Source organism: Streptomyces sp. B5E4 (genome assembly GCF_039871555.1).
Taxonomy (GTDB): Bacteria; Actinomycetota; Actinomycetes; order Streptomycetales; family Streptomycetaceae; genus Streptomyces.
The window spans coordinates 288,357-342,182 of sequence record NZ_JBDPMI010000004.1; the positions used below are offsets into that span (position 1 = coordinate 288,357).

Sequence of the window (53,826 nt, forward strand, 5' to 3'; positions counted from 1 at the left end):
TCGGTGTACGGGGTGGCGGCGACGGCCTTCGTACCATCGCCCGCCGGCGCCTGGGCGGCGTGGGCGGTGGCGCCGGCCAGGGCCTGCCCGGCGCCGAGGGCGACGAGCGCGCCGCCGGCGGCGGTGGTGAACGATCTTCGCGACAGCCGTGCGGCCTCGTCGGGAGTGCGGGGTGCGTGCACGAATCCTCCTGGAACTGGAAGGTGTTCGGGCGTGCGGGCTTGCGGGCGGACGGCGTGGGGGGACAGCCGGGCCGGGCGCACGGGGCCTGTGCGCGCCCGGCCCGGCTGAGCAGAGCGGACGGGGTGGGCCTGGCGTGGTACGCCCCCGTCCTCGCCTCGCGACAGGAAGTGCAAGTCTTGAAGTGTGGGAGCGCTCCCAATCTCCCGAAGGGTTATGCACCTGTCAACCCTCCGGACAGAAGTCGCCCCGGGACCACGGCAGTTGCACGGTACGGGCCGGAAGGCCGGCCCGTACCCACGGACGCGGGGGGGGGCCCGCCGGGGCCCCCCGCCCGCGGGGCGGCCCCGGCCGGGCCCGCCCCGCGTCGTTCCGGCCCGGCGAGAGGGCCGCCGGTCTCACCCCGAGGCGCGCACCACCAGCTCCGTCGGCAGCACCACGTGCCGCCCCTGCGTGCCGTCCTTCGCGTCGATCCCGTCCAGCAGCACCCGCACCATCGCCCGCCCCATCTCCTCGGTGGGCTGCCGGACGCTGGTGAGCGGCGGATCGGTGTGCCGGGCCACCGGCGAGTCCTCGAAGCCGACGACCGCGACCTCGTCCGGCACCGTACGGCCCGCCGCGCGCAGCACCTGCAGCGCGCCCGCCGCCATCACGTCGGAGGCGGCGAAGACCGCGTCCAGCGCGGGCCGCCGCTCCAGCAGCTCCTGCATCGCGCGCCGGCCGCCCTCTTCGGTGAAGTCCCCGACCGCGACCAGTCCGGCGTCCTCCTCCCGGCCCGCCGCCTTCAGAGCCTGACGGTAGCCCTCCAGCCGGCAGCTCGCGACGTACATGTCGGAGGGGCCGGTGATCGTCGCGATCGCCGAACGCCCGCGGCCGATCAGATGCTCCACGGCCGCCCGTGCGCCGCCGGTGTTGTCCGAGTCGACGTACGGCACGGCCTCGCTCGCCGCCCGCCGGCCGTTGAGCACCGCCGGGAGCCCCATGGCCGCCAGCATCTCCGGCAGCGGGTCGCCCTCGTGCACGGAGACCAGCAGCACGCCGTCGACCCGGTCCGCGCTCAGATACGCCGCCAGCCGCTCCCGCTCCCGGGGCGAGCGGATGAGCGTCAGCAGGAGCTGCTTGTCCGTCTCCGCGAGCTCCGCACTCACCCCGCGGACGATGTCCGAGAAGTACGGCTCGGAGAACAACCGCGTCTCCGGCTCCGGGATCACCAGCGCGACCGCGTCCGCGCTGCCGGCCGCGAGCGCCCGCGCCGCGCGGTTGGGCACGTAGCCCAGCTCCGCGACCGCGCGCTCGACGGCCGTCCGCGCCTGCTCGCTGACCTGGTCCGATCCATTGATCACCCGGGACACCGTCCCCCTGCCCACCCCGGCTCGCGCGGCGACCTGCTCAAGCGTCGGTCTTCCACCGCGCCCGCCGCGCGCCACCGGCGTACGCCGATCCCTGACCGCCATTCCACCCTCCCGCGTTATGGCTGTCTGCTGACTGTCCGATTCTCGCCCCCGGCCCCGGTCCGCGGCCCGCGCCGAAGCTAACAGCCGCGTAACGGGAGCCGGTCGAGATGTCCGGTCCCTTGACACCCCCTCGCCGAAAGGCCACCCTTCAACCAATCACTTCTGGGAGCGCTCCCACTCTACTCGACCCATAGAGAACCCGCACGAAAGCCCGCCCGAGCCGCCACTCCCGATCTCCCCTCGTACACCTCCGGCAGGAGCGGCACGCGTCAGGGCGCTAGGAGGATGCAGTGCGCAGTTACCGCACGACCCGACGGGCCGTGGGCCTTTTGGCCGCAGCCGCTCTGGGCACCGGGTTGCTCAGCGCGTGCGCGAGCGATGACGACGACGGCTCGAAGACCGACTCCGGGGACGGGGGGAGCGGGAAGACCACCATCACGATGGGCCTCTTCGGCACCTTCGGCTTCGAGGAGGCCGGGCTCTACGACGAGTACGAGAAGCTCAACCCGGACATCACGATCAAGCAGGACGTCATCGAGCGGAACGAGAACTACTACCCCGCGCTCCTCAACCACCTGACCAGCAACAGCGGTCTGGCCGACGTCCAGGCCATCGAGGTGGCCAACATCGCCGAGGTCGTCGACACCCAGGCCGACCGGTTCGTGGACCTCGGCACGGTCGAGGGCGCCTCCGAGGACGCCTTCCTGGACTGGAAGTGGCAGCAGGCCACCACCGGCGACGGCAAGACCATCGGGCTCGGCACCGACGTCGGCCCCATGGCCGTCTGCTACCGCAAGGACCACTTCGAGGCCGCCGGCCTGCCCACCGACCGCGACGAGGTCGCGAAGCTGTGGGAGGGCGACTGGGAGAAGTTCCTCGACGCGGGCCGGGACTTCAAGGAGAACGGCCCCGAGGGCGTCGCCTGGGTCGACTCCGCCGACGCCGTGTACGACGGCGCCATCGCCTCCAGCGAGGGCAAGTACTACGACGAGTCCGGCGAGGTCATCTACAAGGACAGCCCGGACGTCGAGGCCGCCTGGGGCATCGCCTCCACCGCCGCCGAGGAGAAGCTCACCGGCAACCTGGAGCAGTTCACCAAGCAGTGGGACCAGGCGATGAGCAACGGCGACTTCGCCACCATCTCCTGCCCGGCGTGGATGCTCGGCTACATCCAGGAGAAGGGCGGCGACAAGGCCGAGGGCAAGTGGGACGTGGCCCGGTCCCCCAAGCCCGGCAACTGGGGCGGCTCGTTCCTCGGCGTCCCCGAGTCCGGCGAGAACAAGGACGAGGCCGCCAAGCTCGTCGCCTGGCTGACCGCCCCCGAGCAGCAGGCCAAGCTCTTCGCCGAGCGCGGCAACTTCCCCAGCGCCCCGCCCGCGTACGACATGGAGGCGGTCAAGACCGCCACCAACCCGTACTTCGGCGACGCCCCGATCGGGGAGCTGTTCTCCGCCTCCGCCCAGGAGATCCCGGTGCAGACGATCGGCCCGAAGGACCAGGTCATCGACGACAACATCGGCAACGGCCTGCAGTTGATCGAGCAGGGCAAGCAGGACCCCGACGGCGCCTGGGACGAAGCCGTCAAGGCCGTGGACAACGCACTGGACCAGTGAGAACACGGCCATGACGCAGACTGGTACGGCCGTGGACGCGCCCCCCTCCACCGAGGGGGGCGCGGCCCCGAAACGGCCCGCGACCGACGACCGGCGGCAGAAGTGGCGCAGCCGCCGCTACCGGTGGGACGCCAAGCTCAGCCCGTACGCCTTCATCTCGCCGTTCTTCCTCTTCTTCGCCGCCTTCGGCCTCTTCCCGCTGCTCTACACCGCGTGGGCCTCGCTGCACCGGGTGGAGCTGACCGCGCCCACCGACATGGAGTGGGCCGGACTGCACAACTACACGCGGCTGTTCGAGGACCACTTCTTCTGGAACTCGCTGTGGGTCACCTTCACCCTCGCGGTGCTCTCCACGGTCCCGCAGCTGCTGATGGCGATGGGCCTCGCGCACCTGCTCAACTACAAGATGCGCGCCGCCTCCTTCTTCCGGGTCGCGATGCTCGCGCCGTACGCCACCAGCGTGGCGGCGGCGACGCTGGTGTTCGCGATGCTCTACGGCCGCGACTACGGGCTCATCAACTGGTTCTTCGGCCTGTTCGGCGTGGACGAGATCGACTGGAAGAGCGGCGACTGGACCTCGAAGATCGCCATCTCCACCATCGTGATCTGGCGCTGGACCGGCTACAACACCCTGATCTACCTGGCCGCCATGCAGGCCGTGCCGCACGACCTCTACGAGTCCGCGGCGCTGGACGGCGCGTCCCGCTGGAAGCAGTTCCGGTACGTCACGATCCCCTCCCTGCGGCCCACGATCCTCTTCACCGTCGTCGTCTCCACGATCGGTTCGGTCCAGCTCTTCGGCGAGCCGCTGCTCTTCGAGGAGGGCGCGGGCGCGTCCGGCGGCCCCGACCACCAGTTCCAGACCCTGGGCCTCTACCTGTACGAGCAGGGCTGGCGCAACCTGCACCTCGGCCGCGCCGCGGCCATCGCCTGGGTGATGTTCCTGATCCTCGTGGTGATCGGCATCGTCTTCGGCCTGATCTCGCGCCGGCTGCGGAAGAGCTGAAGGGAAGCTCATGGCAACGCTGACAGAGACCGCCCCCGAGACCGCGGCCCCGCCCCGCCGCCGGCGGCGGCGCGCACCGAAGGCAGGGGAGGCCGGCGGCCAGCAGCGGGCGGGCAAGCTGACGTACGCCGTCCTGCTGCTCTTCACCGCGATCTCGCTCTTCCCGCTGATCTGGACCGCGATCGCCGCCTCCCGCACCAACGAGCGGCTGGCGGAGACGCCGCCGCCGCTGTGGTTCGGCGGCAACCTGTTCGCGAACATGGAGACCGCCTGGTCCGACGCGAACATGGGGCTGGCGCTCTTCAACACCACCCTCGTGGCCGGGGCGATCGCCGCGGGCACCGTGCTCTTCGGCACGCTGGCCGGCTTCGCCTTCGCCAAGCTGCGGTTCCGCTTCAAGAACCTGCTGATGCTGCTGGTGATCGGCACGATGATGGTGCCGCCGCAGCTCAGCGTCGTGCCGCTGTACATGGCGATCGCGAAGCTGGAGTGGATCGACCAACTGCACTCGGTGATCCTGCCGTTCATCGTGAGCGCCTTCGGCGTGTTCTTCATGCGGCAGTATCTGATCCAGGCGCTGCCCAGCGAGCTGATCGAGGCCGCCCGGGTGGACGGCGCGAGCAGCGTGCGGGTCATCTGGCACGTGGTCTTCCCCGCGGCCCGGCCCGCGATGGCCGTGCTGGGGATGCTGACGTTCGTGATGGCCTGGAACGAGTTCTTCTGGCCGATCATCGCGCTCACCCAGGAGAACCCGACGGTGCAGGTGGCGCTCACCAGTCTGGGCCGCGGCTACATCCCCGACCAGTCGGTGATCATGGCGGGCGCGCTGCTGGGCACGCTGCCGCTGCTGCTGCTCCTGCTGCTGTTCGGCAGGCAGATCGTCGGCGGCATCATGCACGGCGCGGTCAAGGGCTGACCGGCCGTGCCCCGTTCGCCCCGCGGCGGTACGACCCGCGCGCCGCCCGGGGGCCGTTGAGTACCGACCGCACCCCGTTGTCCACGACGTTCGTCACCGCCGAGATTGGGAGCGCTCCCAGATGTCCGACACCACCACCACCTTCCCCGAGGACTTCCTGTGGGGCACGGCCACCGCGGCGTACCAGATCGAAGGCGCCGCGCGGGAGCACGGCCGTACCCCCTCCATCTGGGACACCTTCTCGCACACCCCGGGGAAGACCGCGGGCGGCGACACCGGGGACGTCGCCGTCGACCACTACCACCGGCGCACCGAGGACGTCGACCTCATGGCCGGGCTCGGCGTCGGGGCGTACCGCTTCTCCGTCTCCTGGCCGCGTGTCCAGCCCACCGGACGCGGCCCCGCCGTGCAGCGCGGGCTCGACTTCTACCGGCAGCTCGCCGACGAACTGCTGGCGGTCGGCATCAAGCCGGTCCTCACGCTCTACCACTGGGACCTGCCGCAGGAGCTGGAGACCGCGGGCGGCTGGCCGGAGCGGGACACGGCGCACCGGTTCGCCGACTACGCCCGCCTGGTCGGCGACGCCCTCGGCGACCGCGTCGAGCTGTGGACCACGCTCAACGAGCCCTGGTGCAGCGCGTTCCTCGGCTACGCCGCCGGGGTGCACGCCCCCGGCCGCACCGACCCGGTCGCCGCCCTGCGCGCCGCGCACCACCTCAACCTCGCGCACGGCCTCGCCACCGACGCGCTGCGGACCGCGCTGCCGGCCCGCGCCCAGATCTCCGTCAGCCTCAACCCCGCGGTCGTACGCCCGCGTACGGACTCCGAGGCGGACCGCGACGCCGCCCGCCAGGTCGACGCGCTGGCCACCCGCATCTTCACAGGACCGATGCTCGACGGCGCCTACCCGCCCGACCTGCTCGACGACACCGCGCGGCTGACGGACTGGTCGTTCGTACGGGACGGTGACCTGGCGCTCATCAGCCGGCCGCTGGACTCGATCGGCCTCAACTACTACACGCCCACCGTCGTCTCCGCCGTCTCCGGCGACGCCAGGCCCGAGCGGGCCGACGGCCACGGCGGCGGCGCGCAGTCCCCCTGGCCGGCCGCGGACCACATCGCCTTCCACCAGCCGCCGGGCGAGCGCACCGCGATGGGCTGGACCGTCGACCCGTCGGGGCTGACGGAGCTGCTGCTGCGGTTCACCGCCGACGCGCCGGACCTGCCGCTGTACATCACCGAGAACGGCGCGGCCTACGACGACAAGCCGGAGCCGGACGGCTCGGTCCACGACCCGGACCGCATCGCGTACCTGCACGGGCACCTCGGCGCCGTGCACCGCGCGATGGCCGAGGGCGCCGACGTGCGGGGCTACTTCCTGTGGTCGCTGCTGGACAACTTCGAGTGGGCGTACGGCTACGGCAAGCGGTTCGGCGCGGTGCACGTGGACTACACGACGCAGCAGCGCACCCCGAAGTCCAGCGCCCGCTGGTACGCGGACGTGATCCGCGCGGGGGCGCTGCCGGCGCTCGACCTCTGACGTACGGGCGCCCCGGGGGACGTCCGCCGCACGGCGGCCGGACGTCCGCCGGGCCGGCACCCGGCGGGCGGGGGGCCGCCGGGTGCCCTTGGGACGGGCGAGGACGGCCGTGGGCCGGACGGAGGCCGCCGCGTGACGGGCGGGGACCTCCGGCCGCCGCGGCGGCCCCTCGCCTTGGAGGGCGGGGACCGCCGCCCGCGCTACGCGCGCCGCGCACCCGCGCTCGCGCCCGCGGCGGTCCCCGTACCCGCCGTCCCGCCCTTCCCGTACGCCCCGTCCCTACCGCCTTTCCCACCTCTTCCGGCCTTCGCGCCCCTCCCGTTCTTCGCGTCCTTGCGGTACGTCCCGTCCGTCCCGCCTCTATCGGCCGCCGCCCCCTCCGCCGCCCGGCCGCGCCGCCCCCGCACCACCCGGTGCCCGCGCCGCTCGCCGTCCGCGGCGGGACCGCTGCGCAGCGCCAGCCAGAGCCGTATCTCCGCGCCGCCCAGCACGGACCGGCCGATCCGCACGTCCCCGCCCGTCGACTCCGCGACCCGTCGCACGATGTCGAGGCCCAGCCCCGTCGACCCCGGCCCGCCCTGCCCCTGCCCGCGGGCGAGCGCCGCCTCCGGATCGCGGATGCCGGGGCCGGCGTCTGAGGCGAGCACGATCACGGCGTCCCCCGCGTGGTGCACGTCGACGGAGAAGTCCGTGCCCTCGGGGGTGTGCCGGAAGATGTTGCCGATGAGCGCGTCGATCGCGGCGACCAGCTCGGCGCGCGCCACCGGCACCTGCGCGGGCCTGTCGACCCCCGCCAGCCGCGCGGACCTGCTCTCGTCCTCCGCCAGCGCCGACCAGAACTCCATCCGCTCCCTGATGACCGCGGAGACGTCGCAGCCGACCACCGCCGCCGCCTGCTGCCCGGCGGGCCGCCCGCGCTGCGCGCGCACGGTGGCGATGATCTGGTCGATCTCGCGCTCCAGTTGGGCCACCGCCTGCCGGGTCTGCTCGGCGGCGCCGCTGTCGCCGAGGGAGGCGGCGTTGAGCCGCAGCACGGTCAGCGGGGTGCGCAGCCGGTGGGAGAGGTCGGCGGCCAGCTCGCGCTCGTTGGCCAGCAGCAGCGCGACCTGGTCGGCCATCGAGTTGAACGCCACGGCCGCCGAGCGCAGTTCCGAGGGCCCCGACTCCTCGACCCGGACGCCGAGCTTGCCCTCCCCCAGGTCGTGCGCGGCGCCCGCGAGCCGGCGCGCGGGCCGCACCATCCGGGTGCCGAGCCGGTCCGCGACGGCGACGGAGCCCGCGACCAGCGCGAGCCCGACGCCCGCCAGCACCAGCCACGCCAGCGTCACGCCCTCGGTCAGCTCCCCCGCCGGCACGAACACCTCCACGACGGCGACCCGGTCGCCCTCGACGGCGATGGGCTGCAGCAGCGCGTGCCCGCCGGCGACGGCGACCAGCGACGACGTGCCCGCGCCGGACGCGCGCTCCACCTCGGCCCTGCCGGCGCGCGGCTCCCCGAGCCGTACCGCCGACATGCCCTCCGCGCTGCCCCGCGGCACGTGCACCGCGATCCGCCCGCCCGCGCCGGCCTCCGTGCTGCCGACCGCGCGCTCCAACTGCTCGGCGTCGGTGGTGATCGCCAGCGCCGGGCCGATGCCGGCGGCGATCCGCTCGGCGTTGGTCAGCGCCCGGTCGCGGGCCATCTCCTTGACGACCAGCCCGAGCGGCACGGCGAAGGCGACCACGACCATCACCGTGACCGCCAGGCACACCTTGACCAGCGCCCACCTCATGCGGGCGGGATCCCGGCCGGCGGGTCGAGCTTCACCCCGACGCCGCGAAGGGTGTGCAGATAGCGGGGCCGGGCGGCGGTCTCGCCGAGCTTGCGGCGCAGCCAGGACAGATGGACGTCGATCGTCTGGTCGTCGCCGTACGACTGGCGCCACACCTCGGACAGCAGCTCGCGGCGCGGTACGACCACCCCGGGCCGCTCGGCGAGGAACGCCAGCATGTCGAACTCGCGCCGGGTCAGGTCCAGTTCGCGGCCGTCCAGCTCCGCGCGGCGGCGCCGCAGGTCGATGGCGAGGCCGCCGACGCGCAGTTGCCGCGGGGGCGGGGCCGCGGCGGTGCGGCCCCCGGCGCGGCGCAGCACGGCGCCGAGGCGGGCCTGGAGGTGCTCGACGGAGAAGGGCTTCACGAGATAGTCGTCGGCGCCGTCGTTGAGAATGCGGACGATCTCGGACTCGTCGTCCCGCGCGGTGGCGACGATGACCGGCACGTCGGTGAGGCCGCGGAGCATCTTCAGCGCCTCGGCGCCGTCGAGGTCGGGCAGCCCGAGGTCGAGGATCACGACGTCGAAGCCGTGGTGCGCGACCTCGCGGAGCGCCTCCAGCGCCGTGCCCACGCTGCGCACGGTGTGGGCGGCGTCCGTGAGATGCCTGATCAGCGCGGAGCGCACGAACTGGTCGTCCTCCACCAGCAGCACACTTGCCATGCCCGGCAACGTACGCCAAAAGCGCTGTTTGCGCCGCCCCGCCTCCCCCGGCCTGTGGACAACCGGCGGCAAGCGGTTCCGGCCGGTGTGCGGCACCGCGGGGGCCGGTGCGGCAGGATAGGCCTGATGCGTCGAAGGCTTGTGCACGCGCTTGCGTGGACCCTGGCGACACTGGCGGCCGTGACCGTGTCGTGGTTCGGGGTCAGGCTGGTGCTGGACAGCACGTCCGACCGGCCGCACACCGTGCCGCTGTCGGGCCGGGCGCCGTCGTCGCAGCCTCCTTTGGTCGGCACGGCGACGGACCGGCCCGCGCCTCCCTCGCCGACGCCGGCGCCGGAGACCCCGTCGGCGACGGAGAGTTCCGAGGATCCGCCCCAGCGCACGGAGAGCCCTCAGGGCACGGTCGGCGCGGCGGACGAGGCGGACGAGGGCGCCGGGGACGCGGCGCAGCAGGACCCGCCGGCGGCGGGCGCGACGGGGGACGTACAGACGTATCCCGTGGCCGGCGGACGGGTGACGTTCGAGATGGCCGCGGACTCGGCGGAGTTGGTGTCGGCGACACCGGATGCCGGGTGGCAGATGCAGACGTGGGAGCAGACGACGTGGATCCGCGTCGACTTCGTCGCGGACGGCCGGCGGACGTCGGTGATCTGTACCTGGCACGACAGCGAGCCGCGGGTGGAGACGAACGAGTACGCGACCTGACGGCCCCGGCCCCCTCCGCCGCTACGTGAACACCTCGGGCGGCGGCGCCGGCGACTCGATCGCCGTGGCGTCGGTCACCGGCCGGGCACCGGCGGCGAAGTCCCGCAGCGCGCTGCCGTGTTCGACGCGGCCGGGCTGCGGGTCGGTGGCCGACCTGCGGGTCAGCTCGGCGACCGGCAGCGGGACGGCGGAGGCCAGGAGCACGGCGTTGCCGAAGCGCCGGCCGCGCCAGACGGCGGGGGCGGCGATGAGGCACACCTCGGGGAAGACCGCCGCGGCGGTGGCGGTCTGGGCCCGCAGATACGCGAGCGGCGGCCCGTCGGCGAGGTTGGCGGCGTAGACGCCGCGTGGCCGCAGCACCCTTCGCACCTCTTCCAGGAACTCCGTGGTCGTCAGGTGCGCGGGCGTGCGTGCGACGTGGAAGACGTCGCCGACGATCAGGTCCGCCCAGTCGTCCGGCATCCTGGCGAGCACGGCGCGGGCGTCGCCCTGCCGTACCCGGATCCGCGCCCGCTCGGGCAGCGGCAGTTCGGCGCGTACCAGCGCGGTGAGCCGGCCGTCGATCTCGACGGCCTGCTGCACGGAGCGGGGGCGGGTGGCGGCGACGTAGCGCGGGAGGGTCAGCGCGCCGCCGCCGAGGTGCAGGACCTGCAGCGGGCGGCCGGCGGGGGCGACGAGGTCGGCGGCGTGGCCGAGGCGGCGCTGGTACTCGAACTCCAGGTGCGCGGGGTCGTCGAGGTCGACGTGGGACTGCGGGGCGCCGTCGAGGAGCAGCATCCAGGCGCGCGGGCGGTCGGGGTCGGGACGCAGTTCCGCGGTGCCGCCGTCCACGTCCACCACGACGGGGCTGCGCCCGCCGCGCGACCTCTGTCTGGCCACCCGCCCAGTATCCCCCGCCCCCGCCGGGGGCGCGCCCCGCGGGGGTGTGACCTGGGGCGGCGCCGCCCGTCCAGGGCTCAGAAGCGGTCTGCGGCCTCGATCGTACGGGCCGCCTCGCACAGCGCCGCCGCCAGCAGCACCGGGTCCGTCACCGGCGCCGCCTCCTCCGGCGGCACCAGCCAGTACGTCCCCGCCACCGGCGACGCCGCGCACCCGCGGTGCAGCGTCGGGGTGCACGCGCTGCCGGGCAGGTCCCAGCGGGCCGCCGTGCCGGACGGCACCAGGAAGCCGAGGGTGTCGACGCCACCGTCGTGCAGCACGGGCCCGACGTCCGTGCGCAGCCGGAGGATGGCGACCGCTTCAAGGCCGTGTCTGGCCGGGACGGTGACCAGGTCACACGGGTCCGCGGCGGCTCTCGTACCGACAGTGGCCTCCCCGCCGGTGTCCGGCACAGGAACCCCTCCTCATCCACTCCCCGTCATGGTTCCCCCGGTTCTCCGCACATCCAACGCCAGGATGGCGTCAACGGCACGGTATGAAGTCGCCGCAAAGGATGGCGTTTTATAGCGGATCGCAGGCGCCGGGTCCCGCGGGTCGGCAGACTCTGCGTGGCGGCGTGCGCACCGTGGGTGCGACCGGGCCGCCGCGCGGCGCCGGCCGTCGCGCGCAGTAGTTGCCGATCGGCAGTCGCGGCACAGTAGTTGTCGAGCTGCAGCAGGGAGGAACAGCGGACGTGGCCGCCCCACCCGAACGATTGCGCCCCAACGCCGCCTTCCGCGAGCTGCGCGGCAGCCGGTCACCGGGCGAGTTCGCCGCCTCGGTGCGGCGGGCCGCGCGGGAGATCGGCGAACAGGTCTCGTGTGACGCGCGTTACGTGGGCCGCGTCGAGTCCGGCGAGATCCGGTGCCCGAATTACGCGTACGAGCGTGTGTTCCTGCACATGTTCCCAGGCCGTTCGCTGGGCGATCTGGGCTTCCAGCCGCGGGCGGTGGTACGGGGTCGGAGGGCGCGCGGCTGCGACGATGCGCCCCCGCGCACGTCCGTACGCCCCATGCCCCCCGACGAGCCGGCGGAGCCCGCGCCCACCGCCCCCGCGGCCGGCCCCCCGGCGCTGCCGCCCGCCCGGGTCCGTACGCCGGAGTTCCCCGAGGCCGCCGTGGCGGAGGCGGTACGCCGCATCCGGCTGCACGACGACCGGCACGGCGCCGACGACCTCTACGCGCGCGCGAGCTGCACCCTGCGCACCGCCCGCGCCCTGCTCCCCGAGACCGCCGCGCGCCCCGGCCCCGACGCCGAGCGGCTGCACGCCGCGGCCGGCGAGCTGGCCCTCTCCGTCGGCTGGCTGGCACACGACTCCGGCCGCTACGCCGACGCCCGCTCGCACTACGCCGAGGCCCTCGCCACCGCCCGGCTCGCCGACGACCCCGCCCTGGAGGCGCACGCCTTCTCCAACACCGCCTTCCTGGCCCGCGACACCGGCCGCGCCCACGAGGCCGTACGCGCCGCCCAGGCCGGGCGCCGCGCCGCCGCCGTGCTCGGCTGCGACCGGCTGCGCTCGCTGCTCGCCGTCCGCGAGGCCGGCGGCTGGGCGCTGCTCGGCGACCGCGCCGCGACCCAGCAGGCACTGGCCGCGGCGGGCGACCTGTTCGCACGGGGCGCGCCGGACGAGTGCCCGGAGTGGATGTCGTTCTACGGCGAGGCCGAGCTGACCGGCCTGGAGGCCCAGTGCTGGGCGGCGCTCGGCGACCACCCGCGCGCCGCCGAGTGCGCCCGCCGCGCCGTCCGCCTCCAGGACCCGCACTTCGCCCGCAACACCGCCCTGTTCACCGCGGAGCTGGCCGCCGACCTCGCCGCCGCCGGCCGGCCCGACGAGGCCGCCGCCGCGGCCCGCGCCGTGCTGGTGCTCCTGGAGGAGGTGCGCTCCGCACGCGTACGCGCCATGCTCGACGGCACCGCTGAGCGGCTTCGCCGCTGGTCGGACAGCGCCGAAGTGGAGGCGTTCCTCACGAATCTGAGACTGATTTCCGCCTGATCCGGCCGATGGGGGCAACCTTTCCGGATCATTCAGCGTCTTCCTGACTCCCGCCACCGTTGGGTGGCCGGGATATACACCGTGCAGTGGGCTGACGTACACCGTACGGTTGACCGTGGGCCACGTGGGGCGGCCCGTAGCGGGGAAGCGGAGACGGAGTGCCAGGACCATGCGACTGAGGCAGCGTTGGTGGACGGAGCTGTTGCTCGTCGTCGTGGTGTACATGGCGTATTCGGCCGGCAGACTGCTCGCCCGCGGCGACGTGGCCATGGCCGTCGACAACGGCCTCGCGCTGCTCGACATCGAGAAGACCCTGCACATCAACTTCGAGGACCCGCTCAACAGACTGTTCACCGCGCACGCGGTGCTCGGCGTCCCCGCCGACTTCATCTACGCGTCGCTGCACTACGTCGTCACGCCCGTGGTCCTGGTGTGGGTCTGGCTCCGCCACCGCGTGCACTACCGGCGCTACCGCACCTGGCTGCTGCTCTCCACCGTCGTCGCGCTCGTCGGCTTCATCCTCATGCCGACCTGCCCGCCGCGGCTGCTGGACCCGGCGTACGGGTTCGTCGACACGATGGCGCAGTACTCGTCGTACGGCTGGTGGGGCGGCGAGGCGAGCGCGCCCCGCGGACTGGGCGGTCTGACCAACCAGTACGCGGCGATGCCCAGCCTGCACGTGGGCTGGGCGCTGTGGTGCGCGGTGGTGCTGTGGCGGCACGCCCCGTACACGCCGGTCCGGCTGCTGGGCGTCGCGTACCCGCTCGTCACCACCATCGTGGTCATGGGCACCGCCAACCACTACTTCCTCGACGCGGTCGCGGGCGCCGCCGTCATGGGCCTCGGCTGGCTGCTGCTCCGCCCGTCGCTGCGCGTCGCGGACGGCATCCGCCGCCGGGTGTACCGCCTCGCCTCCCGCATCGGGGGCAGCGGCACACCCGCGGGCGGCGGCGTGGTCGCCGCGGGCGGCCCGCGGCCCGACGACGCGGACGGCGACGACGTACCGGCGGACGACCGCGCTCCGGAAAAGGTCAGAACAGGCGGGGGCAGCGGCGTCCCGGGCGACGCCCCGGAGACACCCCACATCCCGAGTCCACGCACCACCCACGACAACCCGGCCCCGGGCGATCCGCCGACCCCGTCGGGCGGCAGACGGGCGCCCGTGGAGCAGCACGGGGGCGCGGCGCAGGTGATGTGCCGGAGACTGGCGTACTGAGGTACGGCAGGCACGGTGGGTGCGGCGGGTGACGGTGCCGCGCCGTGCGACCGCCCGTACGCGGTGATCCGCCGGGGGCGCCGCGTGCGCGCCGGACAGCGGCGGACGTGACGACGCGGGCACAGCGGAACACCCGGCCCCGGCGCACCACCGCGACGCGGCTCCCGCACCGGCGCCACCCCCGCTGTCGGTGGGGCGTGCCAGACTGCGGCGCGTGGAACGTACGACCGCTACGGGCGACTTGACCTCCGCCCACGCCGACGCCCGCCCCGCGGAGCGCGGGTCCGACCCGGCGCCGGGGCCCTCGCTGCGCCACCGGCTCGACGCGCTGCGCGGCGCGGACGTGCAGGCGCGCGCCCTGGACGCGCGGGCGCTCGCCGCGCTGGCCGCCAACCCCGGGTGCCGCCGCCGGACGCTGCTGGACGGCGCCGGTATCGACAAGGGCGCGCTCGCCGAGGCGCTGGGCAGACCGGCGCCGTTCGGCCAGTCGCAGTTCGCGTTCGCCCGCGGCAACGCCTTCGAGGCCCGTGTCACCGCCGACGACGGCGCCGAGTTGCTGAGCCTCCTCGCCGAACGGACCGGCGAGATCCCGCCGGAGCCCGCCGCCGTCCACGTCCCCGACCTCGCCGCCCCCGGCCCCCGCGGGCGCACGGAGCGCACTCGGCTGGCCCTCGCCGAGGCGGTGGCGGCGGGCGGCTGGACGCTGCTGCGGCACCCGATGGTCAGCCTCGACGTGGCGGGCGCGCCGGTGTACCTGGAGCCGGACGCGGCGGTCGTCGGCCCTGACGGGCGCTGCACGGTGGTCGAGATCAAGTCCTTCCCGATCCTCGACGGGGCCGCCGACCCGGCGAAGGTCGGCGCGGCGGCCCGGCAGGCAGCGGTGTACGTGCTGGCGCTGCTACCGCACTGCGAGGTGCACGACAACGTGCTGCTGGTGTGCCCCAAGGACTTCTCCAACCAGCCGGTCGCCGAACCCGTCGACGTACGCAGGCAACTGGCCGCCACCCGCCGCCAGCTCGCCCGCCTCACCCGCCTCGAAGCCATCGCCGCCACCCTGCCCGCGGACCTCACCCTGGACGTCCGCCAGCCGCCGCCCCGGCTGGCGACGGCGGTGGAGTCGGTGCCCGCCGCGTACGCACCGGAGTGCCTGGCCGCCTGCGAGCTGGCCTTCCACTGCCGCGCCAGGGCCCGGGAGCGGAGGGACGTGACGGCCCTGGGCCGCGGCGTACGCAGCGACCTGGGCGGGCTGCGCACGGTGACGGACGTCGTGACGGCCGCGGGCCGGCCGCCTGCGGGAGTGGGCGCCGAGGCGGGCGTGGCGGAACAAGGGGGTCCCGAGGCCGCCGCGCGGCCGGTGGCGAGCGCACCGGGGGCCACGGCCGGCCCGGAGGGCCCGGCCGGGCACGGTCCGAGGCGGGCCGACGCCGCCGACCCGGGGCGGGGGCCACACGCCCCCGTGGAGGCGTCCCCGGAGCCGGACCCCGCCGGGCTCCTTCCGGAGGATCCCGCCGTCGTCGCGTTGCGGCGGGCTGCCGCGCTGCGGGCGGAGGCCCTGGCCGCCGCCGCGTTCGCGGCCACCGGCCCCGTCGACGGCGGTGGCGGCTCGTGAGTCTCATGGTCACCCTCGCGCGCGCGGAGGCCGTGGTCGCCGGGCGGGCCACCCCGCTCGCCACGGTCCGGCACCGCCATCTGTCCGAACGGCCGCTCGTCCTCGTCCCGATGACCGCCGCCGGCGAGGCCGCCGCCCCGCTCGGCGCGCTCGTCGGCTGCGACCGCGACCGCCCGCGCCTGCTGGTCGTACCGCAGCCCCGCGACCGCGACCTGCGGTTCGCCTTCCTGGCGGAGCTGGCGGCCGAGGTGCTGCCGTACGTCGAGTCGTACGCCGAGGACGACGCCGACGACACCGGCGGCGGCACCGGTGAAGGCACGGAAACCGACGACGAGCCCCCCGCCGAGCCCTGTGCCGACGCCGCGCAGCTCCTCGTGCCCAGCCGCGCCGGCGTCGAGTACGTGCGCCTCCTCGGCCGCTCCATGCGCTTCCGCAGGACCGCCGAGGACGACCCCGACACCCCGTATCCCGCGCCCCCGCGCGTGCCGCTCCTCGGCCGCTGGCTGTCGCACTACGGCGAGCGGGCGCGCGTGCCCGGCGCCGCGCTGCTGCTGTCCGCCACCGAGCTGCTCGCCCGGCACTGGGCCACCGGCCAGAGCACCGTCGAGGACCAGCACCTCGGCGCCCTGCTCGCCTGGATCACGGACGGTGCGGACGCCGCGGAGCGCGCGGAGACCGGCCGCGACGCCGAGGGCCAGCTGCTCGTGCCCCCGGCGGGACCCGCCACCGACCCCGCGTTCGACAACCGGCTCCTCGCCCCCGCCATGGCCCGCTACGACCGCGCCAGGGCCGAGGGCGACGCCGCCGCGACCCGGGCGGCGGAAGTGACCGTCGCCCGGCTCGTGGAGAGCCGGCTGCGGCCCACGTGGGACGCTGTCTGGCTGTCGTACGACCTGCTGCGCGCCCTGCCCGAGGGCGCGCATGTGCCGGGCCGGTGGCTCGGCGACAGGTGGTCGTTCACCGCCCACCGCGACCGGGTGCGCGCCGGTGAGCCCCCGCAGCCGCGCCGCGACGACGCGGTGACCGCCGCCCGCAAGCTGGCCCAGCGTGAGCGCGCGCTGGCGGAGCTGGACGCCCAGGAGGCACTGGACGACCCGCTGACGATGGCGGAGCGGCGGCTCGCGGGGCAGGCGTTCGTGTGCCGTACGGAGTCGGTGGAGATGGCGTACTCCGAGGGCCGCCGCCCGATGCCCCGGCCGCTGGTCACCGTCGCCACGGAGGACGAGCCGAACCTGGAGGACGGCGGCAAGGTCTACCGCGAGCTGCCCGGCGGACGCACGCAGCGCGCGCTGGTCGCCGGGTACGGGGACGGGCGGATCACCGTGCAGTTGCAGGACGGCATGGGCCGCTCGCGCGCTCCCGCCGAGGGCTCGGTGCCGGAGCCGGGCGACCGGGTGGTCTGGACGCTCTTCGAGCACACGGCCCGCCGCGGTCCCGCACTGCCGGAGCCGGAGGACACCCCGTGGACGCACGGCAGCCCGGCGGTGCGTGCCGCGGAGGAGCCGGACCGGGTGACGGCGGAGGACTTCCTGTGACGACGGAGCCGAGGACGAACGCATACGGGCGCGAGGACGGCACGCGGAGCGCGGCGGGCCCGCACGCGCCGGGCGCGGCGGACGGTCCGGCGGCGGAGGCGGCCGGTGCCGCGCAACGCCCCCGGGCGCACGCCCCCGAGCCCCGTACCGCGGCCACGCGCCCCCCGCGTCCGGCCGCCCCCGAGCCCCGCGGCGCCGACGCCCCCGCCGGCATCCCCGACCCCGCCACCGCCGCCCGGGCCGCCACCGAGGCCATCCTCCGGGACACCCTCGACGGTCCCTCCCGTGGCGTCCTCGTCGACTCCCCGCCGGGCGCCGGCAAGTCCACCCTCGTCGTCCGCGCCGCCCGCGAGCTGGCCGCCGCAGGCCGCCGCCTCGTCCTCGTGGCCCAGACCAACGCGCAGGTCGACGACCTCGTCGACCGCCTCGCCCGGGAGCAGCCCGACCTTCCCGTCGGCCGGCTGCACAGCAGCGATCCCCGCCCCTACGACCCCGTGCTCGACGGCCACGAGTGCGTGCGTACCGCCACGAGCATCGCCGATCTCGCCGGCCTCGGCGTCATCGCCTCCACCGCCGCGAAGTGGGCCTACGTCGCCGCGGCCCGGGCGAAGGACGGGGCCGACGCCGAGCGCTGGGAGCACGCCATCGTGGACGAGGCGTACCAGATGCGCTCCGACGCGCTGCTCTCCGTCGGCGGGCTCTTCGAGCGCGCGCTGTTCGTGGGCGACCCCGGGCAACTCGACCCGTTCAGCGCGGTCGGCGCCGAGCAGTGGTCGGGGCTGGCCTGGGACCCGGCGGCCAGCGCGGTGACGACCCTGCTGGCGCACCATCCGGGGCTGCCGCAGCACCGGCTGCCGGTGTCCTGGCGGCTGCCGGCGTCGGCCGCGCCGCTGGTGTCGCGGGCGTTCTACCCGTTCACGCCCTTCCGCAGCGGTACGGGCCCGGGTGAGCGGCGGCTGACGTTCGCGGAGCGGTCGGACGGCTCGGGCGCCGACCGGGTGCTGGACGAGGCGGCGGCGAGCGGCTGGGGGCTGCTGGAGCTGCCCGCGGCGCACACGCCGCGGACCGACCCGGCGGCGGTGGCGGCGGTGGCGCAGGTCGTGCGGCGGCTGCTGGAGCGGCGCGGCACGACGGCCTCGGAGCGCGGCGAGGGCGCGCTGGCGGCGGACCGGATCGCGGTGGGCACGGCGCACCGGGACCAGGCCGCGGCGGTACGGGCCGCGCTCGCGCGGACGCTGCCCGCGGAGGCGGCGGACGCGGTGACGGTGGACACGGCGAACCGGCTGCAGGGCATGGAGTTCGACGTCACGGTGGTGCTGCACCCGCTGTCGGGACGCCCGGACGCGACGGCGTTCCATCTGGAGACCGGGCGCCTGTGCGTGCTCGCCTCGCGGCACCGGCACGCGTGCGTGGTGGTGTGCCGGGCGGGCGTGCCGGAGCTGCTGGACGAGCACCCGTCGACGGAGCCGGTGCAGCTCGGCGCGGTGGTGAAGTTCCCGGACGGCTGGGAGGCCCACCAGGCGGTTCTGGCGCACCTGACGGACCATCGCGTACGGGCGTGAGAGCCGGCCCGGCACACGCCCGTACGGGCGGTCCTGCGGCGCCGCAGGGGGGCGGGGTTGCGCGGCGGGGGAGAATGGGCGGTGGCCCAGAGGTAAGTGGAGGACCCCTATGACGGAGCCGGACCCCGCCCGGCCAGGCCGGACGGAGCAGCCGCGCACGCCGCGCCGGCCCGCCGCGCTGCTCTTCGAGCCGCCGCTCGCGGAGCCCGACGCCGAGCACTTCTTCGGCCTGGAGTCGATCGAGGACCCCCGCGAGCTGCTGGCCCGCGCCACCGACCTCACGCTGGCCTTCCGGGCGGCGACCGACCGGGCCATCGAGTACCAGGCGATGGCCGCGGCGCAGCTCGCCGACCCCAAGCGGTTCGACCGGCTGACGCCGGCGGCGATCGCGGAGCGGGCGGACTGGACGGAGGACTACACGCGGCGGATGGTCGAGTTCGGCCGCGACCTCCTCGCGGGCGGCGGCACGGGGTCCCCTGCGGAGGGCTAGGTGTTCTGTCCTCGATGTCGCGTCGCCCGCCCGGCGGGCGGCGCGGGGGTACCGCCCACGCCCTCAGGGGCGGGAGAGCCGCCGCAGAGTACTCGCCTCCCGGCCGTTCTGTCCCCGGTTCCGGGGATCTGTACGGGGACGTGCGGCAGCGCGCGTAGATGTGGTTGCCATGAACCGTCACGCATCGGACACGTCCGCCAGCGCCGTGACCCCGACCGGCGCCGACTGGCTCGCCTCCGCGAGCCCCTTCCCGCGCAGCGTGCACGCGCTGTGGTCGCAGCGCCCCGCGGCGCTCGCCGTGCTGCCGTGCGGCGGGACGTTCGACGTGGTGAGCTTCCCGGCCCTGGCGGGCCGCCGGGTGCTGGAGCTGCTGTGGGCGCAGGGCGCGGGCAGCGGGCCCGCCGCTGGGGTACGCGACCGGACGCTGCTCTTCGCCGCCCCCGGCACGGCCGCCCGGCTGCCCGCCCTGCTGGCCTGGGAGGAGTGGCGCCCCGGGCTGCCGCCTGTGCTCTGCCACGGGCCGGGCGACGCGGTCACGCTGCCGCCGGTGTACGGGCGGCGGGAGGGGGCCGGTGCGGCGGCGGCGCGGTGGCTGGTGGCGCCGGAGGTGCGGTTCCCGTGGCTGCCGGGCCCGAAGGAGCTGCTGTGGGGGTGCGTACGGGCCGCGGTGGCCGCGCCGGAATACCGATTTTCGATCTCCGGGGCCCGGGTGCTAAAGTCGTCCACGTCGACAGGCGCCGTTAGCTCAGTTGGTTAGAGCAGCTGACTCTTAATCAGCGGGTCCGGGGTTCGAGTCCCTGACGGCGTACAGCACGCAAGGCAGTCGACCCGGGCGCTTTCGGATCTCCGAAAGCGCCCGGTCTGCGTTTCCGGCCGGATCCCGGCCACGGTGCCCTGCCCGCGCCGCCGGTCACCTGCGCTTCGCCTCCCGTACCACGCGTACATCCCAGCCCCCGTCCGCCGTCCGGCCGGTGACCTCCACGCGTACGCCGTCGCGCTTCAGGTGCAGGCTCTCGCCCTCGCCCAGCGGGGCGTCGGCGAGCGGCGGGTAGACGGAGGTGTCGTGGCAGGCGGCGGTGCGGGGGTGGCCGTCGACGACCTCGACGGGGCCGCCGCCGGAGTCGGTGCCGGTGTGGACGCGGTAGACGAGGACGCCCTCGGTGCAGGCGTGCCGGTCGTTGGCGTACCGGCCGCGGGCCTCGACGGCGACGGCGTTGGTGGCGCCGGTGGGCACGACGACCAGCCGGGTGTCGCGCCGCAGGACCGCCGCCCCCTTACCGTTCTCGCCCCGGTCCTCCGGGTCCGCCCGGTCCGCCCAGGCCTCCCGGTCCCCCGGGCCCCGCGCATCTCCTGCGTCTCCCGTATCGCCCCTACCTCCACCGTCCCGTCGACCCCGGACCTCCTCCGCCCCGTTCTCCGCTTCCGTCTCCGTGGTCCCGCGCGGGGGCGTCCGCGGGCTCACGGGGGCGGACAGCGCGTGCAGCGTGAAGCGGTCCGACCCGGGCTCGGCGGCGCAGCCGACCTGGTCGTCTCCCAGCCAGCCGAGTTTCCACTTGTGCCAGCCGAAGGGGTCGGGGGCCAGCCCGAACTGGCTGCCCATGAGGTCCCAGTCGCCGACGTGGGTGTCCCAGTCGGCCCTGCCGTCGACCGGACGGTGGTAGAGGTCGGGAAGGTCGAAGACGTGGCCGGTCTCGTGGGCGAGGACGTTGCGGTCGGGCGGGTGCTGCTCGAAGACGGTGACGATCCGGTGCAGGTCGGTGCCGTCCGCGCGCATCGGGGTTTCGAAGTTGACCACCTTGGTGGCGTCGGAATCCACGCCTGGGGCGTCCGGGTCGGCGACGAGATAGACCACGTCGTAATCGCCGAAGTCCACTTTCCGATCGGCCGCGGACACCGCGTCGTTCAGGAATCGGCTGCGTGCCGTCGGGTCCCAGTCACGGGCGATGCCGTACGTCAGGGAGTCCGACGGCATGCGTATCCACCGCTTGCGCGCGTCGACCCTGAGCCGGAACTGCCCGTACGAGGCCCGCTCGAAGAATTCTGCGGTGGCCGGGAAGTGGTCCCCGGTCAGCTCGTCCGGGGAGGTCAGCGGCTCCGAATCGGGGAAGGAGAGATACACCATCACCGCGTCGAGGGTCTTCCTCGGCCGCGGGTAGGCGGGATCCCAGCCGGCGACCCCCTCGGTGTGGTGGGCGGCGGTGCGCTCCAGCGCGCAGGGGTGGCCGGGCTGGGCGCCGACCGGGTCGGCGATGAGGGAGGTGGCCATGACGGCGGACAGCGAGGTGGCCACCGCGGCGGCCCGGTGCAACGCGCGCGACTGGTCCTGTTCCACAGGGGGTATGGATGGGTGGGCCACATCGACCTCATCGGCTCGGAAGAGTAGGGAACACAGCCCACTTTGTTCGTGTTTGTTCCCGCCCGTCCTGTTCCAGTGCCCCACACGGGTGACTCCGGGGCGGGACGAGAGGGGAGATCAGGAGCATGTGCGGGTAACACAAAGTCACATCTGGTCATTCGCCCGGCAGGAGGCGGCCATGTGCGATCACTCCCGGCCCCATCCGGCTCAGCGCTTTCCGCGCCATAGCGGCGTCACTGGATCGACACAGCCGGTAGCCCTATGATCGGGCACATTTCCAGCGCTGTGGCTCTGCAGCGGCGGAGCCGAGCGGTCCCCACGGGCGGGAGCGAGCGGTGAGCGTATCTCTCGAAGGGCCGGGCTGCGGGCCCGGTACCTCACTCCAGGCGGTCACGGAACGTCACCTCCCCGCGGGCGCGACCGTGGACGACTTCCGCGCCGCCTTCGACGGGGCCCAGCTCGCGATGGCCGTCGTGGGCGGCGACGGCCTCGTACGGGCCGCGAACAGCCGGATGCTGGAGCTGGTCGGCGCCGACGAGGGCGGGCTGGCCGGCGCCTCGGCGGCGGAGCTGACCGGGCTGCGCGACGAGCCCTGGAGCTGGGCCGGCTTCGTGGACGTGCTCCAGGGCAGGCGTGCCTCGCTGCGCTGTACGCGGCGGATGAAGGACGCGGGCGGCCGGTCGCTGTCGGTCGAGATGACCCTCACACCGCTGTCCGGCGGGCGGGCGCTGCTGTCGCTGACGGACGTCACCGAGCAGCGTGAACTGCGCGCGAAGCTGCGCCATCTGAAGATGCACGACCCGGTGACCCGGCTGCCGAACCGGGAGCTGTTCTTCGAGCGGCTCACCGGCGCGCTCCAGGAGGCCCGGCAGGCGGAGGAGCCCGCGGCCGAGCACGGCGGCGCCGGCCGGGGCCGCGGGCAGGGCGGGTCGCGTGCCCGCGCGCGGGCGGCGGCACCGGCGCCCGGGGCGGTGGGGCGCGTCGGTCTCGCGTACCTCGATCTCGACGGCTTCAAGGCCGTCAACGACACTCTCGGCCACCGCGTCGGCGACCGGCTGCTCGCCGCGGTCGCCCGCCGGCTGGTGGCCTGCACCGCGGAGGCGGGCCAGGCCGAGAAGCACGGCATCACCGTCGCCCGGCTCGGCGGCGACGAGTTCGCGGTGCTGGTGGCCCGCTCCGCCGGGACGGAGCAGCTCGGGGAGCTGGCGCAGCGGCTGCTCGACGCGCTCCAGGAGCCCTTCGACCTCGCCGGGCAGCGGCTCGCGGTCTCGGCCAGCATCGGCGTCGTCGAGCGCGCGGCCAGCGGGCAGACCGCCACGGCGCTGATGCAGGCCGCCGACACCACGCTGTACTGGGCGAAGGCCGACGGCAAGGCCCGCTGGACCCTCTTCGACCCCGAACGCAACGCCCACCGGATGACCCGGCAGGCGCTCTCCTCCACGCTGCGCCCGGCCATCGAGCGCGACGAGTTCACGCTCGACTACCAGCCGCTCATCGACCTCGGCGACGGCAGCGTGCGCGGCGTGGAGGCGCTGGTGCGCTGGCAGCACCCGAAGCTCGGCACGCTGACGCCGAATCGGTTCATCGGACTGGCCGAGGAGAACGGCGCGATCGTGCCGCTCGGCCGCTGGGTGCTCGCCACCGCCTGCCGCCGCGCCGCCGGCTGGCGCCGGCTGCGCCCGGCGGACCCGGTCTTCGTCAGCGTCAACGTCGCCGTGCGGCAGGTGTGGGACTCCGACCTGGTCGCCGATGTCGCGCAGATCCTGGAGGAGACGGGCCTGCCGCCGCGGCTGCTGCAACTGGAGCTGACGGAGTCGGCGGTCATGGGCTCGGCGGGCCGGCCCCTGCAGGCGCTCCAGGAGCTGAGCGAGATGGGCGTCGGCATCGCCATCGACGACTTCGGTACGGGCTACTCCAACCTCGCGTACCTCAGCAGGCTGCCGGTGTCCGCGCTGAAGCTCGACGGATCGTTCGTCCGCGGCTTCAGCTCCGCGGAGCACCCCAGCCCGGCGGACGAGACGATCGTCGAGGCGCTGGTCGACCTCGCGCACCGGCTGGGCATCAGCGTCACCGCGGAGTGCGTGGAGAGCGGCGAGCAGGCCGAGCGGCTGCGCCGGATCGGGTGCGACACGGCGCAGGGCTGGTTCTACTCCAGGGCGGTGCCCGCGGAGCGGGTGGAGCGGCTCCTGTAGGACGGCCGGAGGGCGTCGCCTTCCGGCCGTCGCGTACGTCCGTACGCCCGGCTCGTACGCCCGCAGGACGGGCGCGTACGCCCCCGGGGCGCCGCCGTCAGTCCCGTGCGGTGAAGAGCCGCCCCAGCGCCGGCTCCGCCGCCCGCCGGCCCAGCAGCCGCAGCCCTTCCCAGACCGTGACCTGGTTCGCCGTGAGCACCGGCTTGCCGAGCGCCGCCTCCGCCTCCGCGACGTACGCCGCCGTGTGCAGCGCCGTGTCCGGCAGCAGCACCGCCTCCGCGTCCGGGTGGTCGCCCGCGCGGGCCAGCTCCAGCACCTCGTCCCGTCCCCAGGTGCCCACCTCGGCGGCGGTGATGATCCCGCTGCCGCGGGTCGAGGTGACCTCGGCGCCGGCCGCCTTGAGGAAGACGGCGAACAGCTCCGCCACGTCGTCCGGGTACGTCGCCGCCACCGCCACCCGGCGCACGCCCAGTTCCCCCAGCGCGTGCGCGAAGGCGAACGACGTGCTGGAGGCCGGCAGCCCCGCGGTCCCGGACAGCTCGGCCACCTGCTCCGACGCGCCCTCGGGCCCGAAGACGAAGCTGGCGCTGGTGCACGCCCAGACCACCGCCTGCGCTCCCTGCGCCTTCAACTGCTCCACGCCGGCGGCCAGCCGGGCGGCCGAGCCCATCTCCAGCAGGGCGTCCACGCGGTGGGCGTCCTCGCCGATGTCGGTGTGCACGAGCGGCAGCGCCGTTTCGCCGCCGAGCATGTCCTGGATGCGGGGGTAGTCGTCCTCGGCCGAGTACCCGGGGTAGAGGAAACCGACGGTCGCGGTCGCCTTCGCGGTTTGCTGCACACTGCCTCCGTCCTACGTGAACGTGCGTCTGCCGGCGTGGGTGCTCCCCCACGCCGGGGTTCCGGTGGGTGTTCTTCTGCGCCGGCCTACGCCGGCCACTGCCCCGTGTCGTCCGGCCACAGCGGCTCCGCCGCGTCCGCCGCGTCGACGTCCTGCGTCTGCGCGGAGCCCGCCAGCGCGGCCTCCGGCGGGAGCGGCGGGGCGGCCATCTCCGCGGGCGGTGCCGGGACCTCCGGCGGCCGCCCCGGCGGCTCCGCCGACAGCACCGTGACGTCCGGGAGCACCGTGGCGTCCGGCGGCGCCATGGACGCCCAGCCGAGCCGCGCGGCGGGGTCCAGCAGCGCCTGGTAAGGGCCCACGGCCTCCTTGCCGATGCGTTGCAACGCCTCCCAGACCGTGACCTGGTTCGCGGAGAGCACCGGCATCCGCAGCTCCGCTTCGAGCTGGGGGATGACGTCGTACGTCGGCAGGTTGGTACAGCTGATGAACAGCGCGTCCGGGGAGCCCTGCGCGACCGCGAGCCTCGCCATCTCGACGACCTGCCGGTACGGCACCCGCCAGATGTGCCGGGTCAGGCCGAGGCTGGCCCGTCCCGTGACCTCGATGCCGCCCTCTTCGAGGAACTCCTCCAGGGCTCCGGTGACGGAAGGTGTATACGGTGTGACGATGGCGGTACGCCGGGCACCGATCTCGTTCAGCGCCGCGAGCATGGCGCCGGACGTCGTCAGCGCCGGCACGGCGGCGGCGGACGACATGGCGGCGGTCATGGCGCGCTCGCCCATGCGGCCGTCGGCGAAGCTGCCGGACGCACACGCGTAGGCGATCACCTCGGGCGAGACGGCGGTCAGGGCGCGCACCGCCTCGCGCAGGGTCTGGTGCTCACTCACGAGTCTGGCCAGGTCGAGGCTGACCTCGACGGGGACGTAGGGGGTACGCGTCAGATGCAGCGACACATCGTCCGGCACCCATCGCCAGAGCTCGCGGTCGAGCGCGAAGTCAAAAGGGGCTACGACACCCACACCACGCTGTGGCTGTGGTCCGCCCAGAAAAGAGACGTCCATGAGGATGCCCCGTTCGTACGGAGGGCTGGGGGAAGGTAAATCATCTGGAGCAGCCGGTGAGCGACCGGGACGCAGTGACAGATGCGGTTATTGACGAAGGTAGAGGCACACCCCTAGCGTGGTCAATCCTCGCATCTCCGACGTTTTTCCGCCTTCTTCTTCAGGCTACATCCAGTACTGGAAGCACTACTCCATCCAGTGCTGCGGACCATTGCAGCAGTGACATATTGCGGGACGGTTTCCTTCCTATGTCCGATATCCGCGTGCTCGTCCTCGACGACGATCCGCCGCCCGACCTGGACCGACTCCGCGGCCGGGCCCAAGTGATCAGCACGGACGAGGACGGGCTCGCCGAGCAGCTCCCCTCCGCCGACGTGGTGCTGGTGTGGGACTTCACCTCGCCCGCGGTGCGCAGAGCCTGGCCTGGACCCGGCCCGCGGCCCGGTTGGGTGCACACCCCGAGCGCCGGGGTCGATCATGTGCTCTCCCCCGAGTTCGCCGCCTCGGACACCGTGCTGACCAACGCCCGCGGAGTCTTCGACCGGCCCATCGCAGAATACGTGGCCGGGCTGGTGCTGGCCATGGCCAAGGACCTGCCCGGCACCTGGGAGCGGCAGCGGCAGCGCCGCTGGCAGCACCGCGAGACGCTGCGGCTGGCGGGGACCCGGGCGGTGGTCGTGGGCGCCGGGCCGATCGGGCGGGCCATCGCGGAGACGCTGGGTCGCCTTGAGGTGCGTACGGAGCTCGTGGGCCGGACCGCGCGCGAGGGCGTACGCGGGCAGGCGGAGCTGCCGGCGCTGCTGGTGGAGGCCGACTGGGTGATCTGTGCGGCGCCGCTGACGGAGGAGACCCGCGGGATGTTCGGCAGCGACGCGTTCGCGGCGATGCCGGACCGGGCCCGGTTCATCAACGTCGGCCGCGGCCCGCTGGTCGACACCACGGCGCTGGTCGCGGCGCTGGAGCAGCAGGAGATCGCGGCGGCGGCCCTGGACGTCTTCGAGAACGAGCCGCTGGCGCCCGAGGACCCGCTGTGGCAGGTGCCGGGGCTCTTCGTCTCGCCGCACATGAGCGGCGACATCGTGGGGTGGCGCGAGGCGCTGTCCGAGCAGTTCCTGGAGCTGTTCGACCTGTGGGAGGCGGGCCGGCCGCTCTTCAACGTGGTGGACAAGCAGCTCGGGTACGTACGGTGACGCAGAATTCGGAAAAGGTGACGGACGACCAGGGAGGCGGCGGGATGACGGGGACCACGGATCCGGCGGATCTCACGGCGGTGGAGCTGCTGCGGGGCTACCGCTCCGGCGAACTGTCGCCCGTCGAGGCCACCCGCGCGGCCCTCGCGCGCGCGGCCCGGGCGCAGGAGCTGACCAACGCCTTCGTCACCCTCGACGACGCCGTCCGGGACGCGGCCCTCGCCCGCGCCGAGGCGTCCGCGCGCCGCTGGCAGCGCGGGGAGCCCGCCGGGCTGCTCGACGGCGTACCGGTGACCGTCAAGGACATGATCCTGGAGCGCGGCACGCCCACGCTGCGCGGCTCCAGGATCGTCGATCCGGACCGGGAGTGGGACGAGGACGGCCCGTCGGTGGCGCGGCTGCGCGAGCACGGGGCGGTGTTCCTCGGCAAGACCACGACGCCCGAGTTCGGCTGGAAGGGCACCACGGACAGCCCGCTGAGCGGGGTCACCGTCAACCCGTACGACGCGGGCCGCACCACCGGCGGCTCCAGCGGCGGCAGCGCGGCGGCGGTGGCGCTGGGCGCGGGGCCGCTGAGCCTGGGCACGGACGGCGGCGGCTCGGTGCGGATCCCGGCGGCGTTCTGCGGGATCGTGGCGCTGAAGGCCACGTACGGGCGGGTGCCGCTGTATCCGGCGAGCCCGTTCGGCACGCTGGCGCACGTCGGGCCGATGACGCGGGACGTCCGGGACACGGCGCTGCTGATGGACGTGATCAGCGGCGCGGACCCCCGGGACTGGTCGCAGCTCGGCCCGCCCGCCGGCGGCTTCGTCGACTCCCTGGCCGGGGCTGCCGACGGCGTGCGGGGGCTGCGGGTGGCGTACAGCCCGTCCTTCGGCGGGCAGGTGCCCGTGGACCGCCAGGTGGCCGCGGTGGTGCGGGGCGCGGTGGAGCGGCTGTCCGACCTGGGTGCGTACGTGGAGGAGGCCGACCCGCGGCTGTGCGAGGGGCTCGCCGCGTGCCAGGAGGCGTTCCACACGCTGTGGTTCAGCGGCGCGGCGCGGGTGGTGCAGCCGTACGGTCCCGGGGCGCGTGAGCTGCTGGATCCGGGGCTGAGGGAGATCGTGGAGCTGGGCGAGCGGTACAGCGCGCTGGACTACCTGGCCGCGGTGGACGTGCGGATGGCGCTGGGGCAGTCGATGGGGCGCTTCCACCAGACGTACGACGTGCTGGTCACCCCGACCGTGCCGATCACGGCGTTCGAGGCGGGGGCGGAGGTGCCGAAGGACTCGGGGTACACCCGGTGGACCGGGTGGACCCCGTTCACGTACCCCTTCAACCTCACGCAGCAGCCGGCCGTCAGCCTGCCCTGCGGGGTGGACGGAGCGGGGCTGCCGGTGGGGCTGCAGCTCGTGGCGGCGCGGCACCGGGACGCGCTGGTGCTGCGCACGGCGCAGGCGCTGTACGAGTCGGGGATCGCGGACGGGATCCGGCCGCCGGCCCTCGGCTGAGCCGGCGCTACGGGGCCGCGGGCCGCGGCCCCGTACCGCTTGCCCGCGTCAGAGCCGGCGGAAGTTGAGGGTCTCGCCGAGCGCGCCGGCGCGCCAGAGGTCCTGGCAGGCGGCGGCCATCTCGTCGAGCCCTTCCACGACCGAGCCCCAGACGATGCCGGGGACCCAGCCGGAGTCGCCGTTGATGAGCAGGTTGTTCCGCTCGTAGAAGAGCGCGAGGTCGACGACGCTGCTGCGGCCCTGGTGCTTGGCCTCCGCCTCGTAGCCGTAGCTGGCGGTGCCGAGCACGGTGTCCGTGAAGCTGAAGTAGCACAGGTCCCCGGGGATGGGGGTCACCGTCGGGTTCTCCAGCGGCGGCTCGGCGGGCGCGAACGCGGGGAGCAGGGCGTAGATCTCGTTGCGGGCGTATTTCGCGTGGTAGACGTCGCCGCCGAGCGGTAGCGCGTTCCAGACCGCGGCGCAGGTCATGGGGGCTCTGTCGTCGAGCAGTTTCGCCGTGCAGCGGACGCCCCGCTTGGCCAGAGAGACTTCGACAAACCGTGCAGACATGCACCACTCCCTCGTTCGGTGTATCCCACGATAACGGGAGGATCACCGGCCGGAACCGACCCGCATAACTTCGGCGGGGACGGGTAGCCGCGCGCCCATGGTTCTACGTGGTGAGAACGAGACGAGAAGCGGGCCGGGCGGGCTGAGGCGCCGCTCGCTGCTCGCATCAGCCGCCGCCGTCGGCGCGGCCGGCGCGATCGGCGGCGCCGCCGGTTGCAGCCGGACGGCCGAGGCGGACGGCACCGTCGAAGGGGGTGACCTGCTCGAACAGCTGCGAGACCGCGGCGTCGTCAAGGTCGGCATCGCCGGCGAGGTGCCCTTCGGCTATATCAACGAGGACGGCGACGCCGTCGGGGAGGCACCGGCCATCGCCGAGGTCGTCTTCAAGCGGCTGGGGATCCCGAAGATCGAACCGGTGCCGGTGGAGTTCGGCGCGCTGATCCCGGGCCTGAAAGTGGCGCTGTTCGACGTCGTGTCCGCGGGAATGTATATCAACCCGGACAGGTGTGCCCAGGTGCTCTTCGCGGACCCCGACTATCTGATGCTGGACTCCTTCATCGTGAAGAAGGGCAATCCGCACGGCATCGAGGATTACAAGGACATCGCCGAGAAGGGCCTGAAGCTGGCCAGCGGCACCGCGTACGCCGAGATCGACTACGCGAAGGCCAACGGCGTCAAGGAGGTCCTGGTCCTGCCGGACCAGGTGGCCGGCCTGGAGGCCGTCGAGCAGGGTCGCGTGGACGCCTTCGCCGGCACCAGCGTCACCGTGAACAACGCGGTCAGGGGCTCCAAGCGGGCCGAGGGGACGAAGCCGTTCCAGCCGATCGTCGACGGTGAGCCCGCGTACGGCGCGGGCGGCTTCGCGTTCCGGCTGTCGGAGAAGAACCTGCGCGACGCCTTCAACGCGGAGCTGCACAAGCTCAAGGACAGCGGCGAGCTGCTGCGTATCGTCAAGCCCTTCGGCTTCACCGAACGGGAGATGACGGACCTGACGGTGAAGGAGCTGTGTCCCTGATGATGAGCTGGGAGTTCTTCCGGGAGTGGTTCCTCCCGGGCATCTGGATCACGATCCAGGTGCTGGTCTACAGCGCGGTGCTGTCCGCCGTCGTGGCGTTCGTCATCGGTACGCTGCGGACCTCGCGGTTCTGGATCGTGCGGTTCCTGGCCGGCACGTACTTCGAGATCTTCCGCGGCATGTCCGCGCTGATCTTCATGTTCTGGATGGCCTTCGCGGTGCCGCTGATGCTCGGCTGGCAGTTCGTGCCGCTGTGGTCCGGCACCCTGGCGCTCGGCCTGACCTACGGCGCGTACGGCTCCGAGATCGTCCGCGGCGCGCTGGCCGCGGTGCCCGCGGCGCAGCGGGAGGCGGGCATCGCGCTCAGCTTCACCCGCTGGCAGCGGCTGCGGCGCATAGAGCTTCCGCAGGCGTGGCCCGAGATGATCCCGCCGTTCAACAACCTGCTGATCGAGCTGTTGAAGGGCACGTCGCTGGTGTCGGTCATCGCCGTCGCCGACATGACCTTCGCCGGGAACCTGCTGCGGCTGGCGAAGAACGAGAGCGCGCCGATCTACACGCTGCTGCTGGTTCTGTACTTCATTCTCGCGTTCATCCTCACCCGCCTCATGCGGATGCTGGAGCGCCGGGCCAAAGCGGGGGTGGGCCGGGCTCCGGAGAAGAGGAACGGCTTGCTCTCCCGCAAGCTCAGCCCCAGCGGTGAGTCCATGCAGGCGAGCACTCAAGGCGCTGGAGGTCTGGGATGACGTTCGACTGGGAGGTCGTCGACGAGTTCATGCCACGGTTCTGGGACGGCGTGCTCGTCACGCTCCAGGCCCTGGCGCTCGGCACGCTGATCGCCTTCGCCCTCGGCCTGGTCTGGGCCATGGCGCAGCGCGCGCCGCAGCGGTGGGTCCGCTGGCCGGTGACCGCGGTCACCGAGTTCATCCGGAACACGCCGCTGCTGGTGCAGTTGTTCTTCCTGTTCTACGTGGTGCCCCAGTGGGGTCCGTCCATGTCCCCGCTCACCACCGGCATCGTCGGCCTGGGCCTGCACTACTCGACGTACACCGCCGAGGTGTACCGGGCGGGCATCGACGGTGTGCCGGTCGGCCAGTGGGAGGCGGCGAAGGCGCTCAGCCTGTCGCGCGGCCGGACGTGGTCGTCGGTGATCCTGCCGCAGGCCATCCGCCGGGTGGTGCCCGCACTGGGCAACTACGTGGTCGCGATGCTCAAGGACTCGCCGATGATCGCCGTCATCGGCGCGCTGGACATGCTCGGCGAGGCCCGGCAGTTCAGCAACGAGACCTTCACCACCGAGGCCATCACCGTCGTGGGCGTGGCGTTCATCGTGATCGCCTACCCCGCTTCCCTTTTGATCCGAGCCCTGGAGCGTCGCCTTGTCAACAACACCTGACACCACCGAGAACCCGCCCGTGGACGGCAGCGAGCTGATCCGCTTCGACAACGTGACCAAGCGGTTCGGCGACAACGTCGTCCTGGACGACCTGTGCTTCGACGTCTCGTCGGGCAAGCACGTGACGCTCATCGGGCCTTCCGGTTCCGGCAAGACGACGATCCTGCGGCTGCTGATGACCCTGGTGAAGCCGGACAGCGGCACCATCAAGGTCAACGGCGACCACCTCTTCCACGAGGAGCGCAACGGCAAGCTGGAGCCGGCGGGCGAGAACCACATCCGCGAGGTGCGCAAGCACATCGGCATGGTGTTCCAGCAGTTCAACCTCTTCCCGAACATGAAGGTGATGCGCAACATCACCGAGGCCCCGGTGCACGTGCTGGGGATGCCGAAGGACGAGGCGGAGACCCGCGCGCGGGAGCTGCTGGAGCTGGTGGGCCTCACCGAGCACATCGACAAGTACCCCACCCAGCTCTCCGGCGGCCAGCAGCAGCGCGTGGCGATCGCCCGCGCGCTGGCGATGCGGCCCCAGGTGCTGCTGCTGGACGAGGTCACCTCGGCACTGGACCCGGAGCTGGTGGCCGGCGTACTGGACCTGCTGCGGGACATCGCGCAGTCGACGGACATCACGATGCTGTGCGTCACCCACGAGATGAACTTCGCGCGGGACATCTCCGACGACGTGCTGATGTTCGACGCCGGAAAGATCATCGAGTCCGGGCCGCCGGAGAAGATCTTCAGCGAGCCGGAGAACGAGCGTACGCAGCAGTTCCTGAACGCGATCCTCTGAGACGCGGCGGACGCCATCAGGCGGGCGCCCTCCGGTCACGGAGGACGCCCGCCGGCGTGCTTTCCGGGGAACGGTGGGGAGTCGGACGACTACGGTGAGATACGGACAACTCTGGGGAGGAGGGGCCTTCGGGGGCTGACGGGGGGTGAACCGGGGAACACCTGAGGAGACACTTCAGGGAGACCACGTGCCGGTCCTGCACCCGCCTCCCGGGGACCAGCCCCCGGGCCGGCGACCCGAGCCGGGGAACGAACCCGCGGCACCGTTCGACTCCGTACGGCACGCCTTCCGCGTGCTGGAGTCCGCGGCCCGGCACGGCGGCGAGGGGGTGCCCGTCGCCCGGCTCGCCCGCGAGACCGGCCTCCCGCCGGGACACCTGGCGCACCTGCTGCTGACGCTGCGCAAGCAGCGCTATCTGGAGCGGCTGGAGGACGGCTCGTACGCGATCGGCGAGGCCGTGGCGCTGCTCGGCGCGGGCGGGAGCCGGACGCGGGCGGTGCACGACAAGCTGCAGCGGGAGATGAACGAGCTGCGGAAGGCGACGCGGGCGGCGATATACCTGGGCCGGTACGAGGACGGGGAGGTCCGCGTCACGCAGATAGCGGACGCGCCGGGGACGCCGCGGGTGAACGAGTGGGTGGACTTCCGCTCGGCGGCGCACGCGACGGCGATAGGCAAGTGCCTCCTGACCCAACTGGACCAGGACGCCCGCCGCGACCACCTGTCCCGCCACCGGGCGGCCCGGCTGACGTCCCGCACGATCACGAGCGAGAAGGCGGTGCTGGCAGCCCTGGACCACCAGGTGGCCACGGTCCCGACCCTGGACCTCCAGGAGTACGCGGTCGGCACGGTCTGCGCGGCGGTCCCCCTCACCGCGGGCCTGGACGTCGGCTGCGTGGCCCTGTCCCTCCCGGTCCACCAGACCCACCGCCTGCGGGCGGCGGCGGAGAAACTGAACAGGGAGGCGGCGAACCTGCTGCTGGCGCTGTCGCTGTAGCGGACACGACGGGCGGCCGGGTGCCGGGAGTACTGCGGGTGACGGCCGGTGCGCTTCCGCGCCCGGCCCCTACCCGCCGGACACCGGCTTCGGATCCCGCACCCGAGCCCGCGCAGCGGCCCGGTGCCGCAGCCGGGTTCTCCGCGCCGCCGAACCCCGCCGCGCCCCGCGCAGCGGGTCGTGCGGCGGGAGGGATTCGAACCCTCAAGCCCTGTCAGGGGCCACAGATCCTAAGTCTGCTGCGTCAGCCATTGCGCCACCGCCGCTCGCCCGGAATATTACCGGCCCCGGATCGCGGCCCCGCTACGGCGGGTTGGGCCCGGCGTCGTAGGGTGCGGCCATGCGTAGCGAACTGCCGGCCGACGATGCGTGGGCGCTCCTCGACGGCGGCCGCCGGGCCGTGCTGGGGCTTGCGGGGGCGCCCGGGGCCGGGAAGTCGACGCTGGCCCGCGCGCTCGTCGCCGAGTTGCGCGCGCGGCACGGGGCCGACGCCGCCGCGTACGTGCCGCTCGACGGCTTCCACCTCTCCAACGCCCAGCTCGACCGCCTCGGCCTGCGCGACCGCAAGGGCTCCGAGCCGAGCTTCGACGCCGCCGGCTACGCGGCACTCCTGCGCCGGCTGGCGGAGGAGTCCGGCGCCGAGGTGTACGTACCGGACTTCGACCGCGCCCTGGACGAGCCCGTCGCCGCCCGCCACCACGTCCCGCCCGGCACCCGGCTGATCGTCACCGAGGGCAACTACCTCGCCTGCGACCTCCCCGGCTGGCGCGCGGCGCGGGAGCTGATGGCCGAGGTCTGGTACGTCGACGCCCCCGACGCGGTACGCGACGCGCGGCTGATGGCGCGGCACGTGGGCTTCGGCCGTACCGCGGCCGCCTCCCGCGACTGGATCGACGCGAACGACGCCCCCAACGCGGAGCTGGTGAAGGCGTCCCGGGCGCGGTGCCACCGCGTGGTCACCGGGATGGCGGAGGGGGAGGAAGCGGCGGCGGAGGCCGCCGCCGCCGACCGCGCGCACGGCGACATCCTCGTGGTCAGCGGGCCGCCCGGTGCCGGCAAGACCACCGTCGCCCGGCTCCTCGCCCAGGAGGGCGAACTCAGCGTCCACCTCCACACCGACGACTTCTGGGCCTTCGTCACCCGCGGCGGCATCGCCCCCTACCTCCCCGCCGCCCGGCGCCAGAACGAGACGGTCGTCGCCGTCGCCGCCGGCGCCGCCGCCCGGTACGCCGCCGGCGGCTACCGCGTCGTGCTCGACGGCGTCGTCGGCCCCTGGTTCGTCGACGCCTACCGCGCCGCGGCCCGCGCCGCCGGCGTCCCCCTGCACTACGTCGTCCTGCGCCCCGACGAGCGGACGACGCTGGCCCGCGCCAGCGCCCGCACCGGCCCCGACGCGCTGACCGACCCCGAGCCCGTGCGGGCGATGCACCGGGAGTTCGCCGACCTCGGCCCGTACGAGCCACATGCGCTGGACACCGGCGGCCAGCCGCCCGAGGCGACCGCGGCAGCCGTGCGCGACGCCGTCGCGGCCGGTACGTACCGGCTCGGCTGAGGACGTACGGACACGCGAAAAAGCCCGGGCCTTCCGGCCCGGGCTCTTCGGGGTGCGTGCGCCGCCAGGGACTCGAACCCCGGACCCGCTGATTAAGAGTCAGCTGCTCTAACCAACTGAGCTAGCGGCGCAGGTCGTCTGCACGACGCCGTCCAGCATACCGGCTCTCCGGGGGTGCTCAGACACCCTCCGCGAGCCGTACCTCCCGGCCCTCCGACGCCGAGCGGCGGGCCGCCTCCAGCACCCGCAGCGTCGCCGCGGCCTCGGCGGCGGTGACCGGCGGGGGCGTGCCGGTGCGCAGGGCCTCGACGATGCCGGCGTAGTACGCGGGGTAGGCGCCGGGGAGGGAGGGGACCTGTTCGCCGCCGCCGGTGAGCGGGGACTCCCCCGCGCCCAGGCGGCCCCAGGCGGACTCCGGCTCCGCGCCCCAGGTCCCGTCGTCCCCCGGGCGGCGGCCGTCGCGCAGCGCCGCCTCCTGCGGGTCGAGCCCGTACTTCACGTATCCGGCGCGGCTGCCCAGCACCCGGAAGCGCGGCCCGAGCTGCGGGGCCATCGCGGTCATCCACAGGTGCGTGCGGACGCCCCCGGCGTGCACCAGCGCGACGAAGTCGTCGTCGTCCACCACCGAGCCGGCCCGGCGGGCGTCGGACTCGGCGTAGACGGAGGTCACCGGGCCGAAGAGGGTCAGCGCCTGGTCGACGAGGTGGCTGCCCAGGTCGTACAGCAGCCCGCCGACGTCCTGCGGGTCGGCCGAGTCGCGCCAGCCGCCGCGCAGCGCGGGGCGCCAGCGCTCGAAGCGGGACTCGAAGCGGTGGACGTCGCCGAGGGAGCCGTCGGCGAGGAGCGCGGCGAGCGTGCGGAAGTCGTTGTCCCAGCGGCGGTTGTGGAAGGCGGAGAGGAGCAGCCCGCGGGCGTCGGCGAGGGTCGCCAGTTCGTCGGCCTCGGCGGCGGTGGCGGCCAGCGGCTTGTCCACGACGACGGGCAGCCCGGCCTCCAGCGCGGCGGTGGCCAGCGGCACGTGGGTGCGGTTGGGGGAGGCGACGACGGCGAGGTCGAGGCGGTCGGCGCGGGCGAGGAGGTCGTCGGCGGTGGCGACGGTGGTGGCGTCCGGGTACGCGGCGCGCACCTGCTTCTGCCGCTCGGGGTCGCCGGTGACGACGGTGTCGAGGACGAGCCCGTCCGTGGCCGCGACGAGCGGGGCGTGGAAGACGGACCCGGCGAGTCCGTAACCGAAGAGACCGACGCGCAGCGGGGTGCCAGAGGTGCCATCCATGGCCGTCACTCAACCACACGCCTCGCGGCGCGCCAGGGGCGGGCGGGGGTTGGCGTGCGCGGTCTCTACGGGCCGGGGGTTGCGCCGGACGGGCGTCTTGCGGGCAGGCGTTGAGCCGTTCGGAGTCGCCTCGCCGATCGCCGGTACCCGGGCCGTGGCACGGTCGCGAGCATGGGACCGCGCTCCGCCTTCGCCGTCACGGCCGCCACCGCAGCCCTCTTCCTCTGTCCCGTCTCCCCTGTCGCCGCCGGTGCCGCCGGTGTCGCGGCGGCCCGGGAGCCGCCGCCCGGCCGGGCGTTCGCGCCGCGCTGCGGCGACCCGGGGGCCGGGCGGTTCCCCGTGGGCACCGCGCTGGACGGCGACGGCGCCGCGCTCCGGGCGGGCGGCGTGCAGGGCGAGCTGACGCTGCGGCTGCACAACGCCTCGGACGGGGTCTGCCGCGACGTGCACCCCGTGGCCGTGGTCGGTCACGAGGCCGCCGGGCGGCTGCGCCCTGCCGACATCCGGCTGGAGTTCCGTGACGCGAAGGCGCGGCGCTGGCGTTCGGTGGCCTTCGAGCGGACGGGCGCGGACGAGAGCGCGGGGGTGTTCGCGGGCGGCTTCCGCGGCTTCGTGCTGCGGGCGGGCGAGAGCCGGGAGGTGCCGCTACGGGTCGGCTTCGCGAAGGGCGCTCCGTCCGGGCGGGTGACCGTGAACGTGACGACGGTGCAGCGGCGCGGGGACGACGGCGAGTGGGTGGGCCAGTCGAAGGACTACGAGACCGGCATCGAGCGCGGGAGGCGGTGCTGCGGCGGGACGGGGGAACCGGGGGACTCGACGAGGCGCCCCGCGGAGCCGGGGGAGGAAGCGACGCCGGAACGCCCGCGGCGGCACCGGGAGCCGCCGGGCACGGGCGGGAGCGGGGGCCCGGGGAGACCGGAGGCACCGGCCAGGAGCGGTCGTCCGGAGGCGCCGGGGACGCGCGAAGCGCCGAGGACACCGGGAGCGCCGGGGACACCCGGAGTGCCGGGGACCTCGGGGTCTTCCGGAGAGCCGGGAGCGCCCGGGAGCCCGGAGGCACCCGACGTTCCGGCGACACCGGGAGCGCCGGGCACACCACCGGCCCCCGCGACACCGGGCGCTCCGGACGTACGGCTGGCACCGGGCCCACATGTGCCGACGGGCACACCCCCGGCGCCGAAGGGCACCGCCCCCGCACCGCAGTGGCCCGGCTCCGCACCGCCTGCCCCACCCCGGCTCCCGGACGCCGCCCCCATGCCGGAGAGCCTCGCGGCTACGGGCACGGCGGCACCCGCCGCGGCAGCCGGGGCAGCCGGCTCCCTCCTCCTCGGCACCGCCCTCCTCCTCACCATCCGCCGCCGACGCCGCACCACCGCCCACAACCCACCGCACCCGCCCCGCCCCTGACCCTCGCTCCCCCGCGCCGGGCCCGATGCCCCCGCCCCTCCCCCACACCTCTCCTTCCGTCTCCTCGGCCCCGCCCCTCCCACGCCCGGTCCGAAGTCCCCTCCCCCACTCTTCTCCCCTCCGCCCCCTCGGTCCCGCGGCTCCTGCGTCTAGGCTGGTGACCCCGTCCCCGAGGCACCGGTTGGAGAGAGCAGATGGCGGAGCGCATGCCGGTCGAGTCCTGGCTGACGGACATGGACGGGGTGCTCATGCACGAGGGCATCCCGATCCGCGGCGCCGACGCCTTCATCAAGCGGCTGCGCGACTCCGGCAAGCCCTTCCTCGTGCTCACCAACAACTCCATGTACACCCCCGGCGACCTGCACGCGCGCCTCTCCCGCATCGGCCTCGACGTGCCGGTGCAGAACATCTGGACCTCCGCTCTCGCCACCGCCAAGTTCCTCGACGACCAGCGCCCCGGCGGCACCGCGTACGTCATCGGCGAGGCCGGGCTCACCACCGCGCTGCACGACCACGGCTACGTGCTCAGCGACCACCGCCCCGACTACGTCGTCCTCGGCGAGACCCGCACGTACAGCTTCGAGGCGCTGACGAAGGCCATCCGGCTGATCGAGAACGGCGCCCGCTTCATCGCCACCAACCCGGACCAGACCGGCCCCTCCACCGAGGGTCCGCTGCCGGCGACCGGCGCCGTCGCCGCGCTCATCACCAAGGCCACCGGCAAGGAGCCGTACTTCGTCGGCAAGCCGAACCCGCTGATGATGCGCGCCGGGCTCAACCAGATCGGCGCCCACTCCGAGTCGACCGCGATGATCGGCGACCGGATGGACACCGACGTGCTGGCCGGGCTTGAGGCGGGCATGGAGACGTATCTCGTACTCACCGGGCTCACCCGGGCGGACCAGGTGGAGCGGTTCCCGTACCGGCCCTCGCACATCGTCGACTCGATCGCCGACCTCGTCGAGCTGATCTGAGCCGCGGCGGGAGCGCGCGGCGGGCACACACGTACCCGCCGTTCGGGTGTGCGGGGACCGGATCGGCGTAGTGCCGCCGCCCTGCGGATGCGCGGACCGAGCGCGTCGCGACCCTGGGAGTGAGAGCTCCCGGAGGTCCCATGCGCCCGGTCCGTGTCTGCCTCGCCGCCGTGCTTCTGCTGACGGGCGGCGGCGCCGTCTCCTGTGCCACCGACGCGTTCGCGCAGGGCGAGGTGACGGTGACCCCGTACCGCGTGCAGCGCGGCGACCCGGTCCAGGTGAGCACCGGCGCCTGCCGGGGCGATGTCGCCTCGGCGAACTCGGAGGCGTTCGAAGCGCCGGTGAACCTGCGGCCGGAGAACGTCGGCGGGCTCACCGGGCGCGGGAAGATCAAGTGGACCGTGCGGGCCGGTACGTACCCGGTGTGGGTCGACTGCGACGGGGGCCGGCGGGTGGCCAGCGGCCGGGTGGTGGTGGAGGAGCGGCACGAGCGCCCCGACCACTGGAAGAACAACTGGCACCACCAGCCCTGGTCGCCGGTGACCGCGGGCGGCGGCGGCACGGCGGAGAAGGCGAAGGAAGCACAGCAGGCGCAGGCGCGGGCGAAGGACGGCTCCGTGCCCGCCCTGCCCCTCGCCCTCGTCGGCGGCGGCGCGGCGGTCCTGGCCCTCACCTTCGTACGCCGCCGGACGCGCGGCACCGCGGCCGGACCGGGCGGCGGCACCCCCGATGGCCGATAAGCCCGCCCGCCGCCCCGGCCTCGTCACCGCCGCCGCCTGGGCCGTGCTCCTGCTCGGTCTGGCGCTCTGGGGCCGCGACCTGAGCGACGGCGCGGGCGAGGGCGCGGTCTCCGACGGTGCCGCCGCCGCGCAGGTGCTCCGCGACGGGCCCCCGGCGGCCCGCCCGTTGCCCGGATCGGCGCCCGCGGGTGTCGCGGTCCCGTCGGTGGGGGTCGAGGGCCCGGTGATCAGCCGCGGTCTCGACGGCGACGGCGCGGTGGCGGCGCCGCCGTTCGGCAACGCGAACGAGATCGGCTGGTACCGCGGCGGGGCACGGCCCGGCGCGGCCGGCGTCGCGGTCTTCGTCGGGCACATGGACACCCGCGCCAGGCCGGCGGTGTTCTACCGACTGGGCGACGTGCGCCCCGGCGAGGAGGTCACGGTGACGCGCGCGGACGGGCGGACGGCGGTGTTCACCGTGGAACGGGTGGAGACCGTCGGCAAGGACGACTTCGACGCCCAGCGCGTCTACGGGCAGCACCAGCGCGGCCGGGCCGAGATCCGCCTGCTCACCTGCGGCGGCGCGTACGAGTCGACGGCCAGGAGCTACACCGGCAACCTGGTGGTCTCCGGCTATCTCACACAGGCGAAGTGACGTCGAGATCCTTGAGGAGCTTTGCGACATGACCGGTGGCCTTGACGTTGTACAGCGCCCGCTCGACCCTGCCGTCCTCGTCCACGACGACGGTGGAGCGGATGACGCCGGTCACCGTCTTCCCGTAGAGCTTCTTCTCGCCGAAGGCGCCGTACGCCTCCAGCACCGCCTTGTCGGGGTCGCCCACGAGCGTCACCTTCAGCGACTCCTTCTCGCGGAACTTCGCCAGCTTCGCCGGCTTGTCGGGCGAGACGCCGATGACGTCGTAGCCGGCGGTGGCGAGCACGTCGAGGTTGTCGGTGAAGTCGCACGCCTGCTTGGTGCAGCCGGGGGTGAGGGCGGCCGGGTAGAAGTAGACGATGACCTTGCGGCCGCGGTGGTCGGCGAGGGACACATCCTTGCCATCCGCGTCGGGCAGGGTGAAGTCGGGGGCCGTGTCGCCGGGCTGCAGTCGCTCGCTCATGGTGCTTTCCCTACTCCTCGGTGCGGGGCGGATGTCGCACCCGAGCGTAACGGCTGACAGACTGTCGAAAAGCAGACGGACGGCGAGGACGGAGGCACCGCGGTGTCGGACGGCAGGACTCCCGCGCAGATCGAGGCGGACATCGCCCGCCGGCGGCAGGATCTCGCCGCGACGCTCGACGAGATCTCGCTGCGGGTAAGCCCCAAGAACCTGGTGGACGAGGCCAGGGCCCGTACGAAGGGCGCGGTGGACCGCACCGCCGGGCAGGCGTTCGTGGTCGCGAACCGCGCCGTCGACAACGCCCGCGGCGTGCTCGTCTCGCCCGACGGCGCCCCCCGGATGGAGCGCATCGTGCCGGTCGCGGTCACCCTCCTGGCCGTGGCCGGGCTGCTGGCGCTGGGCTCGCGCCGGCCGGGGAAGTCCCGGGGCAGGCGACGGCGCCGCTAGGGGCGCGGGTACCGTCGAGTCCGTGAATACGCCCCACGACAAGCTGCCCATCCGGATGCTCCACGACCGGGTACTCGTCCGCACCGACACCGCGGAGGGCGAGCGCCGGTCCAGCGGCGGCATCGTCATCCCCGCCACCGCGGCCGTGGGCCGCCGGCTGACCTGGGCGGAGGTCGTGGCCACGGGGCAGAACGTGCGGACGGTCGAGCCGGGGGACCGGGTGCTGTTCGACCCGGAGGACCGCGGCGAGGTCGAGGTGCGGGGCGTGGGGTACGTGCTGCTGCGCGAGCGCGACCTGCACGCGGTCGCCTCGGAGCGGCTGGAGGGCACGGAGGACTCCACGGGCCTGTACCTGTAGCGCCCGCCTCCCTGACCGGCCCCGCGCACCCGGGACGCAGCGGCACCCCGGCGGTCTTCCGCGGCGGCTTGCTACGGTGGGAGCAACCCGACGAGACGCGCCGTACCGGGTCACGCAAAGACGACGCACCCCCGTCAGTCCGACTACGGAGGTCCGTCTCATGGCCTGGGTTCTGCTGCTCGTCGCCGGTGTGCTCGAAGTGGGCTGGGCGATCGGCATGAAGTACACCGAAGGCTTCACCCGCCTGTGGCCCAGCGTGTTCACCGTCGTCGGCATCGCCGCCAGCATGATGCTGCTCGCCCAGGCCGCGAAGACCCTGCCCATCGGCACCGCGTACGGCGTGTGGGTGGGCATCGGCGCCGGCGGCGCGGCGCTGCTCGGCATGGTGGTGCTGGGCGAGCCCGCGACGGTGGCGCGGGTGTTCTTCGTCGCCCTGCTGCTGGTCGCGGTGGTCGGACTGAAGGCGACGTCCGGTCACTGATCCCCGTAACCCTGCGGCACCGGCGGTGCCGCGCCCACGGGCGACGCGGGTTCGGGTACCGGCGGCGCAGGGGGCACGGGGAGCGCCGCCGGGGCGGGGACGGGCAGGGGTTCGGGCTCCGGCACCGGGGGCGGCGTGTACGGCATCCGCTGCCGGTGGCCGACCTCCAGGTCGAAGTCGCTCGCCGGCACGTCCCACAGCGCGTCGCGCGTGTACGCGCCCCAGATCTTGGCCGGCACCCCGCCGCCGCTGATCCGGTCCTCCCCCAGCACCCCGTGCAGCGACTTCTGCGCGCCCGTCTCCGGGTCCTGCCCCATGACGCCGACCACCGTCGCCAGCTCCGGGGTGTAGCCCGCGAACCACGCCGAGCGGTCGTGCTCGCCGGTGCCCGTCTTGCCGGCCGCGGGGCGTTCGGCGATCTGCGCCTCCTGGCCGGAGCCGTTCTCGACGACGCTCTGCAGCATCGCGGTCGTCGCGTCCGCCGCCGTACGGGAGACCACGGGGTGCGGGCGCCGCGGCGGGAGCTGGAAGATCTCGCCGTTGCGGCTGAGCTTGTCCACGAGCCGGTAGCCGCCGTGGTCGCCGTGGCCGGCGAGCGTGGCGTACGCCTGCGCAAGGTCGAGCGCGCTGGGGGTGGCGGTGCCGAGGCCGATGGAGGGGTGGGCTTTGAGCTCCGGGGTGCCGGAGGGCAGGCCGAGGCGGACGGCGGTGCCGCGGACCTTCTTGGGGCCGACGTCCTGGGCCATCTGCGCATAGACGGAGTTGACCGACTCGTTGGTGGCGTCGGCGACGGTGAGGCGGCCGTACGAGACGTCGTCCTGGTTGCTCGGCGCGTAGCGGAGTGCCTTGCCCTTCTTGCCGATCACCCGGCGGTCGGTGTCGCCGTCGTACATCGTCCGCGGCGTGATCCGCTTGCCCTCCCAGTTCTTCGCCTTCTCCTGCACGGCGGCGGCGAAGACGAACGGCTTGAAGGTGGACCCGGCCTGGTAGTCGCGGCGGGTGGCGTTGCTCACGTACTGCTGGGTGTAGTCCGTGCCACCGTAGAGCGCGACCACCTTGCCGCTGGCGACGTCGATGGAGGCGCCGCCGACGCGCACGTAGGCGTCGGCGGGGTGGGATTCCGGGTCGAGGTAGTACGTCAGTTGCTCCTCGACGGCGCCGACGAAGGCGTCCTGCTTCTGGGGCTGGAGCGTGGTGACGATGCGGAAGCCGCCGGCGGCGAGGGTCTTCTCGTCGATGATGCGGTGCTCGGTCAGGTAGCTGTTGATGGCCTCGACGAGATAGCCGCGCTGCCCGGACAGGCCGGGGTCGAGCCGGGACGGCTCCGGCACGGGGAACTTCAGGCTGCCGCGGCTGCCGGGCGCGAGCCAGCCCTCCTTGACCATGCCGTCCAGCACGTAGTTCCAGCGGGCCTCGGCGGCGGGCCGGTTGTCGGGGTGCACGGCCACGTCGTACGTGCTCGGGGCCTGCAGCAGCGTCGCGAGGAACGCCCCCTCGGCGACGGTCAGGTCCTCGATGTCCTTGTCGTAGTACGCCCGGGCGGCGGCCTGCACGCCGTAGGCGTTGCGGCCGAAGTAGCTGGTGTTGAGGTAGCCCTCCAGGACGTCGTCCTTGGTGACCTCGCGGTCCAGCTTGATCGCGATGAACGCCTCGCGGAGCTTGCGGCTGATCGTCTGCGCCTGGTCGAGGTAGTAGTTCTTCACGTACTGCTGGGTGATGGTCGAGCCCGACTGGGTGCCCTTGCCGGTCAGGGTGTTGAAGCCGGCCCGGACCATCGCCATCGGGTTGACCGCGGAGTCGGAGTAGAACTCGCGGTCCTCGGCGGCGAGGACGGCCATCCGCACGTGGTCGGGGACGCGCCGCAACTCCACGCTCTCGCGGTCGACCTCGCCCTTGTCGGCGAGCTTGGAGCCGTCGGCGTAGAAGTAGTGGTTGCTCTGGGCGGTCGCCATGTCGTTCGGCCGCGGGATGTCGACGGCCAGGTAGCCGACGGCGAACGCCCCGGAGGCCAGCGCCACGGTCAGCATCGCGGCGCCCAGCAGCACTTTCCACCAGGTCCTGCGGTACGTACGCCGCCGGCGGGGCGGGGCGGGCCGGTCGGTGGGCGGGGCGGGCGGGGGCGCCGGTGCGACCTCCGTGGCGTCGTCGTCCTCCGGCTCCGCCTGGGGGCCGAAGCTCCGGGTGCCCTGTCGCATCTCCGTGTGGCTCATCTGCCGTCCGTGGGGATCGATCTCATCCGATATGACACTTGCGAGCAGTTTGTCATTAAGGATGCAGATTTCAGGGAGGTGTGGATAACCGGTCGCGGGGCTCAACCCGTCTGGACTAAAGTCGGGGCCTTTGTGCGCGGGGCTCATCGGCGGAGTCCCCTGGGGAGAGCGGGGGTGGCGGCGGCATGCGCGGTGCGGAGTCATTGCGGAACGCGCCCGCCGTGCAGGCCCTGCGGCTGTACGGGCTGGTGGCGGCCGGCGGCTTCCGCCGGTTCTCGACGTACCGCGCGGCCACCGCCGCCGGGGTCTTCACCAACACCGTCTTCGGCTTCATCCTGGCGTACACCTTCGTCGCCCTCTGGCACGAGCGCCCCCAGCTCGGCGGCTACGACCAGGCGCAGGCGCTCACCTTCGTCTGGATCGGCCAGGCGCTGCTGGCACCCGCCGCCCTCCTCGGCTACGGCTTCCAGGAGGAGTTGCAGGAGCGCATCCGCTCCGGCGACGTGGCCGTCGACCTCTACCGGCCCGCGGACCTGCAGCTCTGGTGGTGCGCCCACGACCTGGGCCGGGCCGCGTTCCAACTGCTCGGCCGCGGCGTCGTGCCGCTGGCGGTGGGCGCGCTGGCATTCGAGCTGGCGCTGCCCGCGGCGGCGCACACCTGGCTGCTCTTCCTGCTCTCCGTGACGCTGGGCTGCCTGGTGAGCTTCGCCATCCGCTACCTGGTCGGCCTCACCGCGTTCTGGCTCCTCGACGGCCAGGGGATCAACCTGATGAACTCGCTGGTGGCGATGCTCCTGTCGGGCACCCTGCTGCCGCTGACCGTCTTCCCCGGCGCCTTCGGCGACATCGCGCAGGTACTGCCCTGGGCCGCGATGCTCCAGGTCCCCGCCGACGTGCTGCTCGGCCGGCACACCGGCGCGGGCCTCGCCGGGGCGCTGGCGTTCCAGGCGGTGTGGGCGGTGGCGCTGCTGGCCGCCGGGCGGGCGATGCAGGCGGTCGCGACCCGCAAGGTGGTGGTGCAGGGTGGCTGACCTGTCCGCGGGGGTGCGGGGGTACGGGCTGATCGTCGCCATGTGGGTGCGTACGACGATGACGTACCGCATGTCGTTCGCCATGACCGCGCTCGGCAACCTGCTGATGACCGCCGCCGACTTCGCCGCGATCGCGATCATGTTCTCGCACACCGACGTGCTCGGCGGCTTCACCTTCGCCGAGGTCGCGCTCCTCTACGGCACCACCTCCACCTCCCTGGGCCTGGCCGACCTGCTGCTGGGCAACCTGGACCGGGTCGGCCGCCGGATCCGCGACGGCACGATGGACACGCTGCTGGTCCGGCCGGTGCCGGTGTTCGCGCAGATAGCCGCCGACCGCTTCGCGCTGCGCCGGATCGGGCGGGTGCTGCAGGGGCTGATCGTGCTGGCCTGGTCGCTGACGGCACTGGACGGCGTGGCGTGGACGCCGGTCGCGGTGCTGCTGATCCCGGTGATGGTGCTGTCGGGGGCGGCGATCTACGGGGCGGTGTTCGCGTGCGGTGCGGCGTTCCAGTTCTGGGCCACGGACGCGGCCGAGGTGCAGAACTCCTTCACGTACGGCGGCAACACGCTGACCCAGTACCCGCCGACGATCTTCAGCAAGGAGCTGGTGCGCGGCGTGACGTTCGTCGTGCCGCTGGCGTTCGTGAACTGGCTGCCCGCCCTGCGCGTGCTCGGCCGGGACGACCCGCTGGGCCTGCCCGGCTGGGTGGACTTCGCCTCGCCGCTGGTGGCCGCCGCGTGCTGCGCACTGGCCGGGCTGGCGTGGCGTACGGGGCTGCGCGGATACCGCAGCACGGGAAGCTGACGCGACGGTGCACACGACGCGAAGGAGGGGCCAGTGATCGAGGTCGAGGACCTGGAGAAGGTCTTCGTCGTACGCCGCCGGGCGGGCCGGCTGCGCCGTTCGCGGCACGAGGTGCGCGCCGTCGGCGGCATCAGCTTCTCCGTGCCCCGCGGCGAGATGGTCGGCTACATCGGCCCCAACGGCGCGGGCAAGTCCACCACCATCAAGATGCTGACCGGCATCCTCACCCCCAGCGGCGGCCGGCTGCGCGTCGCGGGCATCGACCCGGCGCGCGAGCGGACGAGGCTGGCCCGGCGGATCGGCGTCGTCTTCGGCCAGCGCACCACCCTGTGGTGGGACCTGCCGCTGCTCGACTCGTACCGGCTGATGCGCCGCATGTACCGCATCCCCGACGAGCGTTACCACGACAACCTGGAGCGCTGCACCGAACTGCTGGGCCTGGGCGACCTGCTGGAGGTGCCGGTGCGGCAGCTCTCGCTGGGCCAGCGGATGCGCGGCGACATCGCCGCCGCCCTGCTGCACGACCCCGAGGTGCTGTATCTGGACGAGCCGACGATCGGTCTGGACGTCCTGAGCAAGGCGAAGGTGCGGGAGTTCCTGCGCGAGCTGAACGCGGAGCGCGGCACGACGGTGCTGCTCACCACGCACGACCTGTCCGACATCGAGCAGCTCTGCAAGCGCGTCATGGTCATCGACCACGGCCGGCTGATGTACGACGGCGGCCTCGAAGGGCTGCACGCGGTCGGCGAGAGCGAGCGGATGCTCGTCGTCGACCTGGAGCGCGAGCTGCCGCCCATCGACGTCGCGGGCTGCCGCACGGTGAAGGTGGAAGGCCCGCGGCAGTGGCTCGCGTTCCCCGCGGGGGCCAGCGCGGCGCCGCTCGTCGCGGAGGTGGCCGCGCGGTGGCCGCTGGTGGACCTCTCGGTGCGGGAGCCCGACATCGAGGACGTCATCGCCCGCATGTACGCATAGGCTCGGTGCCATGACGAGCGATGAGCACCTGCCGGAGCTGCGCGCCTCGGACGCCGACCGGGAGCGGGTCGCCGACATCCTGCGTGACGCGCTGGCGGAGGGCCGGCTCGCCATGGACGAGTTCGAGGAGCGGCTGGAGGAGACGTACCGGGCGAAGACCTACGCCCAGCTCGCACCGCTCACCCGCGACCTGCCCGCCGCGGGTGCCGCGCTCGCCCCGCGCGAGGCGGCCCCGGCGGCCCCGGCGTCCGGCTGGGCCGGCCGCATCGGCGGCCGGGCGACGTCGCACCGGGGCATCGCGATCATGAGCGGCTTCCAGCGCAAGGGGGCCTGGACGGTGCCGCGGCGCTTCACGATGTTCTCGTTCTGGGGCGGCGGCGAACTGGACCTGCGCGAGGCGGACTTCGAGACGGCGGAGGTGGAGATCCGCTGCATCGCCCTCATGGGCGGCGCGCACGTCGTCCTGCCGCCGGACATGGCGCTGGAGGTGCGCGGCATCGGCGTCATGGGCGGCTTCGACCACTCCCAGACCGGCGTCCCCCACAGGCCCGGCGCCCCGCGCGTCACGCTCACCGGCTTCGCCTTCTGGGGCGGCGTGGGGACGAGCCGGAAGAAGACGAAGGCGGCCCGGCGCGCGGAGGCGGAGGCGGCCAGGGAGCAGCGGCGGCTGGCCAGGGAGGAGCGGCGCCTCGCGCGCGAGGAGCGCCGCAAGCGGTTGGACTAGTACGGGACTCGGCCGTGCCCAGGGCCGGTCCCGGGCCGGCCGCGGGTCAGAGCACGGCCTGGGCGCGGGGCTTGAGGTCCGCGGGGTCCAGGGTCAGGGCCATCTCGTGGAAGCCCAGGTCCGTCAGGTGCAGATGGTCGCCCGAGTCGTACGCGGGGTGCAGGCGCGCGGGCCGGTCCGGGTCGCGCAGGGCGGCGTCGAAGTCGAGGACCGCGTCGAAGACGTCGCCCGCGCGGATCCGCTCGTTGACCTCCTGCCGTACGCGCTCCGCCCGCGGCGTGTAGGCCGGGTGCCCCCGGAACGGCATCAGCGTCGCGCCGAGGACCCTGAGGCCCCGGTCGCGGGACTGCCGGGCGGTCTCGCGCAGCCCGGCGACGATGGCGTCCGCCTCGGCGGTCCCGGGGGACTTGAGGATGTCGTTGATGCCCAGTTCGACGATGACGGCCTTGACCCCGGTGCGGGAGAGCACGTCGCGGTCGAGGCGGTGGAGCCCGGAGGGACCGTTGCCGGGGAACTCCGTGCCGCCGTCGGTGAGTATCCGGTTGCCGCTGAGCCCCAGGTTGAGCACCCCGTAGCGCGGGGCGCCGGGTTCCTCGCGCAGCCGTACGGCGAGGTAGTCGGTCCAGCGGCGGTTGGCGCCCGGGGTGGAGGTGGTGCCGTCGGTGAGCGAGTCGCCGAGGACGGCGACGGCGCCGGTGGCGTGCTCGCTCCAGACGTCGACGGCGGTGACGTAGCGCCAGGACCGGAACTCCCGGTCGTACGCCGCCCCTTCGGCATCCCGGGTGTGGTCGCCGGCGGCCAGGTAGGAGGTCTGCAGCGCGTGCGGGTGGTACGTGACCGGGCCGGCCGGCGTCGGCGCGTAGGTCGTCACCAGCAGATCGGTGTCGGCCGGCACCCGCAGCCGCACGGGGTCGCTGGTCACCGTCCGGCCCGCGGGAATCGTCACCGCGTCGGCGCCGGCGAAGGTCAGCGGCCGCATCGTCTCCGGCTGCGCCGCCGGGGCCCCGGCCCCGGCGGCGACGGCGACGCTGGCGCGGGTGAGCGTCAGGGGCGTCCGGCCGTACTCGTTGGACAGTTGTATCCGGGCCCGGGCGCCGCCGATGGAGGTGTGCACGACGTTGCGCAGGGACATCCCCGCGAAGCCGTCCCGGGTGCCCGGCTCCGCCGCGGCCTGCGCGGCGGCCCACGTGCCGGCCCAGCCGCCGACGGACGCGGGGGCGGCGGCGTCCGCCCTGCCGCCGGCGCCCGGGGGCACGGGCGCGTCGGGGCGGTCGGTGACGGCGTGCACGCCGGCGACGAGCAGCGCCACGACCGCCACCAGGGCGGCGAGCACGGCGTAGCCCGTCCTGTTCGTCACGTCAGCCTGCTCCCCCGCGAGTTCGTCGTACGCGCCGTCTCCGGCGGTCCGCCATCTTAGCGAGGGGAGGGAGACGTTCCGGTCACAGCCCCGGTGCCGCCCGGGCCGTCGCCGGGTGTCTCCTCCGCCGGTGCGGCGGTGGCGGTGCGGTGGCCGAGGAGGCGGCGGGCGGTGATGCCGCCGGCGGCGAGCACGGCCGCGGAGACGACCAGCGTGAGGGTACAGCCGTTGTCGAAGGCCGAGGCGGCGCTCTCCAGCAGCGACCGCGAGCCGCCCGGCGGGAGTTCACCGGCGACGGCACGGGCCTCGTCGATGCTGTCGGAGGCCGTCCCGGGCGCGCCGGCGGGCAGGTCGACGGTGGCGGTGTAGACGGCGGTCAGGACGCTGCCCAGGACGGCGACGCCGGTGAGGCTGCCGAGTTCGAACGAGACCTCCTCGACCGACGACGCCATGCCGGCCCGGTGCGGTGGCGCGCCGCCGGTGATCGCCGCGGAGGCCGCGGTCATGACCGCGCCGAGCCCCAGGCCGGTCAGGATCACGGCGGGCACGACCCAGCCCGCGGCGCGCCCGGCGCCCAGCAGCGGGCCGGCGCCCGGCGTGAGCAGAAGGGTCGGCGCGACGCCGACGGCGCCGACGAGCAGGCCACCGCCGATGAGGTGGCGCGTGGGCACGCGGTAGACCGGGCCGCCGACGACGACGCCCGCCGGGATCGCGCCGATGGCCGAGCCGGCGACCACCAGTCCGGCGTGCAGAGGGCTGAGGTCGGGCACGAGCTGGAGGCGCTGGGCGAGGATCAGCTCGACGCCGGCGGTGGCGAACATCGCCAGTCCGGCGCCGAGGCCCCGGCGAGCAACTGCCGGTTGCGGAAGAGCGCGAAGTCGATCAGCGGGTACGCACGGGTGCGCTGGCGGCGTACGAAGACGGTGAACCCGGCGGCGGAGACGAGCAGCGCCGCCCCGATGTGCAGCGGTTCCGGCTCCGGCCGCGCGCCTTCCTTGATCGCCTGGGTACGTACGTGGGGGGCGGACCTCAGGACGCCGGGTCGGTCAGCGCGGCGAGCCGCCGGTGCACCGCCTCCGCCACCTCGGGGGCGAGCGTGGACTGCGCGGTGGCGTGGGACAGCCACAGCCCGTCCGCCGCCAGCCGGGCCAGGAACAGGTCGACCGCCTCCGGGTCCGGGCCGGACGGCTCGGGCGCCCAGCGGTCCGCGAACTCGTCCCAGATCCGCGCCAGCTCCGGCCGGGTCGCCGACGCGACCATGAAGACGAAGTCCGCCGTCCCGCCGCTCTGCCCGCAGCACCGCACGTAGGCCGCGGCCCGCTCGCGGGCGGTGGCCTCCTCGAACGGCTTGCCCAGCTCGGCGCGGAGATGCCCGTCCAGGGTCTCGGTCAGGTGCCGCTGGATGGCCAGCAGCAGCGCGTCGCGGTTGGGGAAGTGGTACATCAGCCCGGGTTTGGTCAGCCCGGCCTCGGCCGCGACGGCGTCGAGCGTGAGGGCGGTGATTCCCGCCCGTTCGACCACGCGGACGGCAGCTTCGAGGATCTGGGTGCGGGAGCTGGGTCGCATGGCAGTAACTTTACCAACCGGAAGGTAAAGTGACGAAGGCGGTCGCCCGCCCGCTCCGGGGACACCGGGAACCCGTGGTCCGTTCCTGAAGTGAAAGATGGTGACGAGCCCGGGGACAATGGCCCCTGAGGGAACGGCGTGAGCGGACGGAGCGCGATGGATCTGCCGGCAGCGGACGGACCGGGTGGCTTTGCCTACACGGACGCCGACGCGGAGAAGCGGCGCGGCGTGCGCCGGATGAAGACCATCGCCACCGGCCTGCTGCTGCTCGCCGCCGTGGTCTTCACCCTCGCGCGCTGGGCACAGCACAACGGCGCCGGCGCCTGGTCGGGCTATGTCGCCGCGGCGGCCGAGGCGGGCATGGTCGGCGCGCTGGCGGACTGGTTCGCGGTCACGGCGCTCTTCAAGCGGCCCCTCGGGCTGCCCATCCCGCACACCGCGATCATCCCCACCAAGAAGGACCAGCTCGGCCAGAGCCTCGGCGACTTCGTCGGCGAGAACTTCCTCTCCGCCGACGTCGTACGCGGCCGGCTGCACGCGCTCGGCCTCGGCAGCCGCGTCGGCGGCTGGCTCGCCGAGCCCGCCAACGCCGACCGCGTCACCGCCGAGGCGTCGACCGTGCTGCGCGGCGCGCTGACCGTCCTGCGGGACCACGACGTCCAGGCCGTCGTCGGCGAGGCCATCAACCGCCGGGCCGCCGCCCTGGAGGTCGGCCCCGGGCTCGGCAAGCTGCTGGAGAGGATCGTCGCGGACGACGGCCACCGCCGCGTCGTCGACCTGGTCTGCGAGCGCGCCGAGTCCTGGCTGATCCTCAACGGCCCTTCGGTCGTCGGGGCCGTCACCGGCGGCGCGCCCGGCTGGACCCCGAGGTTCGTCGACCGCCGGGTCGGCGAGCGGGTCTACAAGGAACTGCTGCGGTTCATCGGCGAGATGCGGGAGTCGCCGGAGCACCCGGCGCGCGGCGCGCTCGACCGGTTCCTCTCGGACTTCGCCGCCGACCTCCAGGGCGACACCGCGACCCGGGCGCGCGTCGAGCGGCTCAAGGGTGAGCTTCTGGCCCGCGACGAGCTGCAGGACTTCATCGCCGCGGCGTGGACGTCGCTGCGCGGCATGATCGTCGGCGCGGCCGAGGACGAGCGCAGCGAGCTGCGGCTGCGGGCGCGGGCGGCGCTGCTGTCGTTCGGGCAGCGGATGGCGGCCGACGAGCGGCTGCAGGCGAAGGTCGACGGCTGGGCGGAGGACGTCGCGACGCATGTGGTGACGACGTACCAGCACCAGATCACGTCGCTGATCTCGGACACGGTCGCGGGCTGGGACGCGGACCAGACGTCGCGCAAGATCGAGGCGAACATCGGCCGGGACCTGCAGTTCATCCGCATCAACGGCACGGTGGTGGGCTCGCTCGCGGGGCTGGTCATCTACACGGTGTACCGGGCGGTCGCGGGCTGAGCGCGGGGCGGTCGCCACCCGGCCCGGGCGGGGCGGCGCCGCGTGAGGATGCGCGCAGACGCCGCGTGCGCCGCGTACGCGACGGTGAACGGAAGGGAGGACGGCCCCGATGCTCCGCATCCTCGACGCCGCCACGCGCTGGCGCATGCCTCTACCGCCACCCGGGTCCCACGGGCTGAACAGGGTCTTGCGGACCGAACAGCGGGCAACGGATGATCGATCGATCGTGGAGAGGGGAGTCATCACATGAAGCTGCTGCGTGTCGGACCGCCGGGGAGCGAGCGCCCGGCCCTGCTGGACGACGGAGGGACCCTGCGGGACCTCTCCGGAGTCGTGTCCGACGTGGACGGAGCGCTGCTGTCCGACGACGCGGCGCTCGCCCGCGTACGGGACGCCTCCGCGGCCGGCGAGCTGCCGGCGCTCGACGCCGAGGGGCTGCGCACGGGTCCGCCGGTGGCCCGGATCGGCAAGATCGTGTGCATCGGGCTGAACTACCACGACCACGCGACCGAGACCGGCGCGGCGATCCCGGCGGAGCCGATCCTCTTCATGAAGGCCCCGGACACGGTGGTGGGCCCCGAGGACACGGTGCTCGTGCCGCGCGGCAGCGAGAAGACGGACTGGGAGGTGGAGCTGGCGGTGGTCATCGGCCGTACGGCCCGCTACCTGGAGTCCGACGCGGACGCGCTGGCCGCTGTCGCCGGCTACGCCGTGGCGCACGACGTCTCCGAGCGCGAGTTCCAGCTGGAGCGCGGCGGGCAGTGGGACAAGGGCAAGAACTGCGAGACGTTCAACCCGCTGGGCCCGTGGCTGGTGACGGCCGACGAGGTGCCGGACCCGCAGGCCCTGGGGCTGCGGCTGTGGGTGAACGGCGAGAAGCGGCAGGACGGCACGACGGCGGACCAGATCTTCCCGGTGGCCCATGTGGTGCGGTATCTGAGCCGGTTCATGACGCTGTACCCGGGTGATGTGATCAACACCGGTACGCCGGCGGGGGTCGCGATGGGCATGGCGGAGCCGAAGCCGTACCTGCGCGCGGGGGACGTGGTGGAGCTGGAGGTCGACGGCCTCGGCCGGCAGCGGCAGGAGATCAAGGGAGCGTAGGCGCAGCACACACCGAGGGCGCCGCCGGACGGATCCGGCGGCGCCCTCGGGTCGTGTACGACGCTCAGTCCTTGAGCAACTCCCGTACCGCCGGGGCCAGCGCGCGGAACGCCTTACCGCGGTGGCTGATGGCGTTCTTCTCCTCGGGGGTCAGCTCGGCGCAGGTACGGTCCTCGCCGAGCGGCTGGAGGATCGGGTCGTACCCGAAGCCACCGGTGCCCGCCGGCTCGTAGCGCAGCGTGCCCTCCAGCCGCCCCTCGGCGACGCGCTCCGTGCCGTCCGGCAGTGCGAGCGCCGCGGCGCAGGCGAAGTGCGCGGCGCGGTGCTCGGGGCCGACGTCGGAGAGCTGGCCGAGGAGCAGGGCGAGGTTCGCGGCGTCGTCGCCGTGCCGGCCGGCCCAGCGGGCGGAGAAGATGCCGGGGGCGCCGCCGAGTACGTCGACGCAGAGCCCGGAGTCGTCGGCGACCGCGGGCAGCCCGGTGGCCCGGGCCAGCGCGTGTGCCTTGAGGAGCGCGTTCTCGGCGAAGGTGACGCCGGTCTCGGGCACGTCCGGGACGTCGGGGAAGTCGGCGGCGCCGAGGAGTTCGGCGTCGACGCCCGCTTCGCCGAGGATGGCGCGCAGTTCGGTGACCTTGCCCGCGTTGCGGGTGGCGAGGACGAGGCGGTGCGCGGTCACGGGGTGCAGACGTTCGTCAGTTCGCCGGCGGCGTCGCCGACCGGCCGGAAGTCGGGCACCTCGCCGCGGTCGGCGGCCTGCTGGGCGTTGTCGACGGCCCGCTGGAGGTCGTCGACGGCGGCGCCGACGTCGGCGTCGTCGGTCTTGTCGTTGAGTTCGTCGAGGTTCTTGTCGATCTCGTTGAGCGCGTCGGCGGCGGCCTGCGGGCTCTCGTCCGCGCCGGAGACGGCTTGCTGCAACTGGTCGACGTCGGCGGCGATGCTGGTGGCGAGCTGGCCGCAGTCTATGGCCTTGTTCACCGCGTCACACGCGCCGGTGAGCGTCACCGCGGCGGCCCCCGCCGCGAGCGCGACGCCCGCGCGGATCCAGAGCCTCTTCCCCATCACTGGTCTCCCTCCAGTGCCTTGCGCTGCAGCTCGTCGAGCTGCGCGCAGCCGCCGACCGCGAGGTCGAGCAGCGCGTCGAGTTCGGCGCGGGCGAACGGCTCGCCCTCGGCGGTGCCCTGCACCTCGACGA

At 74.0% G+C, this 53,826-nt stretch carries 53 protein-coding genes, 3 tRNA genes and 1 riboswitch (2 of these 57 running past the window's edge); of the genes, 35 read left to right on the forward strand and 21 right to left on the reverse strand.

Annotation, left to right across the window (positions count from 1 at the left end; translation table 11 throughout):
- Positions 1-80 carry the start of a glycoside hydrolase family 48 protein gene (locus tag ABGA99_RS08365; RefSeq protein ID WP_347582449.1) on the reverse strand. Its footprint begins 2,647 nt before the window's first position, so 80 of the gene's 2,727 nt are visible here — the first part of the coding sequence; its start codon is at positions 78-80; the stop codon falls past the left edge of the window.
- Positions 81-578: 498 nt separating this feature from the next.
- Entirely contained in the window at positions 579-1,634 is a 1,056-nt protein-coding gene (locus tag ABGA99_RS08370; RefSeq protein WP_347576676.1) for a LacI family DNA-binding transcriptional regulator, read from the reverse strand.
- 440 nt (positions 1,635-2,074) lie between these two features.
- Here ABGA99_RS08370 and ABGA99_RS08375 point away from each other — a divergent pair, with 440 nt between their 5' ends.
- The 4 genes from ABGA99_RS08375 (at position 2,075) to ABGA99_RS08390 (ending at position 6,709) form a co-directional block, all read left to right on the forward strand.
- Complete coding sequence (locus ABGA99_RS08375) at positions 2,075-3,247, forward strand: extracellular solute-binding protein (protein ID WP_347576762.1); 1,173 nt, start codon at positions 2,075-2,077, stop codon at positions 3,245-3,247.
- A gap of 10 nt (positions 3,248-3,257) precedes the next feature.
- The gene (locus ABGA99_RS08380; RefSeq protein ID WP_347576677.1) at positions 3,258-4,253 is read left to right on the forward strand and encodes a sugar ABC transporter permease; all 996 of its coding nucleotides are present in this window, start codon (positions 3,258-3,260) and stop codon (positions 4,251-4,253) included.
- Between the two features lie 10 nt (positions 4,254-4,263).
- A complete protein-coding gene (locus ABGA99_RS08385; RefSeq protein ID WP_347576678.1) occupies positions 4,264-5,169 on the forward strand; it encodes a carbohydrate ABC transporter permease in 906 nt (301 codons plus the stop codon).
- A 121-nt stretch (positions 5,170-5,290) separates the two neighbouring features.
- Positions 5,291-6,709 carry a GH1 family beta-glucosidase gene (locus ABGA99_RS08390; RefSeq protein WP_347576679.1) on the forward strand — a complete coding sequence of 473 codons (1,419 nt, stop codon included), beginning with the start codon at positions 5,291-5,293 and terminating at the stop codon, positions 6,707-6,709.
- 200 nt (positions 6,710-6,909) lie between these two features.
- Here ABGA99_RS08390 and ABGA99_RS08395 read toward each other — a convergent pair whose 3' ends face one another.
- Positions 6,910-8,481: a HAMP domain-containing sensor histidine kinase gene (locus ABGA99_RS08395; RefSeq protein ID WP_347576680.1), complete on the reverse strand. Its 1,572-nt coding sequence runs from the start codon at positions 8,479-8,481 to the stop codon at positions 6,910-6,912.
- Positions 8,478-9,182 (reverse strand): response regulator transcription factor, encoded by a 705-nt coding sequence (locus ABGA99_RS08400; RefSeq protein WP_347576681.1) that lies wholly within the window; start codon positions 9,180-9,182, stop codon positions 8,478-8,480. Before ABGA99_RS08400 ends, ABGA99_RS08395 begins: the two co-directional genes overlap by 4 nt.
- A 126-nt stretch (positions 9,183-9,308) precedes the next feature.
- Here ABGA99_RS08400 and ABGA99_RS08405 point away from each other — a divergent pair, with 126 nt between their 5' ends.
- Entirely contained in the window at positions 9,309-9,887 is a 579-nt protein-coding gene (locus ABGA99_RS08405) for a hypothetical protein (protein ID WP_347576682.1), read from the forward strand.
- Positions 9,888-9,908: 21 nt separating this feature from the next.
- Here ABGA99_RS08405 and ABGA99_RS08410 read toward each other — a convergent pair whose 3' ends face one another.
- Both ABGA99_RS08410 and ABGA99_RS08415 read right to left on the reverse strand, forming a co-directional pair.
- Positions 9,909-10,766, reverse strand: coding sequence for a fused MFS/spermidine synthase (locus tag ABGA99_RS08410; protein WP_347582423.1), 858 nt, complete (start codon positions 10,764-10,766; stop codon positions 9,909-9,911).
- 77 nt (positions 10,767-10,843) lie between these two features.
- Positions 10,844-11,218, reverse strand: coding sequence for a hypothetical protein (locus tag ABGA99_RS08415; protein WP_347576684.1), 375 nt, complete (start codon positions 11,216-11,218; stop codon positions 10,844-10,846).
- A 302-nt stretch (positions 11,219-11,520) separates the two neighbouring features.
- Here ABGA99_RS08415 and ABGA99_RS08420 point away from each other — a divergent pair, with 302 nt between their 5' ends.
- The 8 genes from ABGA99_RS08420 (at position 11,521) to ABGA99_RS08455 (ending at position 20,018) form a co-directional block, all read left to right on the forward strand.
- Positions 11,521-12,798: a tetratricopeptide repeat protein gene (locus ABGA99_RS08420; protein ID WP_347576763.1), complete on the forward strand. Its 1,278-nt coding sequence runs from the start codon at positions 11,521-11,523 to the stop codon at positions 12,796-12,798.
- 169 nt (positions 12,799-12,967) lie between these two features.
- The gene (locus ABGA99_RS08425; protein ID WP_347576685.1) at positions 12,968-14,014 is read left to right on the forward strand and encodes a phosphatase PAP2 family protein; all 1,047 of its coding nucleotides are present in this window, start codon (positions 12,968-12,970) and stop codon (positions 14,012-14,014) included.
- A gap of 307 nt (positions 14,015-14,321) precedes the next feature.
- Positions 14,322-15,623: a hypothetical protein gene (locus ABGA99_RS08430; RefSeq protein WP_347582450.1), complete on the forward strand. Its 1,302-nt coding sequence runs from the start codon at positions 14,322-14,324 to the stop codon at positions 15,621-15,623.
- Between the two features lie 5 nt (positions 15,624-15,628).
- A complete protein-coding gene (locus ABGA99_RS08435; RefSeq protein WP_347582451.1) occupies positions 15,629-17,158 on the forward strand; it encodes a hypothetical protein in 1,530 nt (509 codons plus the stop codon).
- A gap of 212 nt (positions 17,159-17,370) precedes the next feature.
- Positions 17,371-18,720: an AAA domain-containing protein gene (locus ABGA99_RS08440; RefSeq protein ID WP_347576766.1), complete on the forward strand. Its 1,350-nt coding sequence runs from the start codon at positions 17,371-17,373 to the stop codon at positions 18,718-18,720.
- 109 nt (positions 18,721-18,829) lie between these two features.
- Positions 18,830-19,210, forward strand: a complete 381-nt coding sequence (locus tag ABGA99_RS08445; protein ID WP_347582424.1) for a hypothetical protein — start codon at positions 18,830-18,832, stop codon at positions 19,208-19,210.
- 169 nt (positions 19,211-19,379) lie between these two features.
- Complete coding sequence (locus ABGA99_RS08450) at positions 19,380-19,967, forward strand: bifunctional DNA primase/polymerase (protein WP_347576687.1); 588 nt, start codon at positions 19,380-19,382, stop codon at positions 19,965-19,967.
- Positions 19,945-20,018, forward strand: a tRNA-Lys gene (locus tag ABGA99_RS08455). Before ABGA99_RS08450 ends, ABGA99_RS08455 begins: the two co-directional genes overlap by 23 nt.
- A 102-nt stretch (positions 20,019-20,120) precedes the next feature.
- Here ABGA99_RS08455 and ABGA99_RS08460 read toward each other — a convergent pair.
- Positions 20,121-21,542 (reverse strand): M6 family metalloprotease domain-containing protein, encoded by a 1,422-nt coding sequence (locus ABGA99_RS08460; RefSeq protein WP_347576688.1) that lies wholly within the window; start codon positions 21,540-21,542, stop codon positions 20,121-20,123.
- A gap of 446 nt (positions 21,543-21,988) precedes the next feature.
- Between ABGA99_RS08460 and ABGA99_RS08465 the strand changes: the two genes are divergently transcribed.
- Positions 21,989-23,758: an EAL domain-containing protein gene (locus ABGA99_RS08465; protein WP_347576767.1), complete on the forward strand. Its 1,770-nt coding sequence runs from the start codon at positions 21,989-21,991 to the stop codon at positions 23,756-23,758.
- 97 nt (positions 23,759-23,855) lie between these two features.
- Here ABGA99_RS08465 and ABGA99_RS08470 read toward each other — a convergent pair whose 3' ends face one another.
- Complete coding sequence (locus tag ABGA99_RS08470; RefSeq protein ID WP_347576689.1) at positions 23,856-24,596, reverse strand: decarboxylase; 741 nt, start codon at positions 24,594-24,596, stop codon at positions 23,856-23,858.
- An 86-nt stretch (positions 24,597-24,682) separates the two neighbouring features.
- Positions 24,683-25,657 carry a decarboxylase gene (locus tag ABGA99_RS08475; protein WP_347582425.1) on the reverse strand — a complete coding sequence of 325 codons (975 nt, stop codon included), beginning with the start codon at positions 25,655-25,657 and terminating at the stop codon, positions 24,683-24,685.
- A gap of 248 nt (positions 25,658-25,905) precedes the next feature.
- On the opposite strand from ABGA99_RS08475, the gene ABGA99_RS08480 reads away from it, so the two are divergent.
- The gene (locus ABGA99_RS08480) at positions 25,906-26,847 is read left to right on the forward strand and encodes a D-2-hydroxyacid dehydrogenase (RefSeq protein ID WP_347582426.1); all 942 of its coding nucleotides are present in this window, start codon (positions 25,906-25,908) and stop codon (positions 26,845-26,847) included.
- A 44-nt stretch (positions 26,848-26,891) separates the two neighbouring features.
- Positions 26,892-28,337 carry an amidase gene (locus ABGA99_RS08485; protein WP_347582427.1) on the forward strand — a complete coding sequence of 482 codons (1,446 nt, stop codon included), beginning with the start codon at positions 26,892-26,894 and terminating at the stop codon, positions 28,335-28,337.
- A 48-nt stretch (positions 28,338-28,385) separates the two neighbouring features.
- On the opposite strand, the gene ABGA99_RS08490 is transcribed toward ABGA99_RS08485, so the two are convergent.
- The gene (locus ABGA99_RS08490) at positions 28,386-28,886 is read right to left on the reverse strand and encodes a DUF3830 family protein (RefSeq protein ID WP_347576693.1); all 501 of its coding nucleotides are present in this window, start codon (positions 28,884-28,886) and stop codon (positions 28,386-28,388) included.
- 97 nt (positions 28,887-28,983) lie between these two features.
- On the opposite strand from ABGA99_RS08490, the gene ehuB reads away from it, so the two are divergent.
- From ehuB to ABGA99_RS08515, 5 genes are all read left to right on the forward strand, one after another.
- Complete coding sequence (ehuB, locus tag ABGA99_RS08495) at positions 28,984-29,901, forward strand: ectoine/hydroxyectoine ABC transporter substrate-binding protein EhuB (protein WP_347576694.1); 918 nt, start codon at positions 28,984-28,986, stop codon at positions 29,899-29,901.
- Complete coding sequence (ehuC, locus tag ABGA99_RS08500) at positions 29,901-30,647, forward strand: ectoine/hydroxyectoine ABC transporter permease subunit EhuC (RefSeq protein ID WP_347576768.1); 747 nt, start codon at positions 29,901-29,903, stop codon at positions 30,645-30,647. Before ehuB ends, ehuC begins: the two co-directional genes overlap by 1 nt.
- Positions 30,644-31,297 (forward strand): ectoine/hydroxyectoine ABC transporter permease subunit EhuD, encoded by a 654-nt coding sequence (gene ehuD / locus ABGA99_RS08505; RefSeq protein WP_347576695.1) that lies wholly within the window; start codon positions 30,644-30,646, stop codon positions 31,295-31,297. The genes ehuC and ehuD overlap by 4 nt, the downstream gene beginning before the upstream one ends.
- The gene (gene ehuA / locus ABGA99_RS08510; RefSeq protein ID WP_347576696.1) at positions 31,281-32,087 is read left to right on the forward strand and encodes an ectoine/hydroxyectoine ABC transporter ATP-binding protein EhuA; all 807 of its coding nucleotides are present in this window, start codon (positions 31,281-31,283) and stop codon (positions 32,085-32,087) included. The genes ehuD and ehuA overlap by 17 nt, the downstream gene beginning before the upstream one ends.
- 187 nt (positions 32,088-32,274) lie before the next feature.
- Positions 32,275-33,084, forward strand: coding sequence for an IclR family transcriptional regulator C-terminal domain-containing protein (locus tag ABGA99_RS08515; protein ID WP_347576697.1), 810 nt, complete (start codon positions 32,275-32,277; stop codon positions 33,082-33,084).
- 181 nt (positions 33,085-33,265) lie between these two features.
- Here ABGA99_RS08515 and ABGA99_RS08520 read toward each other — a convergent pair.
- Positions 33,266-33,350: transfer RNA gene (locus ABGA99_RS08520), tRNA-Leu, on the reverse strand.
- A 74-nt stretch (positions 33,351-33,424) separates the two neighbouring features.
- Here ABGA99_RS08520 and ABGA99_RS08525 point away from each other — a divergent pair.
- A complete protein-coding gene (locus ABGA99_RS08525) occupies positions 33,425-34,636 on the forward strand; it encodes a nucleoside/nucleotide kinase family protein (RefSeq protein ID WP_347582428.1) in 1,212 nt (403 codons plus the stop codon).
- 57 nt (positions 34,637-34,693) lie between these two features.
- Here ABGA99_RS08525 and ABGA99_RS08530 read toward each other — a convergent pair.
- Both ABGA99_RS08530 and ABGA99_RS08535 read right to left on the reverse strand, forming a co-directional pair.
- Positions 34,694-34,767, reverse strand: a tRNA-Lys gene (locus ABGA99_RS08530).
- 47 nt (positions 34,768-34,814) lie between these two features.
- On the reverse strand, positions 34,815-35,909 hold the full coding sequence (locus tag ABGA99_RS08535; protein WP_347582429.1) for a Gfo/Idh/MocA family oxidoreductase: 1,095 nt from the start codon (positions 35,907-35,909) through the stop codon (positions 34,815-34,817).
- 171 nt (positions 35,910-36,080) lie between these two features.
- Here ABGA99_RS08535 and ABGA99_RS08540 point away from each other — a divergent pair, with 171 nt between their 5' ends.
- The 4 genes from ABGA99_RS08540 (at position 36,081) to ABGA99_RS08555 (ending at position 39,664) form a co-directional block, all read left to right on the forward strand.
- Positions 36,081-37,316, forward strand: coding sequence for a hypothetical protein (locus ABGA99_RS08540; protein ID WP_347582430.1), 1,236 nt, complete (start codon positions 36,081-36,083; stop codon positions 37,314-37,316).
- A 194-nt stretch (positions 37,317-37,510) separates the two neighbouring features.
- The gene (locus ABGA99_RS08545; RefSeq protein WP_347576701.1) at positions 37,511-38,290 is read left to right on the forward strand and encodes an HAD-IIA family hydrolase; all 780 of its coding nucleotides are present in this window, start codon (positions 37,511-37,513) and stop codon (positions 38,288-38,290) included.
- 140 nt (positions 38,291-38,430) lie between these two features.
- Positions 38,431-39,030, forward strand: coding sequence for a hypothetical protein (locus tag ABGA99_RS08550; RefSeq protein WP_347582431.1), 600 nt, complete (start codon positions 38,431-38,433; stop codon positions 39,028-39,030).
- Positions 39,020-39,664, forward strand: a complete 645-nt coding sequence (locus ABGA99_RS08555) for a class F sortase (RefSeq protein WP_347576704.1) — start codon at positions 39,020-39,022, stop codon at positions 39,662-39,664. Before ABGA99_RS08550 ends, ABGA99_RS08555 begins: the two co-directional genes overlap by 11 nt.
- Here the strand turns inward: ABGA99_RS08555 and bcp are convergent.
- Positions 39,648-40,127, reverse strand: coding sequence for a thioredoxin-dependent thiol peroxidase (gene bcp / locus ABGA99_RS08560; protein ID WP_347576705.1), 480 nt, complete (start codon positions 40,125-40,127; stop codon positions 39,648-39,650). The genes ABGA99_RS08555 and bcp overlap by 17 nt on opposite strands.
- 102 nt (positions 40,128-40,229) lie before the next feature.
- Between bcp and ABGA99_RS08565 the strand changes: the two genes are divergently transcribed.
- The 3 genes from ABGA99_RS08565 to ABGA99_RS08575 all read left to right on the forward strand — a co-directional run bounded on the left by ABGA99_RS08565 (position 40,230) and on the right by ABGA99_RS08575 (position 41,413).
- A complete protein-coding gene (locus ABGA99_RS08565; protein WP_347576706.1) occupies positions 40,230-40,574 on the forward strand; it encodes a DUF3618 domain-containing protein in 345 nt (114 codons plus the stop codon).
- Positions 40,575-40,629: 55 nt separating this feature from the next.
- A complete protein-coding gene (locus tag ABGA99_RS08570) occupies positions 40,630-40,932 on the forward strand; it encodes a co-chaperone GroES (protein WP_101426562.1) in 303 nt (100 codons plus the stop codon).
- A 65-nt stretch (positions 40,933-40,997) separates the two neighbouring features.
- Positions 40,998-41,062: riboswitch (guanidine-III (ykkC-III) riboswitch) on the forward strand.
- Positions 41,063-41,092: 30 nt separating this feature from the next.
- Positions 41,093-41,413 (forward strand): multidrug efflux SMR transporter, encoded by a 321-nt coding sequence (locus ABGA99_RS08575; protein ID WP_347576707.1) that lies wholly within the window; start codon positions 41,093-41,095, stop codon positions 41,411-41,413.
- Here ABGA99_RS08575 and ABGA99_RS08580 read toward each other — a convergent pair.
- Entirely contained in the window at positions 41,407-43,623 is a 2,217-nt protein-coding gene (locus ABGA99_RS08580) for a transglycosylase domain-containing protein (protein WP_347576708.1), read from the reverse strand. The genes ABGA99_RS08575 and ABGA99_RS08580 overlap by 7 nt on opposite strands.
- A gap of 185 nt (positions 43,624-43,808) precedes the next feature.
- Here ABGA99_RS08580 and ABGA99_RS08585 point away from each other — a divergent pair, with 185 nt between their 5' ends.
- Genes ABGA99_RS08585 through ABGA99_RS08600 form a run of 4 tightly spaced genes read left to right on the forward strand, consistent with a single transcriptional unit; the run spans position 43,809 to position 47,158 of the window.
- Positions 43,809-44,654, forward strand: coding sequence for an ABC-2 family transporter protein (locus ABGA99_RS08585; protein ID WP_347576709.1), 846 nt, complete (start codon positions 43,809-43,811; stop codon positions 44,652-44,654).
- A 40-nt stretch (positions 44,655-44,694) separates the two neighbouring features.
- Positions 44,695-45,462: an ABC transporter permease gene (locus ABGA99_RS08590; protein ID WP_347576769.1), complete on the forward strand. Its 768-nt coding sequence runs from the start codon at positions 44,695-44,697 to the stop codon at positions 45,460-45,462.
- Positions 45,463-45,495: 33 nt separating this feature from the next.
- The gene (locus tag ABGA99_RS08595; protein WP_347576710.1) at positions 45,496-46,434 is read left to right on the forward strand and encodes an ATP-binding cassette domain-containing protein; all 939 of its coding nucleotides are present in this window, start codon (positions 45,496-45,498) and stop codon (positions 46,432-46,434) included.
- A 10-nt stretch (positions 46,435-46,444) separates the two neighbouring features.
- Positions 46,445-47,158, forward strand: a complete 714-nt coding sequence (locus tag ABGA99_RS08600; protein ID WP_347576711.1) for a DUF1707 domain-containing protein — start codon at positions 46,445-46,447, stop codon at positions 47,156-47,158.
- A 46-nt stretch (positions 47,159-47,204) separates the two neighbouring features.
- Here the strand turns inward: ABGA99_RS08600 and ABGA99_RS08605 are convergent, their stop codons facing one another.
- The 3 genes from ABGA99_RS08605 to ABGA99_RS08615 form a co-directional block, all read right to left on the reverse strand.
- On the reverse strand, positions 47,205-48,515 hold the full coding sequence (locus ABGA99_RS08605; protein ID WP_347576712.1) for an SGNH/GDSL hydrolase family protein: 1,311 nt from the start codon (positions 48,513-48,515) through the stop codon (positions 47,205-47,207).
- Positions 48,516-48,571: 56 nt separating this feature from the next.
- On the reverse strand, positions 48,572-49,336 hold the full coding sequence (locus ABGA99_RS08610) for a hypothetical protein (protein WP_347582432.1): 765 nt from the start codon (positions 49,334-49,336) through the stop codon (positions 48,572-48,574).
- Positions 49,337-49,544: 208 nt separating this feature from the next.
- Positions 49,545-50,081, reverse strand: coding sequence for a TetR/AcrR family transcriptional regulator (locus ABGA99_RS08615; protein WP_347576714.1), 537 nt, complete (start codon positions 50,079-50,081; stop codon positions 49,545-49,547).
- A gap of 156 nt (positions 50,082-50,237) precedes the next feature.
- Here ABGA99_RS08615 and ABGA99_RS08620 point away from each other — a divergent pair, with 156 nt between their 5' ends.
- On the forward strand, positions 50,238-51,530 hold the full coding sequence (locus ABGA99_RS08620; protein WP_347582433.1) for a DUF445 family protein: 1,293 nt from the start codon (positions 50,238-50,240) through the stop codon (positions 51,528-51,530).
- A 246-nt stretch (positions 51,531-51,776) separates the two neighbouring features.
- A complete protein-coding gene (locus ABGA99_RS08625) occupies positions 51,777-52,634 on the forward strand; it encodes a fumarylacetoacetate hydrolase family protein (RefSeq protein WP_347576716.1) in 858 nt (285 codons plus the stop codon).
- Between the two features lie 64 nt (positions 52,635-52,698).
- On the opposite strand, the gene rdgB is transcribed toward ABGA99_RS08625, so the two are convergent.
- The 3 genes in view from rdgB to rph are tightly spaced (each overlapping or abutting the next) and all read right to left on the reverse strand, a layout consistent with a single transcriptional unit that may run on beyond the window.
- Entirely contained in the window at positions 52,699-53,310 is a 612-nt protein-coding gene (gene rdgB / locus ABGA99_RS08630) for an RdgB/HAM1 family non-canonical purine NTP pyrophosphatase (RefSeq protein WP_347582434.1), read from the reverse strand.
- Positions 53,307-53,693, reverse strand: a complete 387-nt coding sequence (locus ABGA99_RS08635; RefSeq protein WP_347582435.1) for a hypothetical protein — start codon at positions 53,691-53,693, stop codon at positions 53,307-53,309. Before ABGA99_RS08635 ends, rdgB begins: the two co-directional genes overlap by 4 nt.
- A protein-coding gene (rph, locus tag ABGA99_RS08640; RefSeq protein ID WP_347576719.1) for a ribonuclease PH crosses the window boundary here: on the reverse strand, positions 53,693-53,826 show its end. The gene runs 625 nt beyond the window's last position; 134 of the gene's 759 nt are visible here — the last part of the coding sequence; its start codon lies beyond the right edge, outside the window — the gene reads right to left on this strand; its stop codon occupies positions 53,693-53,695. The genes ABGA99_RS08635 and rph overlap by 1 nt, the downstream gene beginning before the upstream one ends.

What these genes read in the sequence shown, in the direction of transcription:
- ABGA99_RS08370 (WP_347576676.1), bottom strand. Translation starts at nt 1,634, where the DNA reads ATGGCGGTCAGGGATCGGCGTACGCCGGTGGCGCGCGGCGGGCGCGGT.
- ABGA99_RS08375 (WP_347576762.1), top strand. Translation starts at nt 2,075, where the DNA reads ATGGGCCTCTTCGGCACCTTCGGCTTCGAGGAGGCCGGGCTCTACGAC.
- ABGA99_RS08380 (WP_347576677.1), top strand. Translation starts at nt 3,258, where the DNA reads ATGACGCAGACTGGTACGGCCGTGGACGCGCCCCCCTCCACCGAGGGG.
- ABGA99_RS08385 (WP_347576678.1), top strand. Translation starts at nt 4,264, where the DNA reads ATGGCAACGCTGACAGAGACCGCCCCCGAGACCGCGGCCCCGCCCCGC.
- ABGA99_RS08390 (WP_347576679.1), top strand. Translation starts at nt 5,291, where the DNA reads ATGTCCGACACCACCACCACCTTCCCCGAGGACTTCCTGTGGGGCACG.
- ABGA99_RS08395 (WP_347576680.1), bottom strand. Translation starts at nt 8,481, where the DNA reads ATGAGGTGGGCGCTGGTCAAGGTGTGCCTGGCGGTCACGGTGATGGTC.
- ABGA99_RS08400 (WP_347576681.1), bottom strand. Translation starts at nt 9,182, where the DNA reads ATGGCAAGTGTGCTGCTGGTGGAGGACGACCAGTTCGTGCGCTCCGCG.
- ABGA99_RS08405 (WP_347576682.1), top strand. Translation starts at nt 9,309, where the DNA reads ATGCGTCGAAGGCTTGTGCACGCGCTTGCGTGGACCCTGGCGACACTG.
- ABGA99_RS08425 (WP_347576685.1), top strand. Translation starts at nt 12,968, where the DNA reads ATGCGACTGAGGCAGCGTTGGTGGACGGAGCTGTTGCTCGTCGTCGTG.
- ABGA99_RS08435 (WP_347582451.1), top strand. Translation starts at nt 15,629, where the DNA reads ATGGTCACCCTCGCGCGCGCGGAGGCCGTGGTCGCCGGGCGGGCCACC.
- ABGA99_RS08445 (WP_347582424.1), top strand. Translation starts at nt 18,830, where the DNA reads ATGACGGAGCCGGACCCCGCCCGGCCAGGCCGGACGGAGCAGCCGCGC.
- ABGA99_RS08450 (WP_347576687.1), top strand. Translation starts at nt 19,380, where the DNA reads ATGAACCGTCACGCATCGGACACGTCCGCCAGCGCCGTGACCCCGACC.
- ABGA99_RS08475 (WP_347582425.1), bottom strand. Translation starts at nt 25,657, where the DNA reads ATGGACGTCTCTTTTCTGGGCGGACCACAGCCACAGCGTGGTGTGGGT.
- ABGA99_RS08480 (WP_347582426.1), top strand. Translation starts at nt 25,906, where the DNA reads ATGTCCGATATCCGCGTGCTCGTCCTCGACGACGATCCGCCGCCCGAC.
- ABGA99_RS08485 (WP_347582427.1), top strand. Translation starts at nt 26,892, where the DNA reads ATGACGGGGACCACGGATCCGGCGGATCTCACGGCGGTGGAGCTGCTG.
- ABGA99_RS08490 (WP_347576693.1), bottom strand. Translation starts at nt 28,886, where the DNA reads ATGTCTGCACGGTTTGTCGAAGTCTCTCTGGCCAAGCGGGGCGTCCGC.
- ehuB (WP_347576694.1), top strand. Translation starts at nt 28,984, where the DNA reads ATGGTTCTACGTGGTGAGAACGAGACGAGAAGCGGGCCGGGCGGGCTG.
- ehuC (WP_347576768.1), top strand. Translation starts at nt 29,901, where the DNA reads ATGATGAGCTGGGAGTTCTTCCGGGAGTGGTTCCTCCCGGGCATCTGG.
- ehuD (WP_347576695.1), top strand. Translation starts at nt 30,644, where the DNA reads ATGACGTTCGACTGGGAGGTCGTCGACGAGTTCATGCCACGGTTCTGG.
- ABGA99_RS08525 (WP_347582428.1), top strand. Translation starts at nt 33,425, where the DNA reads ATGCGTAGCGAACTGCCGGCCGACGATGCGTGGGCGCTCCTCGACGGC.
- ABGA99_RS08535 (WP_347582429.1), bottom strand. Translation starts at nt 35,909, where the DNA reads ATGGATGGCACCTCTGGCACCCCGCTGCGCGTCGGTCTCTTCGGTTAC.
- ABGA99_RS08540 (WP_347582430.1), top strand. Translation starts at nt 36,081, where the DNA reads ATGGGACCGCGCTCCGCCTTCGCCGTCACGGCCGCCACCGCAGCCCTC.
- ABGA99_RS08545 (WP_347576701.1), top strand. Translation starts at nt 37,511, where the DNA reads ATGGCGGAGCGCATGCCGGTCGAGTCCTGGCTGACGGACATGGACGGG.
- ABGA99_RS08550 (WP_347582431.1), top strand. Translation starts at nt 38,431, where the DNA reads ATGCGCCCGGTCCGTGTCTGCCTCGCCGCCGTGCTTCTGCTGACGGGC.
- ABGA99_RS08555 (WP_347576704.1), top strand. Translation starts at nt 39,020, where the DNA reads ATGGCCGATAAGCCCGCCCGCCGCCCCGGCCTCGTCACCGCCGCCGCC.
- bcp (WP_347576705.1), bottom strand. Translation starts at nt 40,127, where the DNA reads ATGAGCGAGCGACTGCAGCCCGGCGACACGGCCCCCGACTTCACCCTG.
- ABGA99_RS08570 (WP_101426562.1), top strand. Translation starts at nt 40,630, where the DNA reads ATGCTCCACGACCGGGTACTCGTCCGCACCGACACCGCGGAGGGCGAG.
- ABGA99_RS08575 (WP_347576707.1), top strand. Translation starts at nt 41,093, where the DNA reads ATGGCCTGGGTTCTGCTGCTCGTCGCCGGTGTGCTCGAAGTGGGCTGG.
- ABGA99_RS08580 (WP_347576708.1), bottom strand. Translation starts at nt 43,623, where the DNA reads ATGAGCCACACGGAGATGCGACAGGGCACCCGGAGCTTCGGCCCCCAG.
- ABGA99_RS08585 (WP_347576709.1), top strand. Translation starts at nt 43,809, where the DNA reads ATGCGCGGTGCGGAGTCATTGCGGAACGCGCCCGCCGTGCAGGCCCTG.
- ABGA99_RS08590 (WP_347576769.1), top strand. Translation starts at nt 44,695, where the DNA reads ATGTGGGTGCGTACGACGATGACGTACCGCATGTCGTTCGCCATGACC.
- ABGA99_RS08600 (WP_347576711.1), top strand. Translation starts at nt 46,445, where the DNA reads ATGACGAGCGATGAGCACCTGCCGGAGCTGCGCGCCTCGGACGCCGAC.
- ABGA99_RS08610 (WP_347582432.1), bottom strand. Translation starts at nt 49,336, where the DNA reads ATGTTCGCCACCGCCGGCGTCGAGCTGATCCTCGCCCAGCGCCTCCAG.
- ABGA99_RS08615 (WP_347576714.1), bottom strand. Translation starts at nt 50,081, where the DNA reads ATGCGACCCAGCTCCCGCACCCAGATCCTCGAAGCTGCCGTCCGCGTG.
- ABGA99_RS08620 (WP_347582433.1), top strand. Translation starts at nt 50,238, where the DNA reads ATGGATCTGCCGGCAGCGGACGGACCGGGTGGCTTTGCCTACACGGAC.
- ABGA99_RS08625 (WP_347576716.1), top strand. Translation starts at nt 51,777, where the DNA reads ATGAAGCTGCTGCGTGTCGGACCGCCGGGGAGCGAGCGCCCGGCCCTG.
- ABGA99_RS08635 (WP_347582435.1), bottom strand. Translation starts at nt 53,693, where the DNA reads ATGGGGAAGAGGCTCTGGATCCGCGCGGGCGTCGCGCTCGCGGCGGGG.